The organism is Nocardia sp. CDC159 (assembly GCF_023740735.1).
GTDB lineage: Bacteria > Actinomycetota > Actinomycetes > Mycobacteriales > Mycobacteriaceae > Nocardia > Nocardia pulmonis.
Map to the genome: position 1 here is coordinate 1 of NZ_JAMRXH010000021.1, position 56823 is coordinate 56823.

Sequence of the window (56823 nt, forward strand, 5' to 3'; positions counted from 1 at the left end):
ATGGGCTCGATCCGAGCCCAGGCCCGATCAGTTACCTCACCTCGACCAACCACCGCATACAGCTAACACAACCACGACACCGACTCACCCAAACCCGCACAACCACTTACAGGACACGCCCTAGGCGACCGCGGGCGAGCTGGTCTCGGGTGCGGCGGTCGTCGCCGGGTCCCGGCGGAATTCGAGGTGCTCCTCCTCGACCCGTCCGCGCCGCAGTCGCACCGCGTCGATGTAGTAGTTGTTGAGCACCTTCCACGGCGCGCGGGTGCCCTGCCGGGGAATGATGCCGTCGGCGCGCTTGACGTAGCCCGACCGCAGCGCGCTGCCGAAGGCCGATTCGGTGCCGCGATCGGCGTCCTGGGCACGGGCGACGACCTGGGTGTAGCCGTGGCGGCGCATATGCCCCAGCAATCGGCAGAAGTATTCGCCGGCCAGGTCGGCCTTGAGGGTCCATGACGCGTTGGTGTAGCCCAGCACGAACATGGCATTGGGGACGCCGTCCATCAGCACACCCTTGTAGATCACCCGGTCGCGCGTGTTGATCGGTCGGCCGTCGACCTCGAGTGTCGCGCCGCCCGCGATCTGGACGACCAGCCCGGTCGCGCTGACGACGATGTCGGCCGGAATCTCCTCTCCGGAGCCGAGCCGAATTCCGTTGGGGGTGAAGGTTTCTATGGTGTCGGTGACCACCGAGGCCTGGCCCCGGCGCAGCACCCGGAACAGGTCGCCGTTGGGCACCACGCACAGCCGCTCGTCCCAGGGGTTGTACCGCGGCGAGAAGTGGCGGATGTCGACCTTGCCGCGCAACTGGGCCCGCACCGAGCCGACGATGAGCCGCCGCGCCAGCCGCGGCTGGGCCCGCGACAGCTCGAACACCCCGCGCTGCAGGGCGATATTGCGCACCCGTCCGAGCTTGTAGATCAGCTCGGCGGGGACCTTCAGACGCTGCAGCGCGACTGCCACCGGATCCTCGGCCGGGACCGGGAGGATGTAGGTGGGCGAGCGCTGCAGCATGGTGACGTGCGCGGCCCGGTCCGTCATGGCGGGCACCAGCGTCACCGCCGTCGCGCCGCTGCCGATGACGACCACGCGCTTGCCGGTGTAGTCGAGATCCTCGGGCCACTGCTGCGGATGCACGATGGGGCCGGTGAACGACTCCTCGCCCGGAAACGCGGGTCGATATCCGGCGTCGTAGTCGTAGTAGCCGGTGGCGCCCACCAGGAACCGACTGGTGAATTCCGCTGTCGCACCGGTGCTTTCGTCGACCGCGTGCACGGTCCACAGTCCCGTCTCGGTGCTGAACCTGGCGTGCACGACTCGGCGGCCGAACCGGATGCGCGGCGTCACGCCGTACTCGTCGGCCGTGTCCTGCACGTAGTCGCGGATGCTCGCCCCGTCGGCGAGTACCTTGGTGCCGCGCCACGGCCGGAAGTGATAGCCGAAGGTGTACATATCCGAGTCGGAGCGGATGCCCGGGTACTTGAACAGGTCCCAGGTCCCCCCGATCCGGCCGCGCCGCTCGAGCACGGCATAGCTGAGCTGCGGTAGTTCGCGCGTGAGGTGGCAGGCCGTCCCGATCCCGGAGACCCCGGCACCGATGATCAGCACGTCGAAGTGGTTGTCGCTCATTGCCGACCTCCGCAGCGTTGCGTTCGTCCGACCCAATATTACCGCGACATACTGTCACACACACTTTGCCCTGACAACGGCGGCCTTCCGTTCCGGTACGCTCATGGCGGTTTTGTACTGCGGGAAGGGTGGGGATATGGCTTTGACCCAGGCCGATATGGATCAGTTGAACTCCTTGGCTGGAAAGCTGGAGGAGGTCGGCAACGCCATCGATGCGGTCGACATCCGCACGGCCCTGGCGAAGGTGCGGGAGGCGCTGGTGGCCTGCGACATCGTGCCGGTGTGCGACCAGGCCGGGGAGTTCATCGAGGGCGCGTATCTGCGGGTGGCCGAGCGGGAGCGCTCGATCGCGACGAAGATCCGCACCTGCGCAACCGATTTCGCGATGACCGATCAGAACTTCAAGAAGGCGCTCGACGAGTTCGACTTCCACGGGTCGGGGGCGCGCTGATGCCGAACTCCAAGGGTGTTCCGACCCCGCGCGAGGTCGAGAAGTGGAATTTCAACGCGCTCAACGACTGGGCGGGCGTCGTACGGGCGGCCAACACCACGTTCAAGGAGCAGATCGACAAGGCGCGCAACCACTTCGGTGATCTCGGATCGGTGTGGTCCGGTGCGGCCCACGACGCCGCGTACGAGCGCGTGGACGAGGATTACAACCAGGCGCGCAAGGTCTTCTACGAGATCGACGACATGCCGGGCATGCTGGAGCAGGCGGGCAGCGGGCTGACATCGTTCAAGCAGGTCGTGCTGGACAAGATCGCCGATGCCGCCGCGCTGGGGCTCTGGGTCGACGACGCGTGGCAGATCCCCGACAACAGCGATGTCGAGCGCTCGGTCATCGACGACCACCAGGCCGCGGTCCGCGCCGCGTTCCAGGCGCTGCTCGACGAGATCGCCCGCTACAAGCAGACGCTGGTGAGCAATGCCGAACTCATCCGCGCCGCGGGCGACCTGTTCGGTTCGAATATCAATGTCGATGAGGCCGCCTCACAGGGCGGTCGACTGGGCGGCCAGGACGGTCGGGCCGTCGCCGATGCAGTGCGCAACCACGACGACCGCGCCCTGGCCGACATCGTCGACAACATGCCGAACTACGTTCTGACCGACCAGGAACGCCAGGCCCTGGCCAACGGCCAGGAGGTGTCGACCGTCCCCGCCGGGGTGCAGGACTACTACCGCGAGTTCTATCGCTCGGCCGGTAAGGACGGCGTATTGGCGCTCAACGACTATCTGGCCGCCCAGGAGAAGACCGGCAATCCGGTCGCGGCCGCCCAGCGCGACAATCTCGCCAATGGGCTGATGATGGTCAGCAACGACAAGGTCGTCAGCCGCGGTCCCGACGGGAAGATCGTCGCGCAGGGCGGGTATCAGAATTTGCCGCCGGACATCCGGGAACTCGTATCCGGGCGGGCCGAGGAGCACATCGATCCCGACGCCACGCCGTTCGACGTCCGCGACCGCTTCGTGGACCAGGCCCGCTTCGCCGACCTACTGGGCGAGGCGAATCCGGGCTATACCCCCGGCAAGGAGTTCGGCATCGAACTCGGCCGCCAGGGCGCGAGCATCACGAACTATCTCGACCAGGTCGACAAGAACATGCACGGCTATATGCCGACCGGTTTCCAAGAGGGCGACCGCGACCTGATGGAGCGCTCGGCGCAGCAGTATCTGACCGCCGCGGGGCGCAATCACGATGCGAGCCATGCCCTTTTGACGGGCGAGGGGGTGACGACGGACCCGTCCGGCGGTGCGCTGGGGGACCGTTTCCATCCGCAGAAGTACGACCCGAAGGAATTCGCCAACACCATCTTCAATCATGAGTGGGGAGATGATGGGAAAGCGGCCGCTGGGTTGTACAGCTGGGCGGGGGATCTCACGCATGATCAGGGGCCGACGGGGGAGAAGGCGCGGGAGATCGCGGAGGTGCTGCCGAAGTACCTTGCGCCCGTTGACAGCCATAGCACGCTGCTCGGGGGTGACGGCAAGCCGATCACCAACGGGGAGGGTCCGTCGGTGTTCCAGAACTCCGCCGAATCGTTCGCCAAGAACCCCGAATTGGCGACGGGGCTGGCGAAAGTTCTGGCCCCCAACCTAGACGCGTTCGCGGGATACCACGCGCAAACCGGAATCGAGAACAACCAGCTGCAACTCGGCCGCGAGGACGCGCGTCGGCTGCTGTTCCTATCGTGCATGTCCGACCCGGGCACGATGTACTTGGAAACATCCCGGCAGGCCTATGATGCGGCAGTATTGGATCGGATCGCTCAGGGGCAGGATCCCAAGCCGTTCGATACCGCCCTGATGCTGGCAAACGTCGATGCTCATGTATCCCTTGCTGAGCGGAACGCCGCGATCTACAAGGATGCTGCCGAGGTCGATGGGCGCAATACCCATGAGCAGGAGCTCTACGACACGCGCCAGAAGGGATGGGACTTCGCCAAGAGCCTTGTCTCCGGGGGAATAGAAGAGGCGACCAACAAGGTTCCGGGCGGGGCGATAGTCCAGAGCATCATCGGTGACATGGCCGATAAAGGTATGGACAAGGCAATCGAAGCGTGGGATCCGGAGCCGACTCCAGGGAAGATGCAGTTCCCAAGTGCGGAAGCGATCCAAAATGATGGGTATAACTCTTTCGAGTCCGCGTTGGTGGAAGCCACCAAAGATAACCCGCTTCCTCAGGACAAGTTCGACCAGTATCGCAGGGATTACAGCGGGGCCTATAACGACGTCGTCCCAAACGTGCTGGTAACTGATGCCAACGATCTGGAAAAGCTTGTTACGGGTGGAGTGGGAGCACCGCGTTCGAAGGAGGACAAGTGACGGACGGGCGCCGATTCCGTGCCGCGAAGTGTCGCGCTGGGGCAATGGTCGCGACTGCGGTAACTTCGTTGGCCGTCCTTGCTGGGTGCAATGGAAGCCCGGCTCCGTCACCACGTGCGACTCCTGTGACGACTCCGCCGCCGGGACCGATGCCGACGTTCGATCTGTGTAAAGCTCTCTCCGAGGATTTCCTCTCAAAACAGGGCCTCACCGCAACGCTGACGATCCCTCGGGGGGAGAACGAGCTAGGAATGGATCGCAACGGTTGTGTTATCGGAAAGGGGGAGGAGCCGAGCAGGCTGTTGTTCGGCTTCTATGTCACGGATCGAAATGTCGAGTACATGAAGGCGATCTCGGCTGAGCTTCCGTTCCGCGAGACGACTATCGACGGCAGGGTTACCGGCATCCTCGGTCCTAGCAAGATCGGGGAGTGTAAAGCGCTGTCGAATTTGTCGGGTGGGGGAGGGATTCTGATTTCCGGACAGTTCGTCAAGGATCCATGCGAGAAGGTGGTCGAGATGGCGGACACCCTTCTCCCACTGATGCCCCGATGACACCATGGCGGGTCGCAGGAGCATGCTGGTTGTCGCTGTCGTGGCCGTTTCCGTTGCGTGCGCAGCCGATCCCGCTCGGCCGCAAGGGCCAACGCCCGCTACGACCCTGCGCCTGCGACGATGCCGACCCTCGATCTATGTAAAACTATCCCCGCGGATGTGCTCGCTAAGCGAGATCACACTGTAGCCAGCGGAACGATCTCTTCGGGGTGATCTGGGGATACGAATCCACGGGTGAGCATCTGCGAGAAGACGATCGACCTGGCGAACACCCTTCTCCCGCTGCTCCCCAGGTGATGTCGGTATCGTGAGGAGATGTCCTCGACGCCGGATCGGATACCGGCCGACGGCCTGGCCGTTGGGTCGGCTGTTCGGGTGGATGCTCAGCTCGTCGCGTTCTCCTTTGTGGACAATGCGGGGATAACCAGGGTGAAAACCGTTCCGGTGGAGCGGCTTTCGTATGCGGGGCAGTATGGGGTGGGGGCCTCGCCCACGTTCGATGTTTTCAGCTTCGATGACGTGATGAATGTGGGGCGGTATGTGGATGGGCCGGATGGGGATCTGCGGGTGGTGCCGGATCTGGGGCGGTTGACCGAGTTGGTGTGTCAGCGGGGGTGGGCTTGGGCGCCTGCGGACAAGTTCACACAGGAGGGGGTGCGGTCGCCTGCGTGTCAGCGGCATTTCGCGGCTCGGCAGGTGGAGGCGGCGGGGCGGGGTGGGCTGCGGTTGGCGATGGCGTTCGAGCATGAATGGGCGCTGGGGGAGGATGATTCGGAGTTCGTGCCGGTGGTGACGGGGCCCGGATACGGGATGATTCGGCTCGGGCAGGTTGCCGATTACGCGCGGGATCTGGTGGGGGCGCTGGATCGGCAGGGGGTGCGGGTGCAGCAGTTTCATCCCGAATACGCGCTGTCGCAGCTGGAATTGTCGGTCGCGGCGGCGGATCCGGTGGCGGCGGCCGATGACGCGGTGCTGGTGCGGCATACGATTCGGCAGGTGAGTCTGGGGTACGGCTGGCGGGCCACCTTCGCCCCGTGCATCGACCCCGACGGCGCGGGATCGGGGGCGCATCTGCATCTTTCGGTGCACGACGAGCAGGGCTCACTGCTGGCCGGTGGCGCGGGGTCGCACGGGCTGCGGCCGGTGGGGGAGGCGTTTCTGGCGGGTGTGCTGCGGGAGCTGCCCGCGCTGGTCGCGGTCGGTGCGGGCAATCCGGCCAGCTTCCTGCGGCTGCTGCCGTCGCGCTGGGCGGGGGCGTGGCAGTGCTGGGGGCGCGAGACGCGCGAGGCGGCGCTGCGGTTGATCACGGGGGTGCGCGGCACCGAGGAGTGGGCGGCCAATGCCGAGGTGAAATGTTTCGACGCCACGGGCAATCCGTATCTGGTGGTCGGTTCGGTGATCGCGGCGGGGCTGGCGGGGGTGGCCGAGGAGCTGCGGCTGCCACCCGAAATCCACGGTGACCCGGCCGCTTTCGGCGACGACCGGCGGGTGGTCCGGCTGCCCGCCACCGCCGCGGCGGCGGCCGAACGGCTGGCCGAATCGAAGGTGTTGGCCGAGGCCATGGGGCCGGAGCTGCACGATTCGTTGCTGACCGTGCGGCGCGCGGAGGCCGAGCGATACGCCGACGCCGATCCGCGCGAGCTGGTCGAGCTGACCCGCTGGCGGTTCTGAATGCTCGCCGACGAGATCGGCCTCATCGATCAGCACTGTCACGGTGTGGTCGCCGCCGATCTGGACCGGCCGGATTTCGAGGCGCTGCTCGGCGAGGGGCGGCGCGGAACCTTCGCCTCCGCCCTCGGCCTGGCCGTAAGGCGCTGGTGCGCACCGGTTCTCGGGCTGCCCGCACATGCGGTGGCCGAGGACTACCTCGCGCGGCGGGCCGAACTGGGATGGCGGGAAGTGTCGGCGCGGCTGCTGCGTGCGGCCGGGGTGGCACGCTGGTTGGTGGACACCGGATTCGGATTCGAGGACGAGTTCGCCGACCTGTCCGGCGGCGAGGTGGCCGAGATCGTGCGCATCGAGACGGTCGCCGAGCGCGTAATCGCGGAAAAGGGCTGCACCGCTGCGGCTTTCGACGAAATCGAGCGATCGCTGCGGGACGGCGCCCGGAACGCGGCGGGCTTGAAGTCCATCACCGCCTATCGCTGCGGACTGGACTTTCCGCTGCGCGACACACCACCGGCGCCCACCGCCCTGGACGCTCGCCTGACCGACCCGGACGCGCTGGGCTGGCTGGTCGGACTCGCCGCCCGCCTCTCCGCCGAGCTGGGCCTGCCCCTCCAGTTCCACACCGGGTTCGGCGATACCGACCTGCGGCTGCATCGCGCCGACCCGCTGCTGCTCACCGATTTCCTACGCGCCACCGAGCACACCGGCGCGACCGTCGTACTGCTGCACTGCTGGCCGTTCCACCGCAACGCCGCCTATCTGGCGCACGCCTTCCCGCACGTCTACCTGGATCTCGGCTTGACGATTCCCCATGTGGGGCAACGAGCTTCGGCGGTCCTGGCCGAGACGCTGGAGCTGGCCCCGTTCGATCGGCTCTGCTACTCCTCGGACGGATACGGCCTGGCGGAGCTGCACCATCTCGGCGCGCGGCTGTGGCGGCGCGGTATGGCACGGGTGCTGGCGGAGTGGATCGCCGATGACGTCATCACCCCGGCCGATGCCGACGAACTGGTCATCGCCGTCGCCGCGGGCAATGCCGCGCGCGTGTATCCGGCCGCGACACCCCGGCCCCGGCATGGGCCGGATTCGCCCGATCGGCCGCTACGCTGACGCCGTGACTTCAGCCGCGCCGCAGACGATTACGCTGCCCGGGGGTCAGGTCGTCGGATATGCCGAATACGGCGATCGCGGCGGGCGCCCGCTGCTGTACTGCCACGGCATCCCGGGCTCACGGTTGGAGGCGCTCGCCCTCGACGCGGCGGCGAGCGCGGCCGGAATCCGGGTCGTCGCCGCCGACCGGCCGGGGGTGGGATTATCGTCGTTCGCCCCGCGCCGCCGGGTCGCGGACTGGGCGGAAACCGTGGCGGCGCTGGCCGATCGGCTCCGGATCGAGCGCTTCGCGGTACTCGGTGTGTCGGGCGGCGGGCCGTATGCGCTGGCGTGTGCGCGCGAGCTGGGGGAGCGGGTGCGCTCGGTGGTGCTGGTGAGCTCCATCGCACCGGTCGCCGCGGGGGCGCGACCCGGGAATCTGCTGGTGCTGCGGCGCTTTCCGTCCCTCGCGCGACCCATCGCGGCGCGGCTGGCGGCCCGGGTGCGGCGGCCGGGCGGGGTCGCCGAGCTGGTCGCGGGAATGCCCGCGGTGGATCGGGATCGGGTGGCCGAACATCCCGAGGTGCTGGTGGAGCTGTCGGCCAATGTGGCCGAGGCCTTCCGGCAGGGCAGTCGGGCAGTGGCCGCGGATATGCGGCTGCTGTTCGGGCGGGACTGGGGATTCCGGCTCGCCGACATCCCGGTGCCGGTGCGGATCTGGCACGGCGACGGGGACCGCAACGTCCCCGTCACCGATGCGCATCGACTTGCCGCCGAACTTCCTTGCGGCCGAGTGACTGTCGTGCCGGATGCCGGGCATCTGCTGATCATCGGCCACGCCGGGACGATTCTCGCCGCCGTGCGGGCCGAAGGCGCTGGCAGCGACGATCAGGAATTGGCCTCGCGGTAGGCCTCGACCAGATCCTTGGGCAGTCGGCCCCGGGCCGACACCTTGCGGCCGGTCGACTGGGCCCATTCGCGAATCTTGTTGGATTCCGCCTTGCTCAGGCCCGACGCAGAGCCCGAACCCGCGGCCGCGGCCTTGCGCCCGCGGCGGCCGCCGATGCGGCGGGCGGCGGCGGTGTAGGGATCCAGCGCGGCATAGAACTTGTCGCGGTTCTTCGCGCCCAACTCGATTTCGTATTCGACACCGTCGACGGCAAAGTTGATCGTCGGGTTGGGAACGATGTCGGTGTCGATCCGCTCGCCGGTCAAGTCGTCATAGGTTTCCACAATTGTCTTCTGCGCCATTCGGCAAGACTAGCATCTCGTCGGCGCGGCATTTCCCAGTCGTTCCCACTCCGTGGGGGCGCCTTTGTTGGCGCAATTCCCGGACGCGATCGATCGGCTGGCGCCCAGGTCGGACCGGGGAGTCCCGGCCGGGGCGATGCGTGCCGAGGCGAATCATCGCGCGGTTGTCCGTTTCGTCGGCGACCGAAATACCTCGAGTCCGGCCGACCGCCGCGCCGATCGATTCGGGCGGGTGCCGGGGCGGCGTGCGGGAATGCCCGGCGAGGCCTTTTTGCCGCGTCATGGAAGTCGGTCGGTCTCCTTTTCCGGCTCGACCAATAGCACATCGAGATGACCAATTGATCACCGCCCGGTCCGGCCGCCCTCAGGTGGCCGGATCGCCGACCGCGCATTTGACGGATGTCGGCGCTCGATCATACCGCCTGTGCCGCAACGCAATCGAACTCACCCCGATCGAGCAGGTGTCGGCCGGTCGCCGAGGGGTATTCGCGCACCACACGATAGAAGGAGGCGCCGTGTCATGACCGACACCCATGATTCCCGGGCCGCGGATTCCCCACCCGTGGCCGAATTGATCGGCAACGCCACCGAGCAGTTGAGCCGGTTGGTGCGCGAGGAAATCAGGCTCGCCGCGATCGAGACGCAAAGCAAGGCACAGCGTTTCGGTCTGGGCGCGGGCCTGGCCGGGGTCGCGGCGATGCTCGCGCTGCTGGGCGCGGGGACGCTGGTGGCCGCGGCGGTACTCGCGCTGGCCCTGGCCCTACCGGCGTGGGCGGCGGCGCTGATCGTCGCGGCCGCGCTGTTCGGGATTGCGCTCGTCGCCGCGCTCGCGGGTCGGTCCGGGATGCGCCGGGCCGCACCGCCGATTCCGGAACGGGCCGTCGCCGATGTCCGCCGCGATATCGAGGTCGTCAAGGAAAGGAGCCACCGGTGAGCATTCCCTCCGATCCGGACCAACTGCGCCGCGATCGCGATCGGACCCGGGAGGAACTCGGGCGCACGGTCGAGGCGCTGGCCGAGAAGTTCGATGTGCCGGGCCGGGCGCGCGCCCGCGCGCACCAGCTGCGCGAGCGGGCCGGGGAGGCCACGCCGGGTGTGCTCCGGTCCCATCCCGTCCCGGTGGCGGGACTGGGAGTGGCTGTGGCACTTGTGATCTGGCTCATCGTGCGGAGGCGGTCATGAAGCTGCTGTACAAGCCGCTGGGCATGCTGGTGAGCGTGCTGGGTGGCCTGCTGGCGTCGATGGTGTTCACCCGGGTATGGCACTGGGTCGCCGGTGAGGACAGTGCGCCGAGCGCGACCTCGAGGGACTACGGCTGGGGCGAGGTGCTCGCGGCCGCGGCGCTGCAGGGCGCGATCTTCGGCCTGGTGAAGGCGGCGGTGGACCGAGCCGGTGCCACCGGATTCCGCAGCGTCACCGGAATCTGGCCCACGCAATAGCCGCATTTGTGCACATTGTCTGATACATGCTGTATCGGCTCGGTGAAACTGCAGCTACCGCGCCGCTTCCAACTGGTGTGTTGTGGATCCCACACAGGGAGGTGTGCTGGCTCACAATGGCCGCCGCCTCCGCACCGGTAGGGAGAGTCGATGTTTGCACGTCTCGAGCGGGCCGCGGTCCTGGCCCTGGGCGCCTGCTTGCTGGTCGCGACGGCGACCACCGCCTGGGCGGATCCCGATCCGCAACCGCCGCTGCCGATTCCCAGTGAGCGGCAGATCCTTCCGGCGGTGATCCCGCTGACGCCCCCGGACCGCGACCCGTGGTACGACGACCCCGCCGACCTGGCCGAGTTGAACAACGGAGATATCGTGCGTGCGCGGGATGTGCAGTCCTATGTGCTGGGCATCCCCTTCCCGGTGCACACCCGGCAGATCCTGTATCGCACCACGGATGCGCACGACGCCCCGATCGTGACGGCGACCACCGTGCTGGTGCCCGGCATTCCGTGGCTGGGCAGCCCGCGCCCGCTGGTGTCGTATCAGGAGGCGATCGACAGCACGGCGTCCATCTGCAACCCCTCCTACACGCTGCGCGCGGGCTTGTTCAAGGAGATCGCGCTGACCCAGTACTTCCTGGAACAGGGGATGGCGGTGGCGATTCCGGACTTCAACGGCAAACGCAACGCCTGGCTGAGCTCCTCGGAGGGGCGGATGGTGCTCGACGGCATCCGCGCCGCGCAGCGCGATCCCGCACTGGGCCTTCGAGATTCGGGCGTGGGTCTGTACGGCTACTCCGGCGGCGGCAACGCCTCGGCCTCGGCGGCCGAGTTGCATGCCTCCTACGCGCCGGAGCTGCGCATCCTCGGCTCCGCACAGGGCGGGGTCGCGGCGGACAAGGCGGCGCTGTTCGCCGGATTACAGGGCCCCACCACGTTTTACAACGTCTCCGCGCAGTGGGCCCTGTGGGCGATCGTGGCCGGACTCACCAAGGACTACCCGGACATACTGAAGGTGGACGAGCTGCTCACCCCCGAGGGCATCGCGCACCTGCGGAACATGGACGGCCGCTGCGTCTACAGCGAGGTGGTCACCGGCCTGACCGGACCGCCGCTGACGAAGTACCTGAAGGACCCGAATGTGCTGCAGCGCCCCGAGATCCAGCAGCTGCTGCACGACATCAGCTTCGGCAGTCCCGAGCGCAGGCCCGACATCCCGATCTTCATGTGGCATTCGATGACCGATCAGCTCATTCCCATGAACGGCATCCTGCCGGTCGAGCAGGCCTATTGCCGATCGGGTGTGAATCTGCGCTGGTTCACCATTCCCGCCAGCGAGCACCTCTCCGCGGATGTGGCGGTCTGGCCCGCGGCCACCGCGTGGCTCAGCTGGGTGCTGCGCGGGGGCGATCCGGGGCCGGTGCTCTGCCAGCCCTAGGTTTCGATCCGCGGATGCAGCCGGGCCACGGTCCAGACGCGCTGGCGGCGCACCACCAGGGCCGTGGCCCCGACGAACACCAGCAGGAATCCGGCCAGCACCAGCACATCGCGCACGAGATTGGTGGTGAGCCCACCCGAGATGCCGACGCGCAGGGCGTCCACCAGATAGGTCATCGGCAGGATTGGATGCACGGCGCGGAACGGGGCGGGGGTGGTCTCGATCGGATACAGGCCGCCGCAGGCGGTGAGCTGCACGATGAGCAGCACCAGCGACAGCGCCTCGCCGATCGCCCCCAGCGAGACGCGCAGGAAGTGATCGATCGCGACGAAGGCCCCGGCCGCCAGGATCAGCACTCCGGCGACCGCGATCGGATGCACCGGATTCAGGTGCAGGCCGAAATGCACCGCGCCGTAGAGGATCACGCCGCCGATCGCGGCGATGGCCGCCACCGGCAGCCAGCCCGCGGCCGCCACGGTCAGCGTGCCGACGCGCCCGGCCAGGGCGCGCGGATTGAGCGGGCGCAGGAACAGGTAGGCCAGCAGGCCCACCACCCAGATGGCGATGGAGAAGAAGAACGGCGCCAGGCCGCGCCCGTAGACCCCGGCCGGATGCAGATTGTCCATACTGATGCCGACGGGTGAGCCGAGCACGTCCGCGGCCTTGGCGGTCTGTTCGGCGCTGGTGTCGGGAATCTTCTGGACCGCGCCGTCCACCACCCCGGCCAGCTGGGTGGCGCCGTTGTTGAGCTGATCGGCCGCCGTGCGCAGGGTCTGGGCGCCCGATTCGAGCGCGGTGAGCCCGGCGGTGATCTGCGTTGCGCCCGAACCGATCTGGCGGGTGCTCGACGAGATCGCGCGCAGCGGGCTGTCGCTGCCGGTGAGCGCGGTCTGCACGGGACCGAAGTCGCGCTGGACCGCGGTGGCCGCGGTGGCGGCCTGGTCGGCCGCGGTCCTGGCGTGCTCGGCGGTGCCCGCCGCTCCGGCCGCGGCGTCGCCGAGGCTGTGCGCGCGCTGCAGTGCGGTGGCCAGCAGCGGATCCAGCGCCAGCTCCGGATGCACCGCGGCGAACTGCCGCAGCGCCGCGTCGGCGTCGGCGGCGCTCTGCCGGACCAGGGCGGTGCCGTCTTGGACCACACCCATGGTCTGGCTGGCCGCGGTGGCGGCATTGACGGCCGCCCCGACCGCATTCGGCAGCGCGGTCGCGCCGGAGCCCGCGAGCGCGTCGATCGCCTGATCGGCGCGGGTGCCCGCATCGGCGAGCCGCTGCAGGCCGTCGGTGATGCCCGCGGCGCCGGCCCGCGCGGCGGTGATGCCGTCGGTGAGCGAGACCCCGGTGCGCTGGGCCAGGACGGTGCCGTCGACGAGGGCGTGCGCCCCGATGGCGGCGATGTGCAGCTGCTGTTTCACCTGGGACAACTCGCCGTAGATGGCCCGCGCGTAGGCGGCGTGGGCGGCGCTGTTGACCTGATCCTGCAGCTCGGACTTGGCGGCCTTGGCGATGATGCCCACGACGAAGTTGTTGGCGTCGTCGAGGGTGATGTCCAGGCTCGCGCGTTCGGGGGTGGGCCGCTGGGCGCTGACGAGTTTGGCGCTGAAGTCCGGCGGGACGGTGATGGTGAAGTAGTAGCGGCCGTGCTCGAGGCCCTCGTGGGCGGCGCGGGCATCGACGAAATGCCACTGGAACGCGCCCGAGGCGCGCAGCTGATCGGTGAATTGCTTTCCGGCGTCCACCAATTGGCCATTGGCCTCGGCCGGGTGGTCCTGGTTCACCACGGCCACCGGGATCTTGTCGGTGCGGCCGTAGGGATCCCAGTTCGACCACAGGTACAGCGAGCCGTACAGCAGCGGGATCAGCGCGAGCGCGATCGGGACCAGCGTCCGCAGCGGTCCGCGGAAGCGGCGGAATTCCAACAGGGCCAGGCGCACAGCGGTCACGGGTCTACTCCTTCGCCGCGGTGGTGAGGCGGTCGCGATCGATCGGATGGGCGAGTTCGATCACGGTCGTGGCCTCCGGATCGAGACCGGGAGGGACCCGGTCGGTGGCGGCGAGCACGGTCAGGCCGTGGCCGGTGAGGGTGTGCAGGGCCGACCACACCGGCGCGGTGGCGACATCGTCGAGGACCAGCGCGCCCGGGCGCTCGGCGGCGGCCAGCGCGACCGCGATCACGGTCTGCTCGTCGGGGTGCAGTCGACCGAGCGGAATGTCCTGCGGTGGCTGAATTTCCAGCAGTTCGAAGGCCGCGGATATTGTCGCGGGGGAGATCCGGGGGCCGCCGAGCAGCAGGCGTTCTCGAATGTGTTCCCGCACCGATAGTTCGGCGTCGGGGTACACCGCCGGTTCGGCGCGCGCGACGGCCACCAGCTCGCGCACCCGGGCCGCCTGCTCGGGTATCCGGTGGCCGCCCACGGCCAGCACCCCGGCCACCAGTCGCATCCGTCCGGCCAGCGCGAGCAGCAGCGAGGTGCGTCCGGAACCGCTCGGGCCGGTCACCACGCCCAGCCGCCCGGCCTCGACCGCCAGCGACACCCCGTCGAAGGCGCAGCCTTGCGGTCCGCGCGCGGTAATACCCCGGGCCACCACCTCGACGCCCGGGAAATCCAGAGATAACTGAGCCACGCCCTCGCGGATAGCCAGCCAACCCGTGGTCAAACGGTGACGAGCCAGTCAAGCTGGGCCTTAAATAGCCGAGGTGACTATTTTGTGACCTTCGCCATAGCCGTTGCCTGGCGGTTGCCGCGGCGATAATCGGGCGCGAGCGCGTGACCAGCGTGGTTGTCAGCGTCGGCGAACGTCTGGAGTATCGAAAGTGGTTGGCCGCGCCGATGATCCGTCTCGGCCGCCGTTTCGACCCCTGCCGACAAGGCGATCGTCACCGTAAAGGTCGTAGCTATGACAGAAATCATCGATGCCCACGGCATGGTCCCACCGCAGCCCGGTATGCCCGGGGGTCCCGGCCCCCGCCGGGCGGGCGGTCCGCCCCCGCATCCGCACCATCCTCGGCCCGCCACCCGGCCGGTGCGGTCGGGACCCGGCGCGCAGTGGTGGAGCGCCAAGACGGTCCTGGTCACCCGCGTCGCCGGTCCCGGGAAACTCGTCACCGCCGCCCGGCTCGTGGTCCCCATCGGCGACCGGCAGCTGGCCTTCCGCATCTCCTCCCTCGCGCCGGAGGCCGCTCAGCTCGCGCAGGACGGCCGCGTCCTCGTCCAGCCCGGCGACTGGCACGGCAGTCCGGTGGTCGGCACCCATCAGCGGCAGGGCTGGGCCCAGCTCGTCACCCGGGGCACCCTCATCGACCATGTGGACACCGCGATGAGCGCCAAATACGGCTGGCGGCTGTCGCTGGCCCGCTTCGGCCACCATCTGGCCCGCGGCGCGGCCCGGTACGGCGATGTGGTGGTGCTCGTGAATGTCAATGAGCCCAGCCCCATTCCGCTGCCGCCGTCCGCGCGCTGATCGGACGCGCGCGGCGTGAGCGAACAGCGGCTGCTGGAACTGCGTGGGGTGACGCAGGTTTCGGCGCGCGATGTGGTGTACTGCCCGCCCGGGCTGGTGGGCGGGACGGGAACGATCCGATGCTTCGGATTCGATGTGTGGGAGCCGCACGTGGTGCGGCGGCGCAAGATTCCCGGCGGGACCGTGAAGCTCGTCTTCGCCCTGGACGGGGTGTTCGACGGGCGGGCGGTACATCCGACCGCGCTCGTCTCGGGCATGTACGACCGCGGGTCGACGGCGACGCATTCCGGCCGGATGTGCAGTGTGCAGGTGCAACTGGGGCCGCTGGCCGCGCGGCGGCTGCTGGGCGTGCCGCTGCACGAAGTGCGCAACGCGGTGGTGCCGCTGGAGGAAATACTGGGACCGTCGGCTCGGCAGCTGGCCGAGCGCCTGGCAGAGACGCGTGGTTGGCAGCGTCGGTTCGAACTCGTCGGGGAGTATCTGCGCCGCCTGCCGCGCGCCGAGGCCGACGACACCGTGGTCGCGTCGGTGCGGCGGCTGCGGTCCGGGCGCGACGGGCTGACAGTCTCCGATCTGGTGACCGAATCCGGCTGGAGCCGAAGGCATTTCAGCCGACGCTTCACCGATCAGGTGGGCCTGTCGCCGCGTGCCTACGCCTCGCTGCTGCGATTCTCCGCGGCCCTGCGCGAGCTGGTCGCCCCGGTCCCCCCGGAGCTGGGTCGCATGGCGCACGAGCTCGGCTACTACGATCAATCGCATCTGATCCGGGATTTCCAGCGCTTCGCGGGTGCTTCGCCGCACGCGCTACTGCGCGAGGCCATGGCCCAATCGTCCAATACCAGCGGTGCGGCGATCGCATAGCGTCGGGCCCATGCCCAGCTCACCGATGTTCGTGCGTATCGCCGCCCTCGGCGTCGGCATTCACGCCCTCAATCACCTTATCGTCCTGTTGATTCCGCCCGTCGGGATGAATCCCGGCACCGTCTACCATCTGATCGGCGCGCCGGTCTACGCGGCGCTGGTCCTGCCGCTGCTGCGCGGCCGCAACTGGGCCCGCATTCTGATCACCGTCCTGCTGGGATTCCAGTTCGTCGGACGCTTCGTCGTGTGGGCGCTGTTTCCCGAGACCGGGGCGCACCTCGCGCTCATCCTCGGCTGGACGATCTCGATCATTACGCTGACCCTGCTGTGGGCGCCCCGGGCGTCGCGGGCGCACTTCCGCTCCGACGAGCGGGTCGGGACGCCGAGCTGATCTCGAAATGCGTTGTGCTATAGGGGTTTAGCATTACAGCGCCGCCCGAATTCGGGCGGCGTGGCCGCAATCGGCCTTGTCCGGTGCCGCGCGGTGATTCCATGCCGAATATGCATCGCATACGCACACGGGTGGCGCGGATCGCGTCGACCCTCGCAATCGCTCTGGTGACAACGACTCTCGTCGGCTTACCGACGTCCTCCGGGCAGCCGCCCGATGCGGCACAGCCGGATACGGCGATCGTTCCCGGCGAACGGCAGCCGGATCGGCAGTCCCGGGTGTACTTCAAGATCCCGGTCGGCAACGAGATGATCCGGCTGCAAACGCATTTCACCGTGCCGCCCAAGCTGCCTCGGGTCGGCACGATGTTCCTGTGGCCCGGCCTCGAGCCGCGGCCTGGCGGGCGGAACTACGAGCCGATCGGGCTCGGCGTGCTGCAGCCGGTGCTGACCTGGGGACCCAGCTGCGCTCCGCGCAATCAGCCGCCCGCGTACTCGACCTGGTGGATCGCCGCGATGTACGTCAATGTCGGCAATCACCCGGACTATTCGGGCTGCCGCTCCGGACGGGCGATGGCCGTGCGGGTGGGGGAGGTGCTCGCTATCGATATCGCTCTGGACCGAGCCACCGGCGTGTGGAAGCAGACCGTCACCGGGCAATCGGGCTCGGTGAACTTCTCGATCAACCTGCGCGACCAGGCGCAGAACATGGCGCTGTTCGCCATCGAGCCGTGGAACGGCGCCCGCTTCCCGGGTCGGCTCGACTTCTCCGACACCACGATCACCTTCCGCGACCGCGCCGACGACAGCTGCCTGCGCCCGGAGCTGAGCTACACCGGCTCGGGCGGCCGCATCTCGACCCCGACCGTCGACGGCACCCGCTGCCATATCGATAGCATCAGCGTGAACAGTCCGAGTACGCCGAATACGGCCGAACCGGCGGCATAGCCCGCGCACATCGGGTCCCGGTGTGTTGTTGCGTCCAGTTAGCTATCGCAGACCGTACGGTTGGCCAGTGGCGACGAACCAGGTCCTCGGCGTGCGAGTAATGCTGTCTGCCCTGCTATTGACGGTCGCGGGTTGCGCGGCCGATCCGGCGGCACCGGGCCCGTCCCCGGTTGCCAATGGGATGCCCGCGGCCTCGAAGGCGTCGGTGGCGCCGGCCGCCGTGGGGGCAGACGAACTGGGCGACGTGCCGATCCTGATGTACCACCAGCTCAGCGCGGACCCGCTCGGCGAATACGATCAGACCCCCGCGGAGTTCCGTGCCGAGCTGGAACGGCTCTATCGCGAGGACTATCGACCGGTGACCGTCGCGGACTATGTGGCGGGCGCGATCAACATTCCGGCCGGGACGCATCCGGTCGTGCTCACCTTCGACGACTCGACCGTCAGCCAGCTCGCGTTCACCCCGGACGGCGCGCTCGTGCCCGATACCGCCGTCGCGATTCTGGAGGATTTCGCCGCCCGGCATCCGGACTTCCCCGCGCGGGCCACCTTCTATGTCAACAACGAGGCCTTCGGCAATGCCCCGGGCGCGCTGAAATGGCTCGTCGCGCACGGCTACGAGGTCGGCTCGCACACCGCGACCCATGCCAATCTGGGCCAGCTCGACAGTGCGGGGGTGCAGCGGGAGTTCGGGGAGAACGTCCGCGAGATCCAGACGGCCACCGCGAGCAAGGTGCATACGATGGCCCTGCCGCTGGGCATCTTCCCCGCCGACCGCGCCCTCGCCTCGCAGGGGGTGTGGGCGGGTGTGCCCTACAAATTCGATGCGGTGATGCTGGTCGGCGCCGAACCCGCGCCCTCGCCCTACGGCGAGATCGATCGCGGGGGCATTCCGCGCATCCGATCGGGCAAGGGAGAGGTCGCCTTCGACTCGGCCTACTGGCTCGATCGTCTCGCCGCCAGCCGCTACACCTCCGACGGCGATCCAAACAAGATCTCCTTCCCGGCCCAGCGTGGCACCGAACTCGCCGCGTCGTGGCGCGATCGGGCCAACCCGTACTGACGTATAACGCGTGTCAGTTATTCATCGGTAGCGGGGCGCTATTGAACGCTCAATCGAAAGGTTTTGGAAAACCCTTGGCGTAGTTCGCTTCCCGAGTTGACGCCGGAGTGGGCATATGGGATTTTGCTCACAGACTTCCGTGCGCTCGTCGGTGAGCCTTCGAGCCGGCACGGACCCCGGCTCGAGGAGTTGCAACAAGTGCGTCTGCGTCTACGGCACGAAAAGCCCGGAGACAGACCGGTTTCGGAGCCCACGACCGCTCCTGCCGACAGGCGGTTGTTCGGCACGCTGATGGCGGGAATTTTGCGTCCGCGCACCATCGGTGGCCAGCTGTCCCGCATCCTCGCTTTCGCGTTGATCTTGGTACTGGCGCTGCTGACGGTCACCGCGTTCGGGGCGTACGCGGAGTACCGCGAATCCGACGACACCACCCGCGCGGTCTCGCTCGCCCTACGCGTACAGGACCTCACCGATCAGATTCAGCGCGAACTCGGCCTCAGCAACGGCCTGCTCGGTGGTGACGAGCGGCTGCAGCAGCCGCTGGCCGAGCAGCGCCGCAGCGTCGACCGCACGCTCGACGCGGTGAAGGGCGTCGCGAACTCCGACGCGCCCGGCGCCGATCAGGTGCGCGCCGCGCTCGGGCAGCTGAATCTGTTGGGCAACACCAGAACTCAGATCGATACCCGGCGCATCAGCCGCCCGGTGGTGATCCAGTTCTACAACGACGCGGTCGGCACGCTGAATCAGCTGACCCTGGGCCTGGATCAGGCGAACGATCCGGAGATCCAACGCGGCCTGCAGGCGTTCTACGCGCTGGGCGCGGCCAAGGAACAGTTCGACAAGGAACGCGGTTTCCTCAACGGCGTCTTCGTCGTCGGGCATTTCTCCGGCGGTGAATACGGCCAGTTCATGGAGATTCGCGCCACCAAACAGGCGGCCCTGCAAAGCTTCTCGCGCTACGCCACAAAGAGCCGCCAGGCCGATCTGGACGAGGCGATGCTCGGCGACAACGCCGCCGAGGCGGAGCAGGCCGAGGCCGTCGCGCTGGCCTCCGGCGACGGCCCGCTGGTCCGCCCGGTCGACCCGATGAACTGGTGGAACCGGATGACCGGCGTCATCGATGCGCAGCGCGCCGTGCAGAAGAAGGTCGGTAACGACGTCCAGGCCCGCGCGGACGATCTGCGCGCGGCCGCGACCACCAAGCTGATCATCTTCCTCGTCGGCGCGGCGATCGCCGTGATCGCCATGATCGCGCTGGTGCTCGCCTCGGTCCGCGCGCTGGTGCGGCCGCTGGCCGAACTCGCCGGTGAGGCCGACGACGTGGCCTCGCGCCGCCTGCCGCGGGTCATCGACGAGTGGGCGCATGCGGTCGACTCGCGGCCCGAGGCGCCCGCCCCGGTGCGGATGCCGAAGGGGTCGAGCACCGAGATCGCCGCGGTGGCGGGCGCGCTGGATCGCGTGCAGGCCACCGCCTTCGAACTCGCCTCGCAGCAGGCGCTGGTGCGCCGCAACACCACCGAGTCGATGGCAAACCTGGCCCGGCGCAACCAGAACCTGGTCCGCCGCCAGCTGGGGCTGATCAGCGAGTTCGAGCGTAAGGAACTCGATCCGCAGGGTCTGGCCAACCTCTTCGAACTCGACCACCTGGCCACCCGCATGCGCCGCAACGCCGAGAGCCTGCTGGTACTCGTGGGCGAGAACAGCCCGCGGCGGCTGGCCCGGCCGGTCGCGCTGACCAACGTCATTCGCGCGGGCATGTCCGAGGTCGACGACTACCGCCGGGTGGTGCTGCGCCGGGTCGACGATGTGATGATCGTCGGCGGCGTGGCCAGCGAGCTGTCGCACATGCTGGCCGAGCTGATCGAGAACGGCCTGGCCTTCTCACCGCCCGATCTGGAGGTCGAGATCTACGGTCGCCGGGCGGCGCACGGCTATCTGCTGGCCGTGGTCGACCACGGCGTCGGGATGCCGCCGGATCAGCTCGCCCAGTCCAATGCCAAACTGCGCGGTGAACAGGACTTCATCGTCGCGCCCAGTCGCTACCTCGGTCACTACGTGGTCGGTCGGCTGGCCAAGCGCCTCGGCATCGATGTCGAACTGAACACCTCGCCCGTCAGCGGCATCGTCGCGCGGATGACGCTGCCCTCGGAACTGCTTGCGGCCGAACAGGATCACCAGCCCGCGACGGTCGAGGCCAAGGCCCCCGTCACGGTGATCGAACCGGCGTGGGGCGCCGATTCGGTGACCCACCGGATGGTGGAGGCGGAAGCGCGGCCGGAGATCACCGCGCCCACCGCCCGCGGCGAGGCGTCGCCGCCGGTCCGGATGACCGGGCCCGAGCCGTCCGCGCCCCGGTCCGCCGCGCCCGAACCGGTGACCGGGTCGTGGAACGCGCCGCGTCCCGCCGCCGATCCCGGCGCGGCCACCACCCGCAACGGATTGATCCGGCGCAACAAGCGATCCCGGGGCGCCGAATCGACGAGCGGTCCGCAGCTGCCGCGACCCGAAACCGCCGCGCCGCCGCCCGAGCGCGGTCCGGCCACGCAGCGCTCGCCGCAGGAGACCGCCAGCATGCTGGCCTCGTTCCGGGCCGGTCACGAGCGCGGCACCGGCCATGAGCGCGGCTTCGGCCATGATCACGGACCCGACGATGCGCGCAGCACCCCGACGATACTGACCGCAGAGGAGAATTGGTGACCACCCACGTGCCGAGCGCCGACCCGCAGACCTTCAACTGGATGCTCGCGAACTTCGTCCGCAACACCGCCGGTGTGCGCGAGACCGTGGCGGTCTCCACGGACGGACTGCTGATCGCGATGTCGGAGGGTCTCGAGCGCGCGGCGGCGGACCGGTTGGCCGCCATGGTGTCCGGGCTGTCCAGCCTGGCCAGAAGCGCCTCGCGCAGCTACTCCTTCGATGGACTGAAGCTCATCATGATCGAGATGCGACGGGGCTTCCTGCTCGTCTCGGCCATGGGGGACGGCAGCTGCCTCGGCGTGATCGCCGACAGCAACTGCGACATCGGCCTGCTCGGCTACGAGATGTCGGTGCTGGCCGAACGCGCCGGGTCGCTCCTTGACCCGGCGCTGATTTCCGAGTTGCGAGAGACCTTGCGTAGATGAGAGATAGTGATCGCCCGTGGTTGCCGAACCCGGGGACGAGCCCGACAGATGACATGTTCGGCTGGTTCGGCAACCGCCCGGGGCAACCCGACCAGGCCGAGGACGACGACTTTGTCCGCCCCTTCGTCGTCACCGGCGGGCGCACCACGCCCGTCATCGACGGTTTGCGCATCGAAACGCTGGTGCAGGCACCGCCGTCCGCGCTGCCGGCGCCGCTGCAACTCGAGCAGCGCACGGTGGTGCAGCTGTGCCAGCAGCCCAAGTCGATCGCGGAAATCGGCGCCGCGCTGAAGGTTCCGGTCGGCGTGGCCAAGGTGATCGTCAGTGATCTGGCCGCGGCCGGATACGTGTCGGTGCGCGAATCGCAAGAACTGTCCATTTCCGCCATCGAGAGGATCCGCGATCTTGTCCGGGCGCTCTGACAAGCCCATCGGTCCGACCGCCCCGTCCTCGGTGAAGATCGTCATCAGCGGTGGTTTCGGCGTCGGTAAGACGACCTTCATCGGCGCGATCTCCGAGATCGAGCCGCTGGCCACCGAGGCCGCCATGACCGAGGTCTCGGTGCATGTCGACGATCCCGGGCGGCGCGAGGACAAGACCGAGACCACGGTCGCGCTGGACTTCGGCCGGATCACGCTGGACCAGTCGCTGATCCTCTATCTGTTCGGCACGCCCGGCCAGGACCGGTTCGTCTTCCTGTGGGACGACCTGGTCGACGGTGCGCTCGGCGCGGTGATCCTGGTGGACACCAGCCGGATCGACGACTGCTTCCCGGTGCTGGACTACTTCGAGAAGAAGAACACCCCGTTCGTGGTGGTGGTGAACCGGTTCGAGAACGAGCGGCAGTTCGAACTGGCCGAGGTGCGCGAGGCGCTGGAACTCGAGGATTGGATTCCGCTGGTGGAATGCGATGCGCGCAAACGAGATTCGGTGCGCGACGTGCTCGTGGCGCTGCTCGAGCAGGTGCTGTTCCACCGGTTGGCGTCGTGACGTAGTTCTGGACGAAAACACTACGAGAGGCAATACTCACCCGGTGTTCACCACGCGACCGACCCTGCAGGGCACCTTCGGCATGGTGTCGTCGACCCATTGGCTCGCCTCGGCCACCGCGATGGCGGTGCTCGAGGACGGCGGCAATGCCTTCGACGCCGCCGTGGCCGCGGCCTTCGTCCTGCACGTCGCGGAACCGCACCTCAACGGGCCCGGCGGCGAGGTGCCGATCATCCTCGCCCCCGCCGGACAGGCCCCGCGGGTGCTGTGCGGTCAGGGTCCGGCCCCGGCCGGGGCGACGATCGAGCACTATCGCGGGCTGGGCCTGGAGTTGGTGCCCGGCACCGGTCCGCTGGCCGCGGCAGTGCCCGGCGCGTTCGACGCCTGGATGGTGCTGCTGCGCGATCACGGGACCAAGCGGCTGGCGCAGGTGCTGTCGTATGCCATCGGCTACGCCGAGCACGGTGTACCCGCGGTGGAGCGGATCGGTGCCACCATCGCCGAGGTCGCGCGGCTGTTCGAGACCGAATGGCGCGATTCGGCGGCGGTGTATCTGCGCGACGGAAAGCCGCCCGCCCCGGGGGAACTGCTCCGCAACCCGACGCTGGCGCAGACCTGGCGGCGGGTGATCGGCGAGGCCGAGGCGGCGGGTGCGGACCGCGAGGGGCAGATCGAGGCCGCGCGGCGGGTCTGGAGCTCCGGATTCATCGCCGAGGCGCTGGCGGCCGCGGCCGCGCGCCCGACCATGGACACCTCCGGCGAACGGCACGCGGGCACGCTGACCGGCGACGATCTGGCGAAATTCGCTGCCACGTACGAGGATCCGGCGACCTACACCTGGAACGGGTGGACCGTCGCCAAGCCCGGACTGTGGAGTCAGGGGCCGGTGCTGCTGCAGCAGCTGGCCCTGCTGTCCGAGGTGCCGGAGTACGGCACGCCCGAGTACTACCACCGCCTCGTCGAGGGTTCGAAGCTGGCCATGGCCGATCGCGAGGCGTGGTACGGCGAGGCCACCCCGGTGTCGCTCGCGACGCTGCTGTCGCCGGAGTACAACGCGCGGCGGCGCGAGCTCATCGGCGCGAAGGCGTCGGAGGAGCTGCGGGCGGGCGCTCCGGACGGCCGCCCGCCGCGGTTCAGCGCGTACACGCTGACCAAATCGGCGGGCGGAGCGGCGATTCCGATCGGCGCGGGCGAGCCGACCGTGGCCGCCACGGGGGCCACCCGCGGCGATACCTGCCATCTCGACGTCGTGGATCGCTGGGGCAATATGATCGCGGCGACGCCCAGCGGTGGCTGGCTGCAATCCAATCCGGTGGTGCCGGAGCTCGGCTTCCCGCTCGGGACCCGGTTGCAGATGACGTGGTTGGACCCGGATCTGCCGAATTCCCTTGCGCCGGGCCGCCGGCCGCGTACCACCCTGAGTCCCTCGCTGGCGCTGCGCGACGGGACGGCCGTCATGGCGTTCGGCACGCCGGGCGGCGATCAGCAGGATCAGTGGAGCACGCACTTCTTCCTCGCGGTGGCGCTGCGGGAGCGGGTGCGCGGCGGGCTGGACCTGCAGGGCGCCATCGATGCGCCGAACTGGCATCAGGAGAGCTTCCCCGGCTCCTTCTATCCCCGGGTGATGAATCCCGGTGTGGTGGTGTTGGAATCGCGAATCGGAGAAGACGTGATCACCGAACTCGAGCGGCGCGGCCACCGCGTGACGGTGGGCGGGCCGTGGTCGGAGGGCAGGCTGTGCGCGGTGGCCCGCGATCCGGAAACCGGGGTGCTCTCGGCCGGTGCGAATCCTCGTGGAATGCAGGGGTACGCCGCCGGACGATAGTCGTAGGGCCAACGCGGGTACACAGCGGTTCGGAATTGCCGGATCGCCATACGTCGCACCGTTTTTCGGTGCGTTCGGCTCCTCGGGTGGCAGGCGAGGGAAAACGATTGATGAAAAGCTATTTCCAGCGAGAAAAATCAGACTTCGTGAAGTAGGTTGTAGCCCATGCTCGTTCGCCTCTCCCGAGTGCTGGGACTCGGCGTTGTCGCCGTCGCGATCGCGTCCTGCGCGCCGGTGCAGTATCCGGACCGAAACGCAACGCACACCGACGATTTCGGAGCCCCGGTCGGAACGCAATCGGTGCGCGAAGGTGGCGATCTCGTGATGGGGCTGTCGGCCGAGCCCGATCGCCTCGATCCCACCACCTCCGCCTCGCTCTACACGCGCTATGTCATGAACTCGATCTGCGAGAAGCTCTATGACAACGACGCGTCGGGCAAGCTGGTACCGCAGCTGGCCACCGCGCTGCCGACGGTCTCGCCGGACGGTCTGACGGTCACCATTCCGGTGCGCACCGGAATTCAATTCGCCGACGGTACGCCCTTCGACGCCGCGGCGGTGCAGACCAGCCTGCAGCGCCACCTCACCATGAAAACCTCGCAGCGAACCAGCGAGATGGGACCGATCGCCGCGATCGAGGTGGGCGGTCCGGATCGCGTGGTGCTCAAATACAAGAAGCCGTTCGCGCCGATCACCGCCGCACTGGCCGACCGGGCCGGAATGATCATGTCGCCCGCCGAACTGAAGAAGACGGACAAGGATTTCGGCGATCATCCGGTGTGCGTCGGCCCCTTCAAATTCGTGAAGCGGGTGCCGCAAACTTCGATCTTGGTCGAGCGCGATCCGCTGTATTACGACGCGAAGAAGGTGCATCTCGACACGATCACCTATCGGATCATGCCCGATGCCAATATTCGCGCGGCGAATCTGCGTTCGGGTGACATCCACGTCGGTGACTACATGTCCCCACAGGATGTCGACGCATTGGCCAAGGATCCAGGATTGCGTCTGCTGCAATCGAGTTCGCTCGGGTTCCAGGGCATTTACATCAACATCGGCAATGTCGACGGGGTGGGCAAACCCGCCAAGCAGATCGACACCCCGATCGCCAAGGACGCCCGCATTCGGCAGGCGCTGTCGCTGAGCATCGATCGACAGGCCCTGGTGGACACCGTCTTCAACAACTGGTACGAACCGGCGTGCACGGGCATCGTGCCGCAGAGCGGTTTCGCCACGCCCGCCGGAACCGCCTGTCCCGCATACGATCCGAAGCGTGCGCGCGAACTGCTCGCCGAGGCCGGGGTGCAGGTGCCGTATCGGGTGAAGCTACAGGTGCAGAACCAGCCGGACCAGCTGCGCTACGCGCAGGCACTGCAGGCCAGCGTCGCCGAGGGCGGGTTCGAGCTGGATGTGCAGCCCACCGAGTACTCCACTCTGCTGGACGTGCAGAAGCGCGGCACCTACGAGGCGATGTATTTCGGCTGGTCGGGGCGGTTGGATCCGGATGCCAACATCTCCCGCTTCCTGACCACCGGGTCCAGTGGTAACTACTCCGGATACAGCTCACCGGCCCTCGACGATCTGCTCGGCCGGGCCGCGCGCAGCAGCGATACCGCCCAGCGCGCGGAGCTGTACGGACAGGCCGCGCAGCTCATCGCCAAGGACAACCCCTATCTGTACACCTATCGCATTCGCGTGCTGACGGTGCACTCCACCCGGGTGACCGGCATCGAGGCCTATCCGGATGGTGTCGTGCGGCTCGGCAAGGCCGCGTTCCTCACCGAGAAGGACTGAGGCGCATGCGGTTACTGCGAATGCTCGCCCTGGGCGCGGCGGCGCTGGCGCTCGCGTCCTGCTCCCAGGCGCAGCCCGCGCCCGAGATCGTCACGCATATGGACGATTACGGCACGCCGGTCGGCGCCCAGCCGGTCCGGGAGGGCGGCAATCTGGTGATGGGGCTGTCCAACGATCCGGACAAACTCGATCCCAGCACCTCCAGCTCCCTGTACATGCGCTATGTCATGAGCACGATCTGCGAGAAGCTCTACGACAACGACTCCTCCGGCAATCTGGTCCCGCAGCTGGCGACGGCGCTGCCGAAGATCTCCGGCGACGGGCTGACGGTCACCATTCCGGTCCGCACCGGAATCAAGTTCGCCGACGGCACCGCGTTCGACTCGTCCGCGGTGCAGAAGAGCCTGGAGCGGCACCTCACCCTGGAGGGATCGCAGCGCACCGGCGAAATGGGGCCGATCACCGATATCGAGACCGACGGGCCGTCGCAGGTGATCATCCGGTACAGCACGCCGTTCGCGCCGATCACCGCCGCGCTGGCCGACCGGGCCGGGATGATCATGTCCCCGGTGGCGCTGAAGGAGTCGGGCAAGGACTTCGGTGAACATCCGGTGTGCGTGGGACCGTTCAAATTCGTGAAACGGGTGCCGCAGGCCTCGATCGAGGTCGAGCGCGATCCGCTGTACTACGACGCGCAGAACGTGCACTTCGACACGATCACCTACCGGATCATGCCCGATTCGAAGACGCGCGCGGCGGCCCTGCGCTCCGGTGACATCCAGGTCGCCGACACCATGTCGCCGCTGGACGTCGACGCGCTGCGGGCCGATCCGAAGCTGCACCTGCTGGTGTCGGGCTCGTTCGGCTTCCAGGGGATCTATATCAACCTCGGCAATGTGGACGGGGCCGGTAAACCGATCAAGCCGATCGACACCCCGCTCGCCAGGGATCCCCGGCTGCGGCTGGCGCTGTCGCTGAGCATCGATCGACAGGCCCTGGTGAACAAGGCGTTCAAGGGTTGGTACGAGCCCGCCTGCACGCCGATCGCGCCGCGCACCTCCTATGCGACCCAGGCGGCCACGGCCTGTCCGCTGTTCGACCCGGAGCGCTCGAAACAACTGCTCACCGCCGCGGGTGTGCAGCTGCCCTATCCGATCACGCTGCAGGTGATGGACGTCGAGGATCAGCGGCAGTACGCGGAGCAACTGCAGGCCAGCGTCGCCAAGGGCGGATTCGATCTGCGGATCGTGCCCACCGCGTATCCGGATATGCTCGCCGCGCAGAAGAAGGGCACCTACGAGGCGCTGTATCTGGGCTGGTCGGGTCGGCTCGATCCGGACGGCAACATTTCCCGCTTCCTCACCACCGGCTCGAGCGGCAACTACAGCGGATACAGCTCGCCCGCGATGGACGATCTGCTCGGCTGGGCCGCGCACAGCACCAGCGGCCAGCGGCGCGGGGCGCTCTACGAGCAGGCGGTGCGGCTCATCCAGCGCGACAACCCCTACATCTACACCTACCGGCTGCGCAATCTGACCGTGCACTCGACCTCGGTGACGGGGATCGAGGTGTACGCCGACGGCGCGGTCCGGCTCGGCAAGGCCGCGTTCGTCACGGATCGGAATAGCTGATATCCCATGCTGCAGTATGTGTTTCACCGCTTGTGGCAGTCCGCTGTCACCTTCGTTCTCGTCTCGCTCGTCGTCTTCGCCGGAGTGCGCGCCCTACCGGGCGATCCCGCCACCGCGATGGCCGGTGAGCAGGCCGATCCCCCCGCCATCGCGGCCGTGCGGGCCGAACTCGGTTTGGACAAGTCGCTGCCGGTGCAGTACTTCGAGTTCGTCAAGCACGCCGTCACCGGCGATTTCGGCCGCTCGATCCGCACCGGGATTCCGGTGCGCGATCTGATCGGCGCGACGCTGCCGGTGACGCTGCAGCTGGCGGTGTACGCCATGCTGATCGCGGTGCTGGTCGGGGTGATCGGCGGGGTGGCCGCGGCGGTGTTCCGCGGGCGCTGGCCGGAGTGGGCGGCCAACGGGCTGTCGCTGGTCGGGATGTCGGTGCCGACGTTCTGGCTGGGAATCCTCGCGGTGCTGTACATCTCGGTCGGGCTCGGGCTGTTTCCCGCGTCCGGATACGTATCCCCGTTCGAACATCCGCTGCGCGGGATCTACTTCCTCACCCTGCCCGCGGTGATTCTCGGCGTGACGCACGCGGCGGTGGTGCAGCGGCAGACGCGCTCGTCGATGGTAGAGACGCTGACCGCCGATTTCGTGCGCACGGCACGGGCCAAGGGGCTCGGGCCCGGGGCGGTGATCGTGCGATATGCCTTGCGCAACAGCCTGATCGTGGTGACGACGGTCATCGGGTTGCAGCTCGGTCTGCTCATCGCGGGCGCGGTGGTCACCGAGCGCATCTTCAGCCTGCCGGGAATCGGGAAGCTGACCCTGGATTCGGTGTTCACCCGTGACTACCCGGTGATCCAGGCGGTCATTCTGGTGATCACCACCTCTTACATCGTGATCAACCTGCTGGTCGACCTGCTGTACACGGTGATCGACCCGCGGGTGCGAGTGTCCGGGAGGGCGCAATGACAGTCACCGACACGCCCGTCGAGGCGGTGGTCACCGAGGCCGGTACGACCGTCGCGACCCCGCCGCCCGCCCAGGTGCGCGGGCGGGTGCTACGGCAGCTGCGCCGCAATCCGCTGGGACTGATCGGCGTGGGGCTGCTGCTGATCGTGATCGTGGTGGGTGTCTTCGCCCCGTGGCTGGCGCCCTATGCGCCCGCCGAGGTGCATTTCGCGACGCCGTTCCAGAAGCCGGGTACGGTCGGATTCCCCTTGGGGACCGATGATCTGGGCCGTGACATCGCCTCGCGGGTGTTGTACGGCACTCGGGCCTCGCTGCAGGTGGGCGTGCTGGCGGTGTTGTGCGCGGTATTCGTCGGGGTACCGCTGGGTCTGCTGGCCGGGTACTGGCGGGTGCTGGACGCGCTGCTGTCGCGGGTGGCCGATGTGCTGCTGGCCTTTCCGTTCGTGATCATCGCGGTCGGGCTGGTCGCGATCCGGGGCGCCGGGCTGGGGGAGGCCGCGGTCGCGCTGGGTATCTCGCAGGTGCCGATCATGATGCGGGTGGTGCGCGCGGAGACGTTGCGGCTCAAGGAGACCGACTTCGTGCTCGCGGCGCGGACGATGAACGTGCCGTCCTGGCGCATCCTCGGCGAGCACATCCTGCCCAACGCGCTGGCCCCGATCATCGTGCAGGCCACCGTGATCATGCCGGTGGCCGTGCTGGGCGAGGCGATCCTGTCGTTCCTCGGTCTCGGCATCAAGCCTCCCGCGCCGAGCCTGGGGATCATGCTCGCCGACGCGCAGCAGTATCTGCTGCGCACCCCGTGGCCCGGCATCTTCCCCGGCGTGGCGCTGCTGATCATCTGCCTGGGATTCAACCTCTTCGGCGATGCGCTGCGCGACGCGCTCGATCCGAAGACGAGCCGGTGAAGGAGCTGGCAATGACCGAACCACTGTTGGCGATCAGCGATCTGCGGGTGTCCTACGGCGAGTCCGTCGCGGTCGAGGGTGCGGACCTGGTCATCGCGCCCGGCGAGCGGGTTGCGGTGGTGGGTGCGTCCGGTTCCGGGAAATCCACACTCGCCCACGCCATCATCGGCCTGCTGCCGGGCGCCGGTCGGGTGAGCGGGGGCAGCATCGCGTGGCGCGGCGAGGACATCACGCACGCCGACGAGAAGCGGTTGCGCGCGCTGCGCGGCAAGGAGATCGGCCTGGTGCCCCAGGACCCGATGTCCAACCTGAACCCGGTCGCGCGGGTGGGCCGCCAGGTCTCGGAAACCCTTTTGGCGCACGGCATGTGCACCCGAAAGGAGGCCGTGCAGCGCGCGATCGAACTGCTCGGCGAGGCCGGTCTGCCCGAGCCCGCGCGCCGCGCCCGCCAGTACCCCCACGAATTCTCCGGCGGCATGCGCCAGCGCGTCCTCATCGCGATCGGCCTGTCCTGCCGCCCCGCCCTGCTGATCGCCGACGAGCCGACCTCCGCCCTCGACGTCACCGTCCAGCGCCAAATCCTCGACCACCTGGACAAGCTCACCCGCGAACTGGGCACGGCCCTGCTCCTGGTCACCCACGACCTCGGTCTCGCCGCCGAGCGAGCGGACCGGGTGGTGGTGATGTCCGAGGGCAGGATCGTCGAGACCGGCCCCGCCCGTGAGGTACTCACCGACCCGAAAGAGGAGTACACCAGGCGCTTGGTCGCGGCGGCTCCGGCCCGGGTGGTGCCGTTGGTCGCCGAGGCCATGGTGGATGCGGCCGGGGTGAACGGCGCTGAAAAGAACGGGGCCACAGACCTTTCCGCGGCCGCTCTCGCTGCCGACGAGGAGGGGGTGAAGGCCGCCGAGGGCAAGGGCGGCGCGGAGACGAACGGTGTGGCCGAGGACGCGGGTGCCGAGGAGGGCAAGGCTGGCGCGGAAGCGAACGGTGCTGCCAAGCCCGCCGATGACGAGGACGGTGCCGTAGGCGATGCCGAGGAGGAGGCCACCGCCGAATCGGAGGGTGCCGTTGAGGCGTCCGACAAGGCCGCTGCTGCGGACGGCGCTGAGGGCGAGGACGCAGGGGAGTCGGACGGCGATGCCGAGGGCGAGTCCGCTGAGTCGAATGCGGCTGTCGATGGTGCCGAGGAGGAGGCTGCCGCTGAATCGGGGGGTGCTGTCGAGGCGTCGGATGACGAGGCCGCTGCCGAAGGCGAGGCCGCGGCGGAGTCGGAGGGCGATGCGGCGGGCGAGACCGCTGAGTCGCATGCCGCTGTCGATGGTGCTGGCGGCGAAGCGGTCGCTGAAACCGAGAGTGTTGGCGAGGTGTCGGACGACAAGGTTGCTGCGGGCGAGGCCGCACCGGGGGCGGAAGGCGAGGCCGCGGGCGCGGCCGCTGAGTCGGAGGGCGCTGTCGAGCCCGCCGCTGCCGAGAGCGCTGCCGCGGGCGAGGCTGTCGCCGAGTCGGCTACGGCTGACGACGACGCCGAGGGGGGTGCTGCCGACGGAGCGGAAGGCGCCGCCGAGGCGTCCGATGATGGGGCCGCGACCGCGGGTGATGTCGGCGACGATGCTGCGGGCAAGGGTGTCGCCGAGGACACGGCGGTCGACGGTGCCGATGACGAGGCTGCCGCTGAATCGGGTGGTGGTGCTGTCGAGTCTGCCGATGATGAGACCGCTGCGGCGGACGCTGCGGGACAGGTTGTGACGGAGTCGGATACCGCGGTCGACGGTGGCGCGGACAAGGCCGCCGCTGGGTCGGACAGTGCCGTCGGCGAAGCCGTGGGTGAAGTTGCCGACGAGGCGGACGGTGGTGCCGACGGGTCCGACGGCGAGGTCGTTGCCGAGGAGCGTGGTGCTGGCGAGGTGCCCGAGGGTCAGGTTGCCGCCGAAGCGGATGGGGCGGTGGAGAAGGTGGCTGGGGAGGTGCCCGAGGCCGGGGCGAATGGTGCTGCGGTGGTGAGCGTTGCCGAAAGTAACGGTGCCGCAACGATGGGCGAGGAGCGGGTGACCGAAGAGGTTCCGGTGCTGGAGGTTTCACACCTCAGCAAGGAATATCGCATTCGTGGGCGCGGCGGGGTGCTTCGTGCCGTGGACGACGTGTCGTTCACGATCGCACGTGGTCGCACCACCGCGATCGTCGGCGAATCCGGTTCGGGTAAGACCACGACGGCCCGGATGGTGCTGGGGCTGGTGCCTGCCACCTCGGGGACGGTTCGTCTCGACGGGGCGGAGATCGTCGGCATGCGCGGGGCCCAGCTGCGCGCGGCGCGGCGGGCCATGCAGCCGGTATTCCAGGATCCGTACTCGTCCCTCGATCCGATGTGGACCGTGGAACGCCTGATCGCGGAACCCCTGCGCGCCTTCGGTATCGGTGATCGCGCGTCCCGGCGGGCCCGGGTGTCCGAACTCTTGGAGCAGGTCGCCCTTCCCGCCACCATGGCCCACCGCTACCCCAACGAACTGTCCGGCGGCCAACGCCAGCGCGTGGCCATCGCCCGCGCCCTCGCCATCGAACCCCGCCTGGTGGTCTGCGACGAGGCCGTCTCCGCCCTCGACGTCCTGGTCCAGAAGCAGATCCTCACCCTCCTGTCGGACCTGCAGGACCGCCTCGGCGTCAGCTACCTGTTCATCTCCCACGACCTGGCCGTGGTCCAGGCCATCGCCCACGACGTGGTGGTCATGCGCGAGGGCAGGGTGGTCGAACAGGGCCCGGTCGAAAAGGTTCTGAAGGCCCCGAGCGACCCGTACACCCAGCGCCTGCTGGACGCGATTCCCGGTGCGGGGGTGTTCGCCTCGGCGGAGGTGGTCGACAGTGTGCGGGAGGCGGTGAACGCCTAGCGCGTCATGCGGATTCCGCCGCGGCGCCGCGGCATCGGACCAGGAACGAGCGTTCGAAGGTGATCACCGTTTCGCCGGTGGCTTTGCTGCCCGTGGTTTCCACCGTGACGATGCCCTGGGCGGGGCGGGATCTGGAGCGACGCTTGCCGAGGATTCGGCTGGTGGCGTAGAGGGTGTCGCCGACGAAGACCGGTTCGGCGAGGCGAACCCGGTCCCAGCCGAGGTTGGCCACGGCGCGGGCGGAGAGGGCCTGCACGGTCATGCCGCCGATCAGGGCCAGGGTGATGGAGCTGTTGACGAGGACGCGGCCGTATTCCGATGCGGCGCCGTAGGTTTCATCGAAATGCAGGGGGTGCTGGTTCATCAGCAGGAGGGTGAGCCAGGTGTTGTCGGTTTCGGAGATCGTCCGGCCCGGCCAGTGTTTGATGGTCATGCCGGGTTCGAAGTCCTCGTAGTCGCCGCCATGTTCTTCGACGTACTGGTTGTCGCCGATATGTCGCAAGGTCATGGGTGGTGCTCCTGGTAGATGGCCGCGGCGGCGGCGGTGTCCTCGATGGCCAGGCCCACGCTGCGGTAGACGGTGGTCCGGCCGGGGGCTGTGGCGGGCGGGTCCCGCAGCAGTGTGCCCAGCTCGTGGAGGTCTCGTGATTCGATGAGCCCCTGGGCGAGGGCGGCCCGGATCTCCCCGGCCTCCTCCTGGGCGGCGCGGCGCTCCTCGACGGTGACGAGTGCGGATTTCAGCAGGGCGGGGTCGATCTCGAGGGCGTGTTCGTGAATGCCGCCGATCACGTTGAGATGCGCACCCGGTGCGATCCAATCGGCCGCGAGCAGAGGCGCACGATCGCCGGTGGCGGTGGCCGTGCAGATCACCTCGGCATCCCGTACGGCCTCGAAGGCACTGTCGCACACGGTGATTCGAGCGGGGCGACCGACGTTGGCGGGAATCCATTCGGCGAAGTCCTCGGCTCGCGCACGGGTGCGAGACCACAACCGAACCGAATCTATCGGCCGCACAACCGATATCGCGCGCACCAGCGCCCGCGCCTGCACCCCCGCGCCGATGATCGCCAGCTCGGCGGCCTCGGGCCGGGCACACAGCCTGGTCGCGATGGCCGCCGCCGCCCCGGTGCGCAGGGCGGTCAGCTCGGCCCCGTCCAGCAGCGCGACGATCCGCCCGGTGGCCAGTTCGGTCAGCACCACGATGCCGTGGATCAACGGCAGCCCACGGCCCGGATTGTCCGGGGTGAGCGTGGTGATCTTCACCGCCGCGAGCCTGCGCGGACCCCACGCCGCGGGGCTGATCAGCAACTCGGACAGGCCGCCGGAATGCTGCACGAGGGTGCGCGGCGGCGACTGCGCGCGCCCGGCCGACAGGTCGACGAAGGCGTCGGCGAGCGTGTCGATCACCGCGCGCAGCGTCGGCTCGCCACGCATTCGCGCTGCCTCGATCATCGGCGTCATGCCGGAACCTCGCCGCGCGCCAGCAGTTCCGCGACCACGTCGACGATGAGATCCTCCTGCCCGGCGATCGCCTGTCGCCTGCCGAGTTCGAAGAACACATCGCGCGGGTCCACCCCGGCCCGACCGGCCAGATCGAGCACCGGATTCTTGAATCCGGAGAACACCCCGGCCAACCCGCTGACGATGCTGAGGGAGTTGGTGATCGGCGGCGCGGGCATCAGGGTCTGCTCGGCGATGTCGGCGGCGTCGAGCAGGCCGTACAGGTCGATGCCCGTCGCGAAACCCATCCGCTCCAGCACCGGCACCAGCACCTCGAGCTGGGTATTGCCCGCACCGGCCCCGAAGCCGCGCGCGCAGCCGTCGATGATCCCGGCACCGGCCTGGGCGGCGGCCAGCGAATTGGCCACGGCCATCCCGAGATTGTTGTGCCCGTGGAAGATCACCGGCACCTCGACCGCCGCCACGATCGCGCCGATGCGCTCGGTGACATCCGGAGGCAGGAAGTGTCCCGCTGAATCCAGGATGCCGACCGCCTGGGCCCCGTAGTCGACCAGCAGTGCGCACTGGTCGGCCAGCTGCTGCGGCGCGGCCATATGGCTCATCAGCAGTACGCCGTGCGCCTCGGCGTCGGTCTCGCGCAGGTAGCCGAGATGTCGTTCGGCCAGGGTCACCTCGGTGCAGTGGGTTCCGATGCGCACGACATCGGCCCCGAGCTCGATGGCCCGGCGCAGATCGGCGGTGGTGCCCCAGCCGGGGAGCATGAACACTCCCATCCGGCTGTGCGACAGGGCCTCCCGCACGGTCGACAGCATCGCCTCGTCGGTCAGGGCGGCCCGGCCGACCTGCAGCGAGGACGCGCCGAGCCCATTGCCGTGGCCCACCTCCACGACCGGCACCCCCGCCCGATCGCACGCCTGCGCATACCGGCGCAGCTGATCCGCGCCGAGCCGATGGCGCACGGCATGGTGGCCGTCGCGCAGGGTCGGGTCGTGGATCACGATCTCGCGAGTCATAGCGCCACCCCGCTCATGGCGGCCGAATCGCGCGCGGCCGCATACTGTTCGGCGACCAGGATGGCCGCGGCATTGATGATGTCCAGATTTCCCGCGTGGCGGGGCATCACCTCGCTGGTCGCGCTCACCTCGACCGAGATCGACACCCGCTCATCCACCACCGTGCACGCGGTGACCGCATAGCCCGGCGCGAAGGTCCGCACCTGCTCGGCCGCCTCGGCCACCACGGCATGCACCGCCGCGGCATCGGCGTCGGGCACCTCCGCCGAGATCGCCACCCGGAAGGTCGCGGGCGGCACCGCCGGGCTGATGTTGATGATGGCCTTGGTGTCGGCGACGCCGCTGAAGACGCTCAATGCCTGCTGGGTGGTCATGACGAATTCGTCCAGGTTCAGCCGGGTGGCACGGCCCGCGATATCACTGGCGACCGTGGTGACCACCTCGAGATAGCGGGTCGGGAACCGCCGGGCCAGCGCGTGCACGATCGGCACCGAGGCCTGGCCGCCGCAGCTGATCAGGCTGATATTGCGGTGGGCGGGCACGCGGGTGCCGGTGACCGTCGGCACCACCATCTGCCCGATCTTGCTGGGCGTCAGGTCGATCAGCAGCGTGTCCAACGGCTCCAGCCGCCGCCAGTGCTCGATATGGGAGTGCGCGTTGGTGGCGTCGAAGACCACATCGAAGGGCCGTGCCGCCGCGAGTACCGCCTCGATGCCCTCGGAACTGACCGGACAGCCGAGCTCGGCGGCGCGGGCCAGACCCGCCGACCGCGGATTGCGCCCGGCCACCAATTCGCAGTCCAGCAGCGCCGATCGGTGAATCTTGTGGACCAGGTCCATGCCGATCATGCCGGTGCCGAGGACGGCGACCCGCAGGGGTTCAGGGCTGATCATGACCGGCCTCCTTGCCAGTACCGGACGAAGCGCCGAACCGCGCGGCCCAGGCGTCGGCGAGTGCGACATCGGCGCGGGCCTTGCGGGCGAACGGCGGGCCGACCATATTCCCGTCGAGCACCGCGACGCCGCCGACGGGTACGGCCGCGGTGACCCGGCGGGCGAACCGCAGCGCATCCGGGTCCGGGCGATAGCACCGATTGATCGCATCGAGCTGATCGGGGTGGATGGCCACCTTGCCGTGGAAGCCGAGCGCCCGCGTCCCGTCGATCTCCTCCTGCAGCGAGGCGGGCTGGTCGAGATGGAAATTGCTGGTATCGATGCAGCCGATGCCGTAGCGGGCGCAGGCCATGGCCATCGCGTGGCGGGCGCCGAGCATGCCCGCCCAGCTGACCTCGATCCCCAGGGTCGCGGCGAAATCGGCCGAGCCGAAGATCAATCCGTCGGCGACCGCGGCGATCGCGGCCATATCGCCGACCGCCTCGACGGTCTCGACCGTCACGTAGATCTCGGGATGCCTATCGGCGGAGGCGAATACGTCGCGCACCACGGTGATCTCGGCCGGGGACCGCACCATCGTCATGACGATGAAGCCGGGCAGCGTCGAGCCCTCGGTGAGCAGGAGCAGATCCCGTACCGCCTCGACGGTGCCGAGCTCGTTGATCCGCACGGCGATGTTCGCCGGATTCGGCGCCTTGTCCAGGGCCTCGCGGCAGATCGTGCGCGCGGCCGATTTCTGTTCGGGCGGAACGGAATCCTCCAGATCGATGAGATGCACGTCGGCGTCGTAGGACCAGGCCTTGACCACCCGGTCCAGCGACAGCGCCGGGGTGTAGAAGATGCTGCGGGGGATCGCCCGCGCGGTGGCGCTCATCGGACCGGCTCCGGCTCAACGGCGGCCGCGGTGGGCGCGCCGACCTCGGCGAGGACGGTGGCCAGCCCCCGGATCTGCTCCTCGGTCTGCCCGGCGCGCATCATGACCCGCAGCCCGGCCGTGCCACGCGGCACGATCGGAAAGAACACCGGCGAGACATAGAACCCGGCCTCGATCACCGTGCGGCCCGCCTCGATGACCGTCTCGTCGCTCATCGGCACCAGCCTGATGGGGTAGGTGCTGCCCGCCTGGTCGGTGTGGACGAGCGAATCGAACAGCGCGATATTGCGATACAGCCGGTTCTGCAGTTCGGTGAGCTCGGCGGTGCGATGAATCTCCGCCGAGGCCAGGCCCGCGCCGACCGCGGCGGTGTTCAGCAGCTGTGAATAGTTCAGCGCCCCACCGAAACGCTCGATGATGCGCAGCGTCTGCTTGTCGTAGCCGTCGAGCACGATGGCCGCGCCGCTGGTGCCGAACGCCTTGTTCAGCGTCATCACCACGATGGTGCGCTCGTCCAGGATCGGGCTGTGCGAGCGGACGTACCCGACGCCACGCTCGCCGTAGGCCGACATGGAATGGGAGTCGTCGTAGTAGACCAGCAGGCCGTATCTGTCCTGTAACTCGGCCAGTTCGCGGACCGGGGCGTAGCCGCCCAGGCTGTCGCTGCCGTCGCAGACATAGGCGACCCGGGCGTAGGTCTTGCAGGCGTCCTCGATGAAGTTCAGATCGTGGTGGGGCGCGGTGACGACCTCGGTCTCGTCGGCGCAGACCGGTTTGACGTTGGCCATCGAGATGTGCGCGTACCGATCGAAGATCATCAGCGGCCGGGTGCCGTTGCCGAGATGGCCCGAGGCGATCAGCGGCAGCAGCCCGAAGGTCGCGGTGCTGGCGGCGATCGCGCAAACCACCGTCGCGCCGAGCAGTTCGCCGAGGGACTGCTCGAGCTCCAGCATCGCGGGTATCTGCACGCGACTGCGGGCGATGCAGTGATCCAGCACCCCGTAGCGGCGCAGTGCCTCGATACCGCCCTCGATCACCTGCGGATGGGTGTCGAGGTCCAGGTAGGAGCAGCAGCTGAAATTGACGAATTCATGACCGGCGGCGATGAATTCGTGCCCCGCGCGGGTGCGCAGCGTACCGGCGTCGACATCGAGGTCGGCGACGATTCCGGCCAGCCCGTTGCGTTCGGACATGTCCCAGAATGTATTTCCGATCCCGACCAGCTTGTCGTTGTTGCGCCAGGCATGGGTGGGGATGGTCTGCTTGCGGGTCATCGGGTGCTCCCGGCCGGCTCGGGCTGATAGTTGTAGACGCCCCTCAGCTTTCGATAGGCGGCGGTGTAGAGCGCACTGCCCAGCACGTAGGGTCGACGCAGGATCTTGGGATCCCACATCCAGAAGTTCATATTGATGTTCAGCTCGTCCAGCGACTCGGCCTGATGCCACCAGCCCAGCGGCAGATACAACATTTCGCCCGGTTCCAGCACGATGTCGCGGCGCTGCGCCAGCTTGGCCGCGAGCCGGGGAAAGCGATGCGGGTCGACATCGGTGAAGTCGAACGCCTGCGATTTGTCGCCGAATCCGCGCAGCAGTGAGCGCGGATAATAGTCGCGGAATCCGGGCGGCAACAGGATGAATCGCTTACGGCCCTCCAGTTGGATGTTGAAGTTCTCCAACTCGTCGAAATGGCTCTGGGTGAATACGCTGCGGTGGCTGATCCACAGATTGGCCGCATTGCGCAGACCGCGCGGGCCGAACAGTTCGTCGGGTTCGAAACCGATGATGGCTCGCACATCGTCCGGCCGGTTCATGATGTTGGAGACGATGCGATGCCAGGAGCGGGCATCCGCCCCCGCGGCATAGCGCTCGAAGAACTCGCGCAGCGGGATTCGCGACGTCTGCCAGCGCTCGGTGTTCTCCCGGCTGCTCGGCTCGGAGAACAGCGTCACGGGTGCGTCGCCGAGCCGCTCGATCAGCACCTGCCGGCCGAAACCGCCAGGCCGCGGCAGTCGCTCGATGATCAGCGGAACATCGGCCCGGATGACCGCATCTCGGCCCAGCGCCCGGAAATCGTCGAATGCTATCCGTGCCACCGGATGTGCGGCCGGCACCGCGGTCCCATTGTTCGCACGCGTCACGGCGTCCTCCCTGTGTCTTACTCTCACGCCTGTTGGCTGAATTCCGATTCCGTTGTGGCCGATGGTGTTCCGGGCCCGTCCGGATCGCCGTGCAGCGCCCGGCGTCCCGCGGCGGTGGCGCACCAGGCCAGCACTCCGCCGCCGACGGCCAGCCATCCGGCCCAGTGGAATCCGCCCCGGTCGGCCAGCTGACCGCCGAGTGCGATACCCAGGGCCGAGCCGAGGGAGGCGACGCTGGACAGCCAGGCGAAGCCCTCCGACAGCGATCCGGCCGGAACCAGCGACTGCACCAGCGCGCTGCCGGTGATCCAGGTCGGGGAGACCACCAGCCCGGATACGAAGGCGCACACCGCCATGACGAGCGTCGAGCCGGCCAGGGCCAGCGGCACCGCGCCGAGACCGAGCAGCGAGATCGCCACCAGGAACAGCCGATCCTTGCGCACCCGCCAGTCCACCGCGCCGAACCAGAGCCCGGACAGCAGGCTGCTCAGCGCCGTCAGGGCCATCAGCACGCCGGTCAGCTCGGTGACGTGATGCTCCCGGGCGAAGGCGATGATCGTCATATCGACCGCGCCGAGAAAAATGCCCATTCCGAGATAGGCCACGATGAGCACCCGCATGCCGGACACGCCGATCGCGCGCCCGCGTCCGGCCGGATCCGTCGGGGCGGCGGCGGGTTCGGATCGGCGATGCCGGGCGAGCACGACGCTGCCGACGGTCGTCAGCAGCAGGCAGGCCCCGAGGCCCGCCGTCGGGTGCACGCCGGTGACGATCGCGACCACCACCAGTGGGCCGGTGATGAAAACGACCTCGTCGAGAATGGATTCCACGGCATAGGCCGTGCGCAATCGATGTGGTTCGGCGAAGGTCGCCCAGCGGGCGCGCACGAAGGAACCGAGTGGAACCACCGTGGCCCCCGCCGCCAATGCCGCGGCGATGGAAATCCACAGCGGGGCATGCGCCGCGATCACGATGGCGAGCAGACCGGTGGCCACCGCATTGAGCGCGCATCCGACGAGCAGCACCCGGCGCTGGCCCAGTCGATCGGCCACGCGGCCGATGACCGGCCAGGCCAGACCCTGTGCGATCACTATCGCTCCGGCGATCGTCCCGGCGGTGCGCAGCGGTCCGCCGACCGCCACGACGAGCAGCACACAGCTGACCGAACGCATCGATGCGGGAAATCTGCCGAGCAATCCGGACGCGGAAAGCACCAGGGCGCCCGGAGATTTGAACAGGCCCAGATATGCACCGAAACCCGTATTCGCCGCGGCCCCATTGCCAGTCACGAAATCCCCCCGAGAAATAGAGTCGAGAAAACGATCGCTTCGATGGGCCAGCGTACAACAGAAACTGTTGCGGTTCCTTGAAATACACCTGGATTCCAGTCAAAAAACATGCCGGACACACAGGAAAAATGTCCGTTGTTTGGTAACCCCCCAGCGGGGAATCGCCGCTGCGTCGGCTACCGCGCAAGGAGGCGAGGGCGATGGGCACCATGGCGTTGCTGTACACCGGTACGGTCCTGGCGATCGTGGGCGCGATCCGCATGGCGCTCGAGCCACGCCGGTTGTCCACGGGGTTCGTGCTATTGGCGGCGGTGGCGGCGCTGGTGATCGGATTGGGCGGCGCGGCCGCGGAACTCGCGCCGGTCCCGCTCTCGCGCGTCGGGATGGGGCTGGCCGTCGGCCTGGTTCCGGTGGTCGTCGGTATCGCGCTGATCGTCAACGGCATCACCGTGATTCGGCGGGAGGGGGCCGCGCCGATCACGCTCATGCCGCTCGTGGTCGGGTTCGGGCTGCTGCTACTGGTCGCCGTGGCCGTCGCGGTGAGCGGCGATCGGCGGGTGCCCGCGTGGATCGCGCCGCCCGCCCTCGCCGTGGGCGCGCTCGGGCTGTATCTGGTGGCGCATCTGGCCGCGTTCGGCGGTCAGGCCCTGCTCTACAGCAATCTGCCGGACCGGCCGGACTGCGATGCGGTGGTGATCCTCGGCTGCGGCCTGAATCGCGTACGGGTCACGCCGCTGCTGGCGGCGCGGCTCGACCGCGGCATCCGGGCGTATCGCGCGGCTGTGGCCACCGGCGCCGAACCGCTGGTCGTCACCTGTGGTGGCCGCGGCCCGGACGAGGAAACCGCGGAGGCCGATGCCATGGGCCGCTATCTGGCCGCGCACGGCATTCCGCGTGGTGTCATCGTCCGGGAACGCCGCTCGCGCACCACCGCGGAAAATCTCCGTAATGCCCTGCGCGAGCTGGAGTCCCGCGGGCTACTCGCCGATCGAATCCGAATCACGGTCGTCACCAGCAACTTCCACGTGCTGCGCACGGCCGCGCTCACCCGCCGCCTCGGCGTCGACGCACAGGTCCTGGGCGCGCGCACCGCCGGATACTTCCTGCCCGCGGCATTCCTGCGCGAATTCGTCGCGGTGCTGGCGACCCACTACCGGCGCACCCATGTGGCGGTCGCGGCGGTGACCGTCGCGGCACTGGTGACCATCGCCGCCGATGCCGCCCTCACCCGGTGAATCGCAGATATGGGATCGGCCGGTGCGCGATGATGTTTCGCGTGGTGACGCGGGAGATCAGGACACCGGAGGACGCGGCGGTGCGGCTGTTCGCGGAGGTGGTGGCGCGGGTGCCCGCGTATCGCGCGTTCCTGGCCGAACACGGGATCGCCGCCGAAACCGTCACCACCCCTGCCGATTTCGTGCGGTTGCCGCTGGTCGACAAGACCGGCTATCTGCGCCGCCATCCGCTGCCCGAGCTGTGCCGGGACGGGCGGCTCGGCGATCTGATCGCGCTGTCGTCGGGGTCGACCGGGGAGCCGACGCCGTGGCCGCGCAGCCTGGCCGACGAGCGGGTGGTCGGGGCGCGGTTCGAGCAGATCTTCCGTGACGGCTTCGACGCGGGCTCGCGCACCACGCTCGCGGTGGTGTGCTTCGCGCTGGGCACCTGGGTGGGTGGGCTCTACACGCTCGGCTGTGTGCGGCAGCTGGCCGAGCGCTATCCGGTCACCGCGGTCGCGCCCGGAAACGACACCGGGGAGATCATGCGGGTGCTGACCCGGCTGGGGCCGCTGTTCGATCAGGTTGTGCTGCTGGGATATCCGCCGTTTCTGAAGGATGTGATCGATCGCGGCCGCGCCGCCGGGGTGGACTGGGCGCGGTATCGGATCAAGATGGTGACCGCGGGGGAGGTGTTCAGCGAACAGTGGCGGACCCTGGTCGCCGAGCGGGCCGGGATGGCCGATCCGGTGCGCGATATCGCCTCGCTGTACGGGACCGCGGATGCCGGGGTGCTCGGCAACGAGACGCCGCTGTCGGTATCGATCACGGAGTCGATCCGCGGCGAATTGCTCCGGCTCAACAGCGAATTCGCCCACCATGTCCCCGCGCGGCGGCAGCGCCCGCTGGTGCGGCTGCGTCCACACGCCGACCCCGAGCATTTTCCGCCGGGTGTGAAACATCGCTACACCCGGGCGGATTGACGGCCCCGTGCATCGCCTCGGTGGTGCGCCACAATCGTTCTGGTGAACATCGAGATGGCCGACATCTCGCCCGGGGTGGTGGAGTTGTCGGATCGGCGGACGCGGCAGCGGTGGTCGGTGGAGGTCGGAGCCTACCGGCTGGCGGTCGTTCCGGTGACGCGGGCGCAGTATGCGCGGCTCGCCGAGGATGGCGACCGGTTGCCGATGGACAGTGTGTCGTGGACGGAGGCGATCGAATTCTGCAATGCCCTGTCCGAGGCGACCGATCTGACGCCGGTCTATCGCATCGAGGGTGACCAGGTCGAGGCGCTGGCGTCGGCCGACGGCTTTCGGCTGCCCACCGAGGCCGAATGGGAATACGCCTGCCGGGCGGGCACCAGCGGCCCACGCTACGGCCCACTCGACGAGATCGCCTGGTACCGGGGCAATTCCGGCGAGCGGCCGCATCCGGTCGCCACGAGGCAGCCCAATGCGTGGGGGCTCTACGACATGATCGGCAATGTCTGGGAGTGGTGCTGGGACCGCTACGACCCCGAGGTGTACGGCGACTATCGGGTGCTACGCGGCGGCGGCTGGTTCGACGAGCACTGGAGCTGTCGCGCGGGGGTGCGCCGCCGCAGCCATCCGACGCTGCGGCTCGACGATGTCGGGTTCCGGCTCGCGCGCACCATATTGCCGTGAGGCGTTTCGGGTCACGATCCGCTTGCTGGCGATATACGTATACATATAATGGACTGATGTTCGATCCCATCAGCCTCGCGGTCGGGGCGGGCCTGCTCGGCGTCGGTTGGGCGCTCGGCCGTTTCGGCCGCCGTCCGGCTCGGCGCGGCCAGTTCGAGCAGCTGTCCTCGACTTGCGGCTGTGGGCACGACCTCGCGATGCACGACCGGGCCGAGGGCGTGTGCCACACCGAGATCTCGCGCAAGGGCACCCACGGCCTACGGGAGTGGGTGCGCTGCGGCTGCCGTCGCTACACCGGGCCGACGCCGATCGATGAATTGATCGCCTCGCCCTCGCTGCCCCCGCTGGACACGCCGAAAGGTGGTGTCCCGTAACGACGGGACACCACCCCTCGGTCGGTCAATCGTCGCAGGCCGGTGCCACCGGGTCGTTGCTTCCGGTCTCGAGGAAGCCGTCGCTCACCCACTTGCCGTTGTCGAGTTTGTTCCAGAGGGTGGTCGGGCCCCATTTGCCGTTGAGGCGGTCGCCGCGTGCGGTGCACACGATGTTCACGACGTCGCCGTCGCGCAGGCGGCCGACGATCTGGCTCGACACGCTCGGCTCGGAGCGCAGGTTGACCCCGCGCCAGCGGTCCGGATAGGGCCGGGCCGTGCCGCGAACCGGCGTGGGCTTCGGCTTCGGTTCGGGTTTCGGCTCGGGCTTGGGTTCGGGTTTCGGCTCGGGTTTCGGCTCGGGCTTGGGTTCCGGCTTCGGCTCGGGTTTGGGTTCGGGCTTGGGTGTGGGATTGCCGCCGCCGAAATTGGTCAGCCGACCTCCCGCACCGACCCGCTGGCCGTTGCGCTCGGCGAAACCGCCATAAGGGCGGCCACTTTCGTGGAAGGTCCAGCCCCCGAGGGTCACCCCGTCCACCGGAATCGGCTTGCTGCCCTGATACAGCGACATGTGCACATGCGCGCCGCTCGCGCTGCCGCCACACGGCAACTGCGTACCGATCCGGCCGAGGTACGTCCCGGCCGCGATCTCGGTGCCGTCCCGGACATCGATCAGGTTGGTCATGTGGTAGTAGGAGGTCGTATAGCCGTTGGGGTGAACCAGCTTCACCTCCGCGCTCCCGTTGCGCACGCAGGTCTTGTAGACCCGGCCGCCGGCCGGGGCCAGCACGCGGCCGTCCCCGCCGTTGAAGTCGATCGAGTTGAACGGCCTGCTGCTGCCGCTGATACCGTGCGGGCCGCCGCCCATGAACCACGCGTCGCCCTGCCGCCACGGCAGCGCCAGGCCGGTGCTTTCCGGACGGGCGGGCTGCGCGCCCAGGGTGGCCTTCTCCTCCCGGCTCACCACCGATTCGGGCGCCTGCTGGGCCAGCCCGCGGAATTCGTCGGTACCCTGCAGGGCCACCTGCCAATTCCGATGTCCCTGGCGCTTGGCCACATAGAGGGTGGACTTCGGCGAATCCTCCTCGTCCGGCGGCACGGTCGCGCCGCCGAACACCCAGTCACCGTCGCTGCGCAGCCGGTCGACCACTGTGGCCTGCTGCTTCGCGTCCTGGGCCTCGAGCGCCGGTTCCTGCGACACCTCGGTTTTCACCGCGTCGTCGAGCCCGTCGCCCGGCGCGGCGCCGACCGAGCCGACCGCGGTCGACCAGCCGATCACCGTCGCCGCGCAGACCACCCAGGCGGTGGCCAAGGCCCACCGTCCGCGGAACACATTCCTACGCAATCTCATTCTGTTGTCACACCGATCGAAAATCGCCCTGGGTTATTTACGTGCGCAACCGTAGGGGCCGACGGTGCAGGTCACGAGCGTTGTAAGAAAGACTTCACAGATTCGGGAATCGGCGCAGGAGGCCCGGAGCCGGGAGGAGGATTTGCCCGATTTGCGGTATCCTCCAGTGCGCGAAGATGATCTACAGGTTAGATCACGATACTATCTCGCCGGACATGAACTTTCGTTCGGCGCGAAATTGATCTTCGCGCACAGCCGCCATTCTCATTTGGCGTCCCAGTAGCATTCCACCACCGCGGTCGTGAACGGGAACCGGACCGGGGTGGGTCCGAACGCGATCCGGCCCGCGGTCTCGGCGGCGGTCGCGATCGCCGCGGCGACCGTCGGGGCCTCCTCGGCCGGACAGTGCACGATGACCTCGTCGTGCTGGAAGAAGACCAGTTCCGCGCGCAGTCCTGCGCGGGTCAGCTCGTGGCGCAGCGCGGCCAGCACCAGCAGGGCCCAGTCGGCGGCGCTGCCCTGCACCACGAAGTTGCGGGTGAAGCGGCCGCGGGCGCGGGCGGCGGAGGTGCTGGTGTACCGAGCCGAATCCGGTTGCGGCTCGGCCGGATCCGGCGCGGCGGCCGAGGCCGGTGGACAGGTGCGGCCCAGCCAGGTGCGCACCAACCGGCCCTCCTCGCCCGCGCGGGCCGCCTCGTCGACATAGGCCATCGCGGCCGGGTAGCGGCGGCGCAGTTCGGCCATGTGGGTCAGGGCGTCGCCGGAGGTCTGGCCGTAGATGGCGCCGAGCATGGCGAGTTTGGCCTGGGCGCGGTCGCCGTCGAAGGCGCGCGCCGCCAGATCCGCGTACAGGTCCTCGCCGCGACCGGCCACCTCCATCAGGCCCGGATCGCGCGAGACCGCGGCCAGCACCCGCGGCTCCATCTGGTCGGCGTCGGCCACCACCAGCCGCCATCCGGGATCCGCGCGGATCGCCCGCCGGATCACCTTCGGAATCTGCAGGGCGCCACCGCCGTTGGTGGTCCAGCGGCCGGAAACCGTGCCGCCGGGGAGGTATTCGGGCCGAAATCGGCCGTCGTGCACCCACTGCTCGAGCCAGGACCAGCCGTGTGCGGTATGGAGGCGGTACAGCGTCTTGTAGGCCAGCAGCGGCGCGACCGCGGGGTGGTCGATCTGCTGCAGCTCCCATTTCCGGGTGGAGCTCAGCGGGATTCCGGCTCGGCCGAAGGCCCGGATGATGTCGGCGGGCAGATCGGGCCGCACCCGCACGCCCGTCCCGAAGGCTCGCGACACCTCCTCGGCCAGCTCCGCCATCCGGCGTGGCTCGCCGCCGCCCGGGAAACGCTCGCCCAGCAGTTCGTCCAGCAACTCCCGATGCACGTCCGCGCGCCACGGGATTCCGGCGCGGGACATCTCCGTGGCCACCAGCATCCCGGCCGATTCGGCGGTGAGCAGCAGACGCATCCGGTCCGGATGTTCGGTCTTCGCGGTGCGGGCCAGCTGCCCCGCGTAGACCTCCAACAGGGCGGTGAACTCCTCGGCGCCGTGCGGCAGCGGGACCGGGCCGGATTCGAACAGTGACGGCTGGGTCTCGGCGGCCCGCGGCGGCGCATCCGGTGGGACGGGCAGGTCGTGCAGCCGGGCCCAGGCGGCCGCCAGCGAGCGGGCCTGGCCGGACTGGCCGTGCTCATGGCCGATCAGCAGCGCCTCGGCGGCCTCCACGTCGTAGCAGCGCTCGACGCGGACACCGGCCGCGAGCAGGCGGCGGTAGATCTCGGCGGTGGATCGCCAGACCCAGCGCTCGGCCTCGGGGCGCGATCGGACGGCCTCGGCCAGCGAGGGTTCGTCGCGCACCGGCCCGGCGGGGCGGCCGTCGCCGTCGAGCGGACACAGGCGCGCGCCACCGCCCTCGGTCTCGGTCACTGCCCATCGCATGCCCCAGAGTCTTCCATCGGGGTACGACACCTCTCGGGAGTGGCCGGTGCCCGGGGCGTCGAAAGCCGCCGGTGGTCCAAAATGCGGGCTGGTTGCCGAAATATGTTCTGCTACAGACGATTACGATACGATATCGACGAATCGTTGCATTCCCCGGGGAGTTTGGCAAGCACCCCTAGCCCTGCGGAATTCCGGGCCGATGGGACGCCCGCGGGTGCATTAGCATCCGGAAACAGGGAGGCGGGCGGTCGACGCCTCAGGGGTAACGAGTGGAAGGATCGCTATGCGTAGACTCGAATTATTCGGTGCTGCACTGCTTTTCGCCGCCACACTCGCGTCGGTTCCCGCCGTGCGGGCCGAGGCCGCGCCCGCCTGCGGCGGCGCGCTGTCGGACTGGCAGAACGCCACCTACTCCGGCTTCCTCGTCGGGGAGAACGGCCGAATGCACTCGGTGACCGTGCGGATACCGGGCGAAACCGCGACAGTCACCACCGACACGCACAGCTGGGAGGCTCAGGACGCCGCGGTCGAACTGCGCGGTGGCACCCTGACCTGGGGCCGGAGCGTGCCGGATCTCAGCTTCACCCACACCCTGCAAACGCCGATGTGCGTGAACGGGTCCAAGGTCCTCGCGGCCCAGTTCATCGCCGAACGGGGCACCATCGCCGGCAGCACCACCGCGTCCGGATGGGTCGTGCGGACCGCCGACCGGCCGATGCGGACGGCCCAGTAGAGCGTTCGGCCCGGCCCGGGCGAAACTTCCGGGCCGGGCCGGATCCGGTGGTCAGCTGGTCAATTCGGCGAGCATGCCGGGCTCGTAGGAGCCGCCCGGCATGCGGGTGATCACACCGAGCCGGTTGGCCGCATTGATCAGGGCGACAACGTAGACGAGCGTGGCGATCTGATCGTCGTCGTAATGCTCGCGCACCTGCGCCCAGGTGTCGTCGGAGACGCCCTGGTGCGCGTCGGCGAGTCGGGTGCCCTCCTCGGCCAGCGCCAAAGCGGCCCGTTCGGCGTCGGTGAACACCCGGGCCTCGCGCCAGACCGCGACCAGATTGATTCGCGTCGCGGTCTCGCCCGCGGCGGCCAGTTCCTTGGTGTGCATATCGGTGCACCAGCCGCAGCCGTTGATCTGGCTGGCCCGCAGTTCCATCAGCTCCAGCGTGGCCTTCGGCACCGTCGACTGCACGATGGCCTGGCCGAGTCCGGCGAAGCGCCGGCCGATCTTGGCGCCGATCGGGTTGTCCATCAGGTTGAAACGGGGCTCCATGACGTCGTCCTCTCTCGCGGGGGCGTTGAACGAACACCAGACGTGGGCGACCCGGTCGGCGTGACAGGGCGGGGCTGTGACCTGAGACACAACACCTCGTCCGTATATGGACCGGCCCGCGCGCGAAATTGATCAAGATAGAAAGCCGCAGCAAATCCTGTCACCGTGCATAAAGATCATTTTCGCCAGTTAAGGTCTGGCTTAAACATTTTCACGCATTCACCGGCGGGCCAGTACAGTCGGGCGTGCCGAGCCGCGAGTGTGCGGCTGTCTTTTCGCGACACTCGGCTGATACCGACCGCTGATATCAGCCGTCATTCGGGTTCGGTGGAAAGTTCACCTGTAGTGCACACGGAGGTCTCCGCCCAATGCCGCCCGCTGCCAATCGTCGCAACTATCGCGGTAAACACAGAGCCGCAAAGTCGACCACGAATGGCGCACCCCGACTCTTCGCCACGCTGGTCGCCGGGACCCTGCTCGGTCCGGGCGCGATCAGCCTGATATCGACCCCCACCGCCGCCGCCCAGGCGCCGACCCTCGGCTTCAAGGCGCCGATCCAGGGCTACGACAGCGACGGCAGGGCGATCATTCATTACAACAACAAGGTCAAAGATCCGGATATCGAGAACGCAGTCAAGCATCTGAACTCGACGCCGGGCATCAACTTCGTGCTGAAGCCCGGAACGGGTCGGGGTGCCATCAATATCAGCCACGAATCGTTTTCGGGAGGCGTGGCCGGGCTGGGCGGTATGGATGGCAGCGGCCCGTTCGTAAAACTCGACCCCAAGAACAAGAATTTCAATTCCGCCGATCGAACCGAGATCGCCGGGCACGAACTTCTGCATGCCATGGGCCTCGACCACAATGACAGCGGCTGCAGCATCATGGCCAGCGTCGTCAACCGGTGCAACAATGGCCCGAGCCCGTTGAGCAAAAATGAGGTCAATCAGCTCAACAGCATGTACAAGAAGGGGAGTCCGTCCGGTCCGTCCAGCCAGGACAAGCCCGACAAGCCGACGAGTGCGGCCGATCAGAACAAGCCGACGGGGGGTGATCCGAAGGACCCGCAATCGCAGCCGGGGCAGGACCAGTCGGATCAGGACGGCGGTGGTGATTGGCAGAACCAGTCCGATCAGGACGGTGGTGATTGGCAGAACCAGTCCGATCAGGACGGTGGTGACTGGCAGAACCAGTCCGATCAGGACGGTGGTGATTGGCAGAACCAGTTCGACCAGGACGGTGGTGACTGGCAGAACCAGTTCGACCAGGACGGTGGCGACGATTGGCTGAGCCAGTTCGATCAGAATGGCGGGGACGACTGGCAGAGTCAGTTCGATCAGAGCGGCGGGGACGATTGGCTGAGCGGGTTCGATCAGAATGGCGGGGACGACTGGCAGAGTCAGTTCGATCAGAGCGGCGGGGACGATTGGCTGAGCCAGCTCGGGCAGGACTTCGGGGAAGATTGGGGCCAGGACGGCGGCGGATTCGATTGGTTCGGCGACGGCGGGGGCAATAGCGCGTCCGACATCAGCGATATGTTCGGTGACGACGGTGGGGATCTGTTCGGCGGCGGCGACTTCGGCGATCTGTTCGGCGGCGGAGGCGGCGGCGGAGGCGGCTTCGATTGGTTCGGAGGCGGCGGAAACGACCTGTTCGGCGGTGGCGGTGGCGGATTCGACGATTTCGCCGATATGGGGGGCGGTTTCAACAGCCGCGGCATGTTCTAGCCGGGTGAATCGCTGATCCGCGGATGCGAGGCGGCAGGTTCGGTGTTAAGCCTGGCCTGCAAGGTTGTTAGTTTTGGCGAACTCGTTGCCGCCCTGCCGCCTCGACCTCCTTACAGTGACGTCATGCCGCTATACCTCCGATATCGTGCAGGGCTCGAGACAGTTCACAACATTCCCGTCGGCCGGGTCGCCGACGGCCGGTAGGGCTGGCGATCGCAGCTTTCGGAGGATCGAAAACCCTATGTTCACGCGCATTGCGGCGCTCACCATCGTGACCGCCGTCGTCTGGTCCCTGGCTGCCGTCGGCACACCGGCATCGGCCCGCCCGGCCCCCTGCAGGGGCTCCTGGTCCCTCGGCGTCGGCGGCTTCACCTTCGGATTGTCCACCGGCGGCCGTCAGGATTCGCGCTACATGGTGGCCGACGAGCACGTCGAATACAACACCTTTCAGCCGAAGTCCGGTGTGCGCGAGGTCAATCGGCTGTTCTGGGCGCATCGCCGCGCCTGCCCGGACGACCACATCAAACTCATCGGCCACTCCGAGGGCGCCGCGGTGGTGCATGCCTGGGTGAGTGCCCACCAGCGGGTCGCCAATGCCGATGCCGTCCTCATCGCCGATCCGAAGCGTGCGGCCGGGCCCGGCGGTCCCGGTCTGGCCGCCACCATCATCACGTTCCTCGTTGGCGAGCCCCTGGTCGGCACCGACGCGAATTTCGGTGCGTTCCCGGTCCTTTCGGTGTGCAACCGCGACGATGTCGTCTGCAATATCAACGCCGGTTGGTCCGGCTACCTGATCCGCAACGCACACGGCGCCTACCACCTGGACGCCGCCCACTACCCGGACAATGCCTCGGGCACCTGGTATCGCTGAGCGAGTTTCCGTACCGCGCAAGCTGTTTCGATCGAATCCCGGGTAATCCGCGGACACCGGAACCTCTCGGGGTGTTCACTGGAAGTGGCCGTCCGCAACGGCGCGACAGCCACCCTCAGCGGTGGCGGACCGCGCCACCGCCGCACCAAGGCAGGGAGGCACGTCCATGGCATCGATATCCGAGGGTTCGTATCGGATCGGCTTCACTGAAGAGCAGTACCTCACCGCACTCCAACCCCAACCGGGGGCACCGTGCGTCATCCTGCCGGAAGACGCGGAGCTACAACAGGTGTGGCAGGTCAGCCCTGCCGACAACGACCGATATGTCATCGGCCTCAACAACACTCGCCTGTATCTGAGCTATGACGGCGAACCCGACATGCACGAGCTCACACTCTTGCTACCCGAGCCACGCCAGTGGCTGCTGCACCCCGGCGCGGAGCCGGACACCTTCCGGATAGCCGTCCCCGGCACACCGATGCGGCTGGGCATGAGCATGCTCCGCATCTACCCCCCACGCGTGGCCCTCGCCCCCGAATACGGTGACCAGTACCAGGCGTGGACATTCCACAAGGCGGCCTGATCCGCACGACGTGTCGCACTGCCCCGGGCGGCAGTGCGACACGTCTCAATCACGCAGCGCCAGCTGGGTAAAAGCTCGAAGCGCGTCGTCGATGGGATGGGGCTGCGGCCGATGTGTGGAGTCGATCCGGTTCCAGCGCTGCAGATTCACCGCGAGGGATAGTCCGCGGGTGCCGTCGGCGCGGGTCATGGAGATCGCTCCGCCGCCCCAGACCGAGCCGTCGTGTCCCCAGTAGGTGTCGGGGCCGGGGATCGGCATCCGCTGCAGGCCGAGACCGTAGTCGAGTGCCTTTCCCTCGAAGGAGATGACCGCAACGGTGCGTTGCATCTGGGCCAGCGACGATCGGCTGATGATCTCGCCGGCCAGCAGCAGGCCGAAGAAGCGGTTGAGGTCGGTGACGGTCGATATCAGCGAAGCCGAGGGGCCCACCCACGACATGTCGTAGACGCTGAAGTCGCGCGGCGGGTCGAACATGCCGAACCACGCTTCGTAGTGCAGCGCGTGCGGTCCGTTGATATGCGGTCCGTCCGGGAGTTCGGTGTCGCACAGCTCGGCCCGCTCGATGATGTCGCGGGTGATGCACTTCTCCGCCGAGGTACCGGTGACCGCCTCCAGAAGCTGGCACAGCAGCAGGTAATTGGTGTTCGAGTACACCCCCGGGGCGCCACCCGGGGTCCCGCAGGCGGGCGCCGAGACACCCATTTCGATCAGCTCGGTCGGGTGGAACCGGGTGAATCGGTTGTCCGCCAAGCTCTTCGGTGTCGTTTTCGCCAGGGCGGGGAAGGGTGCGAGGGACGGGTAGGCATACGGGAGGTATTCGGCGAGGCCGCTGGTGTGGTTGATCAACATCCGGACGGTGATCGCCGCACCTCGTTCGCCGGGAACCAGGCGGGGCAGGTAGTGGCCGATCGGTGTATCGAGCCCTATTTCGCCGGTGTCGACCTGCCGCAGCACCGCGGCCGCGGTGAACGTCTTGGTGATACTGCCGACGCGGTGTCGCATATCGGCCGTGACGGGGCGACCGGTGGCGAGATCGGCGACGCCGGCCGCCCCGCGCCAGATCTGCCCATCGTCGCGCACCTCGGCGAAAACGCCGGGCATACCCGCGCGATGGACGGTCTCCAGGGCGATCTGCAGCCGGGCGGGATCGAGGGTATTGGCCACCGCGGGTGTCCTCTCGTTGTCGATGGGGTGACGGTTCGAGTCACCACTATCGACCGATGGGTTCCGCGCGGTATTGGAAGAATTTTCCCCAGGCCCGGTACCGGTGCCGGGCAATGGTGGGCAGATAGTGCGTCCGCAGGGCCCCGGGCGTGTGATCGGCGAAGATCGACACGTCCCGGCACAGATGCGCCTGATCGGTGTACCCGCACTCCGCCGCGACGTCGGCGGCGGACCGCCCCGCCAGCAGACCGTCGACCGCGTACCGGAATCGGACCAGCATCGCCGCCCGCTTGGGTGTCAGGCCGATCTGGGACTCGAACCGCGACCACAGCCGCTTGTGACTCCAGCCGACCGAATCGGCGAGCTCACCGATCCGCACCCGGCCACGGGTGGCGAGTATGCGATTCCAGCAGGCGAGCACCTCCGGGTCAGGCGTGCGCGTCGGCCGGTCGCCCTGTGCCAGAAACGATTCCGTCACTGCGAACCGCTCGTCCCAGGTCGGAGCGGACGCGAGCTGTTCGCGCAGTCGCCGAGCCCGCCGCCCCCACAGGTCCGCCAGCCCGACGACTCCCCGGCCCAAATCCGTTGGGGGAAAGCCCAACAGCGAATACGCCTGGATCGGCGACAAACGAACCTCGATGCACGCCGCCCGTTCGGTGCGCACCCGCATGGCCTCGAGGGGAAGTCCGGCAACGAACCCGTCGAGCCGCCGCCGCCCCACGGCATCGTCGACGACCAGCTCCCGATCCCCGAATCCGATCACCACGGTGACCGCCGTCGTCCCGGCGACCCGGAGATCCAATCCGGCACCACCCGAATCGCGGTAGCCGATCATCGCCACGCCCGGCCGAACGGCACCGGCCGGGCCCGCGAAATCCCATTCCGCGTCGGGCTCGCGGCCGACGTCCACAGCTCCCACCCGTCCAGATTACGAAAGGGGTGGTCGGATCGCCGCCGCGCGCCGGATCAGCGGTCGCCGACGAGGGCGCTGGCCAGATCGGGAACCTGGAGCACCTCGATGGCCCGCTGGCGCACGTCGGCGCAGGTTTGCGTGGTCACGGTGTCGATGATCGACTTGTCGCGCAGTACTTCGTCGTTGAGGCCGTCGTTGCGGGTGGCCCAGTTCTGCACGGTGCCATTGAAACTCACCTTGCCGACCGTCGGGCCTTGGGCACGCCAGTTGTCGATCTCCGGCGCGATCATGTCGCACAGCTGCCGAGCGGCCGCGGGGGTCACCCGGTCTTCGTCCGCGCCGGTCGTCGGTGAGCCCGGCGTGGGTAGCGTGGCGGTCGGCATCGTGGTGGTGCCGAGCGGTGCAGTGGGATCGTTGTCCGCACATCCGGCCAGAATGGTGCCCACGACGAGCGCTCCAGCACCCAGGGTCGAACGCACGATGTAGTTGCGGAACTGTGCCATTACCTCTCCTCACCCAAGCAGGTGGCCTGTACTCGGCCTGTACCCGGCCTGCGGCAGTCGAACCGGCCCAGCGCGAAACCGAAGGCGGGCAATGACTTCGCCCGCGCGCCGGGCGGATGATCGCCCGCGCCGGCATTCCGCCCAATCGGCATCGAGCGAGGTCGCTGCCCAGCCGCTGTGCACCGATAGGTCCCGCCCCAACTGCGGAGGGGCTAGAGTCAGCGGCTGGTAGGTGTTCAGCATCCAGCACCTCACCGTTCGTCGGTGGCGCGGCATACGCGCCACCGACGAGTCGGCGTGCTTACTCGGACCGGATGTCCGCGTGGTTCGTGACTGGATCGGGGATGACATGACGGATACGGCGGCACCAACCACTACCGCGGTCGCGGATCAGGTCGAGCTGCGCCAACTGCTGGCGGGTTTGACGGCGGTGCGCGACGGCGATTTCGGCACTCGATTGCCGACCGACGGCGAGGGGCTGCTCGGCGAGATCGCGACGGTGTTCAACGGCATGGTGGACCAGCTGTCGCTGTTCACCTCGGAGGTCACTCGCGTCGCGCGCGAGGTCGGCACGGACGGGCGGCTGGGCGGGCAGGCGGAGGTGCCGGGCGTGTCGGGCACCTGGAAGGACCTCACCGACTCGGTGAACGCCATGGCGGGCAACCTCACCAGTCAGGTGCGTGACATCGCCCAGGTCGCCACCGCCGTGGCGCGCGGCGATCTGTCACAGAAGATCGATGTGGACGCGCGCGGCGAGATCCTCGAGCTGAAGAGCACCGTCAATACGATGGTGGATCAGCTGTCCGCGTTCGCCGACGAGGTCACGCGGGTGGCGCGCGAGGTGGGCTCGGAGGGCCGGTTGGGCGGGCAGGCCGAGGTGCCCGGCGTCGGCGGCGTGTGGCGCGACCTCACCGACTCGGTGAACTTCATGGCGGGCAACCTGACCGCTCAGGTGCGCAATATCGCCCAGGTGACGACCGCGGTGGCGCGGGGTGATCTGAGTCAGAAGATCACGGTGAGCGCGCGCGGGGAGATCCTGGAGTTGAAGAACACCATCAACACGATGGTCGATCAGCTGTCGTCGTTCGCCGACGAGGTCACCCGGGTCTCGCGAGAGGTCGGCACCGAAGGAGCCCTCGGCGGTCAGGCCGACGTCAAGGGCGTCTCCGGCACGTGGCGCGACCTCACCGACTCGGTGAACTTCATGGCGGGCAACCTGACCGCGCAGGTGCGCTCGATCGCCCAGGTCGCCACCGCCGTGGCGCGCGGCGACCTCTCCCAGAAGATCACGGTGAACGCGCGCGGGGAGATCCTGGAGCTGAAGAACACCATCAACACGATGGTCGACCAGCTCTCGGCCTTCGCCGACGAGGTCACCCGCGTCGCCCGCGAGGTCGGCACCGAGGGTCGGCTGGGCGGTCAGGCCGACGTCAAGGGCGTCTCCGGCACCTGGAAGGACCTCACCGAATCGGTCAACGTCATGGCCGACAACCTCACCGCGCAGGTGCGCTCGATCGCCCAGGTCACCACCGCGGTCGCCGGTGGCGATCTGAGCCAGAAGATCCGGGTGGACGCGCGCGGGGAGATCCTCGAGCTCAAGGAGACCATCAACACGATGGTCGACCAGCTGTCCGCCTTCGCCGACGAGGTCACCCGCGTGGCCCGCGAGGTCGGCACCGAGGGCAACCTCGGTGGGCAGGCGACCGTGCGCGGTGCGTCGGGCACCTGGAAGGATCTGACCGACAACGTCAACGTCATGGCCTCCAACCTGACCAGTCAGGTGCGGTCGATCGCCCAGGTCGCCACGGCGGTGGCGCGTGGCGACCTGAGTCAGAAGATCACCGTGGAGGCGAAGGGCGAGGTCGCGGCGCTCGCCGGGGTGATCAACACGATGGTCGACACGCTGTCCGCGTTCGCCGACGAGGTCACCCGTGTGGCCCGCGAGGTCGGCACCGAGGGCATGCTCGGCGGGCAGGCCCACGTGCCGAATGTGGCGGGCACCTGGAAGGACCTGACCGACAACGTCAACTCCATGGCGAACAACCTGACCAATCAGGTCCGCAATATCGCCCAGGTCACCACCGCGGTCGCGCAGGGCGACCTGACCCGCAAGATCGACGTGGACGCCCGCGGCGAGATCCTCGAGCTGAAGACCACGATCAATACGATGGTCGATCAGCTCTCCGCGTTCGCCGCCGAGGTCACCCGGGTCGCCCGCGAGGTGGGGTCGGAGGGGCGGCTGGGCGGCCAGGCCGAGGTCGAGGGCGTGTCGGGCACGTGGAAGCGGTTGACCGAGAACGTCAACGAGCTGGCGGGCAACCTGACCCGGCAGGTCCGCGCCATCGCGGAGGTCACCAGCGCCGTCGCGGAAGGGGATCTGACCCGCTCCATCACCGTCGAGGCCTCCGGTGAGGTGGCCGAGCTGAAGGACAACATCAACTCGATGGTGGAGTCGCTGCGCGAGACCACCAGCGCCAACCAGGACCAGGACTGGCTCAAGACCAATCTGGCCCGCATCTCCAGCCTCATGCAGGGCCAGCGCGACCTGCCCGTGGTGGCCGAGCTGATCATGGACGAGCTGGCGCCGCTGGTCTCCGCGCAATTCGGCGCGTTCTACCTGGCCGACGACACCGCCGAGCGGCCGGAGCTGCGGCTGATCAGCTGCTACGGCAGTCCGGAGGAACCGGACAGTCCCACGCGTCTGACCTTCGGCCAATCCCTGGTCGGGCAGGCCGCGCGCAGCCGCCGCACGATTGCCGTGGACGCCGTGCCCGGCGACTACGTCACCATCTCCTCCGGATTGGGCCGGACCGCGCCGGTCAATCTGCTCGTGCTGCCGATCGTGGTGGAGGATCAGGTGCTCGGGGTGA

53 protein-coding genes and 1 pseudogene (1 of these 54 only partly in view) are annotated in these 56823 nt (G+C 68.4%); 35 read left to right on the top strand and 19 right to left on the bottom strand.

Annotated features, from left to right (window positions below):
• Positions 1-120: 120 nt before the first annotated feature.
• Positions 121-1629, bottom strand: a complete 1509-nt coding sequence (locus tag NDR87_RS32375; protein WP_251917665.1) for an NAD(P)/FAD-dependent oxidoreductase — start codon at positions 1627-1629, stop codon at positions 121-123.
• A gap of 136 nt (positions 1630-1765) precedes the next feature.
• Here NDR87_RS32375 and NDR87_RS32380 point away from each other — a divergent pair, with 136 nt between their 5' ends.
• The 6 genes from NDR87_RS32380 (at position 1766) to NDR87_RS32405 (ending at position 8673) form a co-directional block, all read left to right on the top strand.
• Positions 1766-2080 (top strand): hypothetical protein, encoded by a 315-nt coding sequence (locus NDR87_RS32380; RefSeq protein ID WP_251917666.1) that lies wholly within the window; start codon positions 1766-1768, stop codon positions 2078-2080.
• Positions 2080-4452, top strand: coding sequence for a hypothetical protein (locus tag NDR87_RS32385; RefSeq protein ID WP_251917667.1), 2373 nt, complete (start codon positions 2080-2082; stop codon positions 4450-4452). Before NDR87_RS32380 ends, NDR87_RS32385 begins: the two co-directional genes overlap by 1 nt.
• 44 nt (positions 4453-4496) lie before the next feature.
• A complete protein-coding gene (locus tag NDR87_RS32390) occupies positions 4497-5006 on the top strand; it encodes a DUF3558 family protein (protein WP_251917778.1) in 510 nt (169 codons plus the stop codon).
• Between the two features lie 315 nt (positions 5007-5321).
• Positions 5322-6677, top strand: coding sequence for a glutamine synthetase family protein (locus tag NDR87_RS32395; protein WP_251917668.1), 1356 nt, complete (start codon positions 5322-5324; stop codon positions 6675-6677).
• A complete protein-coding gene (locus tag NDR87_RS32400) occupies positions 6678-7784 on the top strand; it encodes an amidohydrolase family protein (RefSeq protein ID WP_251917669.1) in 1107 nt (368 codons plus the stop codon).
• 4 nt (positions 7785-7788) lie between these two features.
• Positions 7789-8673 carry an alpha/beta fold hydrolase gene (locus tag NDR87_RS32405; protein ID WP_251917670.1) on the top strand — a complete coding sequence of 295 codons (885 nt, stop codon included), beginning with the start codon at positions 7789-7791 and terminating at the stop codon, positions 8671-8673.
• Here the strand turns inward: NDR87_RS32405 and NDR87_RS32410 are convergent.
• Entirely contained in the window at positions 8652-9014 is a 363-nt protein-coding gene (locus NDR87_RS32410; protein WP_251917671.1) for an Lsr2 family protein, read from the bottom strand. The two genes, NDR87_RS32405 and NDR87_RS32410, sit on opposite strands and share 22 nt — an antisense overlap.
• Positions 9015-9534: 520 nt before the next feature.
• Here NDR87_RS32410 and NDR87_RS32415 point away from each other — a divergent pair.
• The 4 genes from NDR87_RS32415 (at position 9535) to NDR87_RS32430 (ending at position 11887) form a co-directional block, all read left to right on the top strand.
• On the top strand, positions 9535-9948 hold the full coding sequence (locus NDR87_RS32415; protein ID WP_251917672.1) for a phage holin family protein: 414 nt from the start codon (positions 9535-9537) through the stop codon (positions 9946-9948).
• Positions 9945-10196 carry a DUF3618 domain-containing protein gene (locus NDR87_RS32420; protein WP_251917673.1) on the top strand — a complete coding sequence of 84 codons (252 nt, stop codon included), beginning with the start codon at positions 9945-9947 and terminating at the stop codon, positions 10194-10196. The genes NDR87_RS32415 and NDR87_RS32420 overlap by 4 nt, the downstream gene beginning before the upstream one ends.
• Positions 10193-10453 carry a DUF4235 domain-containing protein gene (locus NDR87_RS32425; protein ID WP_251917674.1) on the top strand — a complete coding sequence of 87 codons (261 nt, stop codon included), beginning with the start codon at positions 10193-10195 and terminating at the stop codon, positions 10451-10453. The genes NDR87_RS32420 and NDR87_RS32425 overlap by 4 nt, the downstream gene beginning before the upstream one ends.
• A 150-nt stretch (positions 10454-10603) precedes the next feature.
• Positions 10604-11887 (top strand): lipase family protein, encoded by a 1284-nt coding sequence (locus NDR87_RS32430; RefSeq protein WP_251917675.1) that lies wholly within the window; start codon positions 10604-10606, stop codon positions 11885-11887.
• Here NDR87_RS32430 and NDR87_RS32435 read toward each other — a convergent pair.
• The 3 genes from NDR87_RS32435 to NDR87_RS32445 all read right to left on the bottom strand — a co-directional run bounded on the left by NDR87_RS32435 (position 11884) and on the right by NDR87_RS32445 (position 14763).
• Positions 11884-13824, bottom strand: a complete 1941-nt coding sequence (locus NDR87_RS32435; RefSeq protein ID WP_251917676.1) for a YhgE/Pip domain-containing protein — start codon at positions 13822-13824, stop codon at positions 11884-11886. The two genes, NDR87_RS32430 and NDR87_RS32435, sit on opposite strands and share 4 nt — an antisense overlap.
• A gap of 4 nt (positions 13825-13828) precedes the next feature.
• Positions 13829-14506, bottom strand: coding sequence for an ATP-binding cassette domain-containing protein (locus NDR87_RS32440; protein WP_251917677.1), 678 nt, complete (start codon positions 14504-14506; stop codon positions 13829-13831).
• A gap of 77 nt (positions 14507-14583) precedes the next feature.
• Positions 14584-14763: a hypothetical protein gene (locus tag NDR87_RS32445; RefSeq protein WP_251917678.1), complete on the bottom strand. Its 180-nt coding sequence runs from the start codon at positions 14761-14763 to the stop codon at positions 14584-14586.
• A gap of 16 nt (positions 14764-14779) precedes the next feature.
• Between NDR87_RS32445 and NDR87_RS32450 the strand changes: the two genes are divergently transcribed.
• The 16 genes and pseudogenes from NDR87_RS32450 to NDR87_RS32520 all read left to right on the top strand — a co-directional run bounded on the left by NDR87_RS32450 (position 14780) and on the right by NDR87_RS32520 (position 32720).
• Positions 14780-15343 (top strand): hypothetical protein, encoded by a 564-nt coding sequence (locus tag NDR87_RS32450; RefSeq protein ID WP_251917679.1) that lies wholly within the window; start codon positions 14780-14782, stop codon positions 15341-15343.
• A gap of 15 nt (positions 15344-15358) precedes the next feature.
• The gene (locus NDR87_RS32455) at positions 15359-16204 is read left to right on the top strand and encodes a helix-turn-helix transcriptional regulator (RefSeq protein WP_251917680.1); all 846 of its coding nucleotides are present in this window, start codon (positions 15359-15361) and stop codon (positions 16202-16204) included.
• 10 nt (positions 16205-16214) lie between these two features.
• Positions 16215-16595 (top strand): hypothetical protein, encoded by a 381-nt coding sequence (locus NDR87_RS32460; RefSeq protein WP_251917681.1) that lies wholly within the window; start codon positions 16215-16217, stop codon positions 16593-16595.
• A gap of 167 nt (positions 16596-16762) precedes the next feature.
• On the top strand, positions 16763-17542 hold the full coding sequence (locus NDR87_RS32465) for a hypothetical protein (RefSeq protein ID WP_251917682.1): 780 nt from the start codon (positions 16763-16765) through the stop codon (positions 17540-17542).
• A gap of 67 nt (positions 17543-17609) precedes the next feature.
• Positions 17610-18605 (top strand): polysaccharide deacetylase family protein, encoded by a 996-nt coding sequence (locus tag NDR87_RS32470; RefSeq protein WP_251917683.1) that lies wholly within the window; start codon positions 17610-17612, stop codon positions 18603-18605.
• 291 nt (positions 18606-18896) lie between these two features.
• Positions 18897-21302: a nitrate- and nitrite sensing domain-containing protein gene (locus NDR87_RS32475; RefSeq protein WP_251917684.1), complete on the top strand. Its 2406-nt coding sequence runs from the start codon at positions 18897-18899 to the stop codon at positions 21300-21302.
• Positions 21299-21727, top strand: coding sequence for a roadblock/LC7 domain-containing protein (locus NDR87_RS32480; RefSeq protein ID WP_251917685.1), 429 nt, complete (start codon positions 21299-21301; stop codon positions 21725-21727). Before NDR87_RS32475 ends, NDR87_RS32480 begins: the two co-directional genes overlap by 4 nt.
• A 53-nt stretch (positions 21728-21780) precedes the next feature.
• Positions 21781-22149 (top strand): DUF742 domain-containing protein, encoded by a 369-nt coding sequence (locus NDR87_RS32485; protein WP_251917686.1) that lies wholly within the window; start codon positions 21781-21783, stop codon positions 22147-22149.
• Positions 22130-22717 (top strand): ATP/GTP-binding protein, encoded by a 588-nt coding sequence (locus tag NDR87_RS32490; protein ID WP_251917779.1) that lies wholly within the window; start codon positions 22130-22132, stop codon positions 22715-22717. Before NDR87_RS32485 ends, NDR87_RS32490 begins: the two co-directional genes overlap by 20 nt.
• Before the next feature lie 43 nt (positions 22718-22760).
• On the top strand, positions 22761-24542 hold the full coding sequence (locus NDR87_RS32495; RefSeq protein WP_251917687.1) for a gamma-glutamyltransferase: 1782 nt from the start codon (positions 22761-22763) through the stop codon (positions 24540-24542).
• A gap of 165 nt (positions 24543-24707) precedes the next feature.
• A complete protein-coding gene (locus NDR87_RS32500) occupies positions 24708-26336 on the top strand; it encodes an ABC transporter substrate-binding protein (protein WP_251917688.1) in 1629 nt (542 codons plus the stop codon).
• A 5-nt stretch (positions 26337-26341) separates the two neighbouring features.
• Positions 26342-27967 carry an ABC transporter substrate-binding protein gene (locus NDR87_RS32505; RefSeq protein WP_251917689.1) on the top strand — a complete coding sequence of 542 codons (1626 nt, stop codon included), beginning with the start codon at positions 26342-26344 and terminating at the stop codon, positions 27965-27967.
• Positions 27968-27985: 18 nt separating this feature from the next.
• Positions 27986-28930, top strand: a complete 945-nt coding sequence (locus NDR87_RS32510; RefSeq protein ID WP_251941283.1) for an ABC transporter permease — start codon at positions 27986-27988, stop codon at positions 28928-28930.
• Entirely contained in the window at positions 28927-29838 is a 912-nt protein-coding gene (locus NDR87_RS32515) for an ABC transporter permease (RefSeq protein ID WP_251917691.1), read from the top strand. The genes NDR87_RS32510 and NDR87_RS32515 overlap by 4 nt, the downstream gene beginning before the upstream one ends.
• A gap of 11 nt (positions 29839-29849) precedes the next feature.
• Positions 29850-30620: pseudogene (locus tag NDR87_RS37955) on the top strand (ABC transporter ATP-binding protein); the annotation flags it as partial.
• A 27-nt stretch (positions 30621-30647) separates the two neighbouring features.
• Entirely contained in the window at positions 30648-32720 is a 2073-nt protein-coding gene (locus NDR87_RS32520) for an ATP-binding cassette domain-containing protein (protein WP_372494366.1), read from the top strand.
• 4 nt (positions 32721-32724) lie between these two features.
• Here NDR87_RS32520 and NDR87_RS32525 read toward each other — a convergent pair whose 3' ends face one another.
• From NDR87_RS32525 to NDR87_RS32560, 8 genes are read right to left on the bottom strand one after another with little or no spacing between them, the layout of a single operon-like run.
• Complete coding sequence (locus NDR87_RS32525; RefSeq protein ID WP_251917693.1) at positions 32725-33228, bottom strand: MaoC family dehydratase; 504 nt, start codon at positions 33226-33228, stop codon at positions 32725-32727.
• Entirely contained in the window at positions 33225-34181 is a 957-nt protein-coding gene (locus tag NDR87_RS32530) for an ornithine cyclodeaminase family protein (protein ID WP_251917694.1), read from the bottom strand. Before NDR87_RS32530 ends, NDR87_RS32525 begins: the two co-directional genes overlap by 4 nt.
• Positions 34178-35194: a 4-hydroxy-2-oxovalerate aldolase gene (gene dmpG / locus NDR87_RS32535; RefSeq protein ID WP_251917695.1), complete on the bottom strand. Its 1017-nt coding sequence runs from the start codon at positions 35192-35194 to the stop codon at positions 34178-34180. Before dmpG ends, NDR87_RS32530 begins: the two co-directional genes overlap by 4 nt.
• Positions 35191-36087: an acetaldehyde dehydrogenase (acetylating) gene (locus NDR87_RS32540; protein WP_251917696.1), complete on the bottom strand. Its 897-nt coding sequence runs from the start codon at positions 36085-36087 to the stop codon at positions 35191-35193. Before NDR87_RS32540 ends, dmpG begins: the two co-directional genes overlap by 4 nt.
• Positions 36074-36961, bottom strand: coding sequence for a CoA ester lyase (locus tag NDR87_RS32545; RefSeq protein ID WP_251917697.1), 888 nt, complete (start codon positions 36959-36961; stop codon positions 36074-36076). Before NDR87_RS32545 ends, NDR87_RS32540 begins: the two co-directional genes overlap by 14 nt.
• Positions 36958-38235, bottom strand: coding sequence for an aminotransferase class I/II-fold pyridoxal phosphate-dependent enzyme (locus NDR87_RS32550; protein WP_251917698.1), 1278 nt, complete (start codon positions 38233-38235; stop codon positions 36958-36960). The genes NDR87_RS32545 and NDR87_RS32550 overlap by 4 nt, the downstream gene beginning before the upstream one ends.
• On the bottom strand, positions 38232-39098 hold the full coding sequence (locus tag NDR87_RS32555; RefSeq protein ID WP_251917699.1) for a cupin-like domain-containing protein: 867 nt from the start codon (positions 39096-39098) through the stop codon (positions 38232-38234). Before NDR87_RS32555 ends, NDR87_RS32550 begins: the two co-directional genes overlap by 4 nt.
• A 23-nt stretch (positions 39099-39121) precedes the next feature.
• Positions 39122-40387, bottom strand: coding sequence for an MFS transporter (locus NDR87_RS32560; RefSeq protein ID WP_251917700.1), 1266 nt, complete (start codon positions 40385-40387; stop codon positions 39122-39124).
• A gap of 200 nt (positions 40388-40587) precedes the next feature.
• Here NDR87_RS32560 and NDR87_RS32565 point away from each other — a divergent pair, with 200 nt between their 5' ends.
• From NDR87_RS32565 to NDR87_RS32580, 4 genes are read left to right on the top strand one after another with little or no spacing between them, the layout of a single operon-like run.
• Positions 40588-41622 (top strand): YdcF family protein, encoded by a 1035-nt coding sequence (locus NDR87_RS32565; RefSeq protein ID WP_251917701.1) that lies wholly within the window; start codon positions 40588-40590, stop codon positions 41620-41622.
• A 41-nt stretch (positions 41623-41663) separates the two neighbouring features.
• Positions 41664-42584, top strand: coding sequence for a phenylacetate--CoA ligase family protein (locus tag NDR87_RS32570; RefSeq protein WP_251917702.1), 921 nt, complete (start codon positions 41664-41666; stop codon positions 42582-42584).
• 54 nt (positions 42585-42638) lie between these two features.
• Positions 42639-43265 (top strand): formylglycine-generating enzyme family protein, encoded by a 627-nt coding sequence (locus tag NDR87_RS32575; RefSeq protein WP_251917781.1) that lies wholly within the window; start codon positions 42639-42641, stop codon positions 43263-43265.
• Between the two features lie 56 nt (positions 43266-43321).
• Positions 43322-43639 carry a hypothetical protein gene (locus NDR87_RS32580; RefSeq protein WP_251917703.1) on the top strand — a complete coding sequence of 106 codons (318 nt, stop codon included), beginning with the start codon at positions 43322-43324 and terminating at the stop codon, positions 43637-43639.
• 25 nt (positions 43640-43664) lie between these two features.
• Here NDR87_RS32580 and NDR87_RS32585 read toward each other — a convergent pair whose 3' ends face one another.
• Both NDR87_RS32585 and NDR87_RS32590 read right to left on the bottom strand, forming a co-directional pair.
• Positions 43665-44987 (bottom strand): peptidoglycan DD-metalloendopeptidase family protein, encoded by a 1323-nt coding sequence (locus NDR87_RS32585; protein WP_251917704.1) that lies wholly within the window; start codon positions 44985-44987, stop codon positions 43665-43667.
• Positions 44988-45251: 264 nt separating this feature from the next.
• Entirely contained in the window at positions 45252-46922 is a 1671-nt protein-coding gene (locus NDR87_RS32590; RefSeq protein ID WP_251917705.1) for a bifunctional 3'-5' exonuclease/DNA polymerase, read from the bottom strand.
• Between the two features lie 283 nt (positions 46923-47205).
• On the opposite strand from NDR87_RS32590, the gene NDR87_RS32595 reads away from it, so the two are divergent.
• Positions 47206-47655 carry a hypothetical protein gene (locus NDR87_RS32595; protein WP_251917706.1) on the top strand — a complete coding sequence of 150 codons (450 nt, stop codon included), beginning with the start codon at positions 47206-47208 and terminating at the stop codon, positions 47653-47655.
• Positions 47656-47706: 51 nt separating this feature from the next.
• Here the strand turns inward: NDR87_RS32595 and NDR87_RS32600 are convergent, their stop codons facing one another.
• Positions 47707-48192, bottom strand: coding sequence for a carboxymuconolactone decarboxylase family protein (locus NDR87_RS32600; RefSeq protein ID WP_251917782.1), 486 nt, complete (start codon positions 48190-48192; stop codon positions 47707-47709).
• Positions 48193-48560: 368 nt separating this feature from the next.
• Here NDR87_RS32600 and NDR87_RS32605 point away from each other — a divergent pair, with 368 nt between their 5' ends.
• The 3 genes from NDR87_RS32605 (at position 48561) to NDR87_RS32615 (ending at position 51373) form a co-directional block, all read left to right on the top strand.
• Positions 48561-49919, top strand: a complete 1359-nt coding sequence (locus NDR87_RS32605; protein WP_251917707.1) for a matrixin family metalloprotease — start codon at positions 48561-48563, stop codon at positions 49917-49919.
• A 241-nt stretch (positions 49920-50160) separates the two neighbouring features.
• On the top strand, positions 50161-50790 hold the full coding sequence (locus NDR87_RS32610) for a cutinase family protein (protein ID WP_251917708.1): 630 nt from the start codon (positions 50161-50163) through the stop codon (positions 50788-50790).
• A 166-nt stretch (positions 50791-50956) separates the two neighbouring features.
• Complete coding sequence (locus NDR87_RS32615; RefSeq protein ID WP_251917709.1) at positions 50957-51373, top strand: hypothetical protein; 417 nt, start codon at positions 50957-50959, stop codon at positions 51371-51373.
• 45 nt (positions 51374-51418) lie between these two features.
• On the opposite strand, the gene NDR87_RS32620 is transcribed toward NDR87_RS32615, so the two are convergent.
• Genes NDR87_RS32620 through NDR87_RS32630 form a run of 3 tightly spaced genes read right to left on the bottom strand, consistent with a single transcriptional unit; the run spans position 51419 to position 53953 of the window.
• Complete coding sequence (locus tag NDR87_RS32620; RefSeq protein ID WP_251917710.1) at positions 51419-52537, bottom strand: serine hydrolase domain-containing protein; 1119 nt, start codon at positions 52535-52537, stop codon at positions 51419-51421.
• A gap of 46 nt (positions 52538-52583) precedes the next feature.
• The gene (locus tag NDR87_RS32625; RefSeq protein WP_251917711.1) at positions 52584-53456 is read right to left on the bottom strand and encodes a helix-turn-helix domain-containing protein; all 873 of its coding nucleotides are present in this window, start codon (positions 53454-53456) and stop codon (positions 52584-52586) included.
• Between the two features lie 47 nt (positions 53457-53503).
• Positions 53504-53953 (bottom strand): hypothetical protein, encoded by a 450-nt coding sequence (locus NDR87_RS32630; RefSeq protein WP_251917712.1) that lies wholly within the window; start codon positions 53951-53953, stop codon positions 53504-53506.
• 349 nt (positions 53954-54302) lie between these two features.
• Here NDR87_RS32630 and NDR87_RS32635 point away from each other — a divergent pair, with 349 nt between their 5' ends.
• Positions 54303-56823 carry the 5' portion of a HAMP domain-containing protein gene (locus NDR87_RS32635; RefSeq protein WP_251917713.1) on the top strand. The gene runs 1997 nt beyond the window's last position, so the window shows 2521 of its 4518 coding nt (coding positions 1-2521); its start codon is at positions 54303-54305; its stop codon lies off the right edge, out of view.

What these genes read in the sequence shown, in the direction of transcription:
- NDR87_RS32460 (WP_251917681.1), top strand. Translation starts at nt 16,215, where the DNA reads ATGCCCAGCTCACCGATGTTCGTGCGTATCGCCGCCCTCGGCGTCGGC.
- NDR87_RS32505 (WP_251917689.1), top strand. Translation starts at nt 26,342, where the DNA reads ATGCGGTTACTGCGAATGCTCGCCCTGGGCGCGGCGGCGCTGGCGCTC.
- NDR87_RS32485 (WP_251917686.1), top strand. Translation starts at nt 21,781, where the DNA reads ATGTTCGGCTGGTTCGGCAACCGCCCGGGGCAACCCGACCAGGCCGAG.
- NDR87_RS32580 (WP_251917703.1), top strand. Translation starts at nt 43,322, where the DNA reads ATGTTCGATCCCATCAGCCTCGCGGTCGGGGCGGGCCTGCTCGGCGTC.
- NDR87_RS32545 (WP_251917697.1), bottom strand. Translation starts at nt 36,961, where the DNA reads ATGAGCGCCACCGCGCGGGCGATCCCCCGCAGCATCTTCTACACCCCG.
- NDR87_RS32575 (WP_251917781.1), top strand. Translation starts at nt 42,639, where the DNA reads ATGGCCGACATCTCGCCCGGGGTGGTGGAGTTGTCGGATCGGCGGACG.
- NDR87_RS32615 (WP_251917709.1), top strand. Translation starts at nt 50,957, where the DNA reads ATGGCATCGATATCCGAGGGTTCGTATCGGATCGGCTTCACTGAAGAG.
- NDR87_RS32520 (WP_372494366.1), top strand. Translation starts at nt 30,648, where the DNA reads ATGGTGGATGCGGCCGGGGTGAACGGCGCTGAAAAGAACGGGGCCACA.
- NDR87_RS32530 (WP_251917694.1), bottom strand. Translation starts at nt 34,181, where the DNA reads ATGACGCCGATGATCGAGGCAGCGCGAATGCGTGGCGAGCCGACGCTG.
- NDR87_RS32415 (WP_251917672.1), top strand. Translation starts at nt 9,535, where the DNA reads ATGACCGACACCCATGATTCCCGGGCCGCGGATTCCCCACCCGTGGCC.
- NDR87_RS32515 (WP_251917691.1), top strand. Translation starts at nt 28,927, where the DNA reads ATGACAGTCACCGACACGCCCGTCGAGGCGGTGGTCACCGAGGCCGGT.
- NDR87_RS32525 (WP_251917693.1), bottom strand. Translation starts at nt 33,228, where the DNA reads ATGACCTTGCGACATATCGGCGACAACCAGTACGTCGAAGAACATGGC.
- NDR87_RS32605 (WP_251917707.1), top strand. Translation starts at nt 48,561, where the DNA reads ATGCCGCCCGCTGCCAATCGTCGCAACTATCGCGGTAAACACAGAGCC.
- NDR87_RS32610 (WP_251917708.1), top strand. Translation starts at nt 50,161, where the DNA reads ATGTTCACGCGCATTGCGGCGCTCACCATCGTGACCGCCGTCGTCTGG.
- NDR87_RS32600 (WP_251917782.1), bottom strand. Translation starts at nt 48,192, where the DNA reads ATGGAGCCCCGTTTCAACCTGATGGACAACCCGATCGGCGCCAAGATC.
- NDR87_RS32395 (WP_251917668.1), top strand. Translation starts at nt 5,322, where the DNA reads ATGTCCTCGACGCCGGATCGGATACCGGCCGACGGCCTGGCCGTTGGG.
- NDR87_RS32565 (WP_251917701.1), top strand. Translation starts at nt 40,588, where the DNA reads ATGGGCACCATGGCGTTGCTGTACACCGGTACGGTCCTGGCGATCGTG.
- NDR87_RS32590 (WP_251917705.1), bottom strand. Translation starts at nt 46,922, where the DNA reads ATGCGATGGGCAGTGACCGAGACCGAGGGCGGTGGCGCGCGCCTGTGT.
- NDR87_RS32430 (WP_251917675.1), top strand. Translation starts at nt 10,604, where the DNA reads ATGTTTGCACGTCTCGAGCGGGCCGCGGTCCTGGCCCTGGGCGCCTGC.
- NDR87_RS32400 (WP_251917669.1), top strand. Translation starts at nt 6,678, where the DNA reads ATGCTCGCCGACGAGATCGGCCTCATCGATCAGCACTGTCACGGTGTG.
- NDR87_RS32585 (WP_251917704.1), bottom strand. Translation starts at nt 44,987, where the DNA reads ATGAGATTGCGTAGGAATGTGTTCCGCGGACGGTGGGCCTTGGCCACC.
- NDR87_RS32550 (WP_251917698.1), bottom strand. Translation starts at nt 38,235, where the DNA reads ATGACCCGCAAGCAGACCATCCCCACCCATGCCTGGCGCAACAACGAC.
- NDR87_RS32500 (WP_251917688.1), top strand. Translation starts at nt 24,708, where the DNA reads ATGCTCGTTCGCCTCTCCCGAGTGCTGGGACTCGGCGTTGTCGCCGTC.
- NDR87_RS32375 (WP_251917665.1), bottom strand. Translation starts at nt 1,629, where the DNA reads ATGAGCGACAACCACTTCGACGTGCTGATCATCGGTGCCGGGGTCTCC.
- NDR87_RS32385 (WP_251917667.1), top strand. Translation starts at nt 2,080, where the DNA reads ATGCCGAACTCCAAGGGTGTTCCGACCCCGCGCGAGGTCGAGAAGTGG.
- NDR87_RS32540 (WP_251917696.1), bottom strand. Translation starts at nt 36,087, where the DNA reads ATGATCAGCCCTGAACCCCTGCGGGTCGCCGTCCTCGGCACCGGCATG.
- NDR87_RS32595 (WP_251917706.1), top strand. Translation starts at nt 47,206, where the DNA reads ATGCGTAGACTCGAATTATTCGGTGCTGCACTGCTTTTCGCCGCCACA.
- NDR87_RS32475 (WP_251917684.1), top strand. Translation starts at nt 18,897, where the DNA reads ATGGCGGGAATTTTGCGTCCGCGCACCATCGGTGGCCAGCTGTCCCGC.
- dmpG (WP_251917695.1), bottom strand. Translation starts at nt 35,194, where the DNA reads ATGACTCGCGAGATCGTGATCCACGACCCGACCCTGCGCGACGGCCAC.
- NDR87_RS32410 (WP_251917671.1), bottom strand. Translation starts at nt 9,014, where the DNA reads ATGGCGCAGAAGACAATTGTGGAAACCTATGACGACTTGACCGGCGAG.
- NDR87_RS32380 (WP_251917666.1), top strand. Translation starts at nt 1,766, where the DNA reads ATGGCTTTGACCCAGGCCGATATGGATCAGTTGAACTCCTTGGCTGGA.
- NDR87_RS32450 (WP_251917679.1), top strand. Translation starts at nt 14,780, where the DNA reads ATGACAGAAATCATCGATGCCCACGGCATGGTCCCACCGCAGCCCGGT.
- NDR87_RS32425 (WP_251917674.1), top strand. Translation starts at nt 10,193, where the DNA reads ATGAAGCTGCTGTACAAGCCGCTGGGCATGCTGGTGAGCGTGCTGGGT.
- NDR87_RS32390 (WP_251917778.1), top strand. Translation starts at nt 4,497, where the DNA reads ATGGTCGCGACTGCGGTAACTTCGTTGGCCGTCCTTGCTGGGTGCAAT.
- NDR87_RS32630 (WP_251917712.1), bottom strand. Translation starts at nt 53,953, where the DNA reads ATGGCACAGTTCCGCAACTACATCGTGCGTTCGACCCTGGGTGCTGGA.